A 57,671-nucleotide genomic window follows, 5' to 3' on the forward strand; every position below is an offset into this window, starting at 1 on the left:
CGACACCATGAAGGGCTTCACGCCCGCCCACGACCCCGAGGGCGCCGCGGCCGCGCTCGACGCCGCCGGCTGGACCGCCGGCGCCGGCGGCATCCGCAGCAAGGACGGCAAGCGCCTGGCGGTCCTGTTCGTCTACCCCAACGAGGACGCGACGACGGCCGCCAGCGCCGAGTTCATCGCCGACGCCTGGAGGAAGCTCGGCGCCGACGTCCGGCTGAGCGAGCAGTCGTTCGACCAGACCTCGGCCGTCGTCTTCGGCAAGGGCCGCTGGAGCGCCACGCTGATCGGTCTCGGCGTCAACAACCCGGAGACCCTGGTGCCGTTCATGTCGGGGCCGTCGCCGACGGAGGGCAACAACTTCGGCCACTTCCGCAACGCCCGCTACGACGAGCTCACCGCCCGAGCGCGCAGGCTCGCCGGCACCGCCGGCTGCGCCGACTGGAACGGCGCCGAGTCGGCGCTGATGAAGGACGCCGACATCACGCCGATCTCGACGAAGCCCTTCCTGTACTGGGGCAACGGCGTGAAGTTCGACGTCCGGGCGCACCTCTTCGTGCCCACGTCGCTGCGCGCGCTGGACGACTGACGAAGCCCCTACGATGCCGATCCTGACGTCTCCCGCAGCGCTGCAGCGGCTCGCCGCCGAGCATCCGTGGCCCGCCTTCTTCGTGCGGCGGCTCGGGCGCTTCGTCGTGTCGATGTTCCTGCTCGTCACCGCGTGCTTCCTGATGGTCCATGCGCTGCCGGGTGATCCCGTCCGCTCCGCGCTGGGCATCAAGACCTCGCCGGAGGTGATCGAGGCCGCGCGACACCGACTCGGGCTCGACCGCTCGATCTGGCAGCAGTACGTCGACTACATCGGCGGGGTCCTGCGTGGGGACCTGGGCGTGTCGCTGATCAGCGACACGCCCGTGCAGGAGGTCATGGCGCAGCGGCTGCCGTCGACGATCGCGCTCGGCAGCCTCGCGTTCGTGTTCGTGATCGCCGTCGCGATTCCCGCCGGGATCGTCGTCGCGATCATGACGCGCGACGGCAAGCGGCGGAAGGCGCACCTCGGCTTCGCCGCGGTGACCGGGGTGCTGCTGTCGATTCCCGACTACGTGCTCGCGGTCGGGCTCGTCTTCGTCTTCGCGGTCACGCTCGGGCTCTTCCAGGTCGCCGGGCAGAGCGGCGCCGACTCCTACGTGCTGCCGGTGCTCGCCCTGTCGGCGGGGTCGATCGCCTACCTCGCGCGGATCGTCCGCGCCGAGACGCAGCGCGTGCTCGACGAGGACTACATGCGGACGGCGCGCTCGAAGCGACTACCGGCGCGGCTGCTCTACGTCCGTCACGCGCTGCCGAACATCCTCACCGCGACGTTGACGGTCGGTGGCCTCGTCCTGACCGGCCTGCTGGCCGGCACCGTGCTGGTGGAGAACGTCTTCGCCTGGCCCGGGATCGGCCAGGAGCTCGTCCACTCGGTGCTTGCGACCGACTTCCCGGTCGTGCAGGCCGTCGCGCTCTTCTTCGGCTCGGCGGTGCTGCTGATCAACCTCGCGGTCGACGTCCTGATCGCGCTCGTCGACCCCCGCTCCACGATCCGAGACAGCTGAGGCATGTCCAGACTTCCGACCTATCCCCACCGACTCCGCAGCCCGCTCGGGATCGTCACCGTCGCCCTGCTGGCCCTGCTGCTGGTGGCTGCGGTCCTGGGGCCGCTGCTGTTCGGCGGACGGGCCGTCGCGACCGATGTCGACGCGATCCAGTCGGGCATGTCGGGCGCGCACCCGTTCGGCACCGACGCGCTCGGCCGCGACGTGCTCGCGCGCACCCTCGTCGCGAGCCGCCTGTCGCTCGAGCTGGCACTGCTGGCGACGCTGCTCGGCACCGGCGTCGGCGTGATCGTCGGCTCCCTGCCGCTGGTCGTCGGGCGCCGGCTGGGCCGGCTGATCGTCGCGAGCTTCAACCTCGCGATCGCCTTCCCGGGCCTGCTGCTCGCGCTCTTCCTGTCGCTCGTCTTCGGTGTCGGCGCGCGTGGCGCGGTGCTCGCGCTCGCGGTCGGGATCGCGCCCTCGTTCGCGCGCCTGACCCACACGGTCGCCAGCGGCATCGCCCGCTCGGACTACATCTCGGCGGCCCGGCTGCTGGGCGTCTCGCGGCAGCGGATCCTGCGGCGTCACGTGCTGCCGAACATCGCCGAGCCGCTGCTCGTCAACGCGACGACGCAGGTCGGCGTGGCGCTGCTCGGGCTCTCGGCGCTCTCCTACCTCGGCTTCGGCGTGCAGCCGCCCGACTACGACTGGGGCCGGCTGCTGTCGGACGGGCTCCCCAACATCTACGTCAATCCGGCTGCCGCGCTCGCGCCCTGCATCGGGATCATGCTCGCCGCGATGACCTTCGTGTTCGCCGGGGAGCTGCTGACGCAGCTGGTCTCCGGGCAGCCGGCTGGTGGTCGGCGGCCGGCCCACGATGCCGCCGAGGAGCCCGCCGCAACGGAGCGCGACGAGCTCGGCCGCGCCGGCGCCGACGACGTGCTGCGGATCGAGAACCTGACGGTCAGGTTCCCGGGCCCGGACGAGACGCTGACGGCGGTCGCGGGCGTGTCGCTGACCGTCGGCGCGGGCGAGATCGTCGGCGTGGTCGGCGAGTCCGGCTCGGGCAAGAGCCTGACGGCACTCGCGATCAGCGAGCTGACCTCGTATCCCGGCGTCGCGCGCGCGGACGTGCACGAGCTGGCCGGCAGCGCGCTGCGCGAGCTGCCGCCCGCGGCACGCGAGCGCTTCCTCGGGACGTCGCTGGCGATGGTCTTCCAGGACCCGATGTCGGCGCTCAACCCGGCGCTGCGGGTCGGCCGCCAGCTCGCCGAGGTCTCCGAGGTCCACCAGGGCATGAGCCGCGCGGCGGCGCACGAGCGCGCCGTCGACCGGCTGCGGGCGGTCCAGATCTCCGATCCCGGCCGACGTGCGCGCCAGTATCCGCAGGAGTTCTCCGGCGGCATGCGCCAGCGCGCGGCGATCGGCATGGGCCTGATGGCCGAGCCGGTCCTGGTCGTCGCGGACGAGCCGACGACGGCGCTCGACGTGACCGTCCAGCGCGAGGTGCTGGAGCTGCTGCGCAAGGTGCGCGACGAGCGTCGCGCGGGCGTGCTGCTGATCAGCCACGACATCGCCGTGATCGCCGAGATCGCGACGCGCGTGCTGGTGATGTACGGCGGTCGCATCGTCGAGGACCTGCCGGTCTCCCGGCTGCACGAGGCGGCCCATCCCTACACGCGCGCGCTGGTCGCGAGCATCCCCGACATGAGCACCGACCGCGAGCAGCCGCTGGCGACGATCCCCGGGCGGCCGCCCGAGCTCGCCGCGATGCCGGCCGGCTGCGCCTTCGCCGCCCGTTGCGGCTTCGCCGACGAGCACTGCCATGCGGTGCCGCCGCCGTTGGTCGCGGCCGAGGGGCAGCGGGTCGCCTGCTGGCATCCGCGCAGCGCGCCCGCACCCAAGCCGGGCTCGCCCCCGGCGTCCGAGTCGACGACAGCAGGGAGAACGCGATGAGCGTCTTGGAAGTGCGCGATCTGGTCGTGCGGTTCGGTCACGGCAGTCATGCCTTGACGGCCGTCGACGGCGTCAGCCTCAGCGTCGGCTCCGGCGAGGTCGTCGGCCTCGTCGGCGAGTCCGGGTCGGGCAAGTCGACGCTCGCGCGCGCGATCGTCGGGCTCGTGCCGGTGACGGCCGGCGAGATCGTCTGGGACGGGGCGCCGGTGCCGACGAGCGGCCAGGCCGGCCGGCGCGCCCTGCGCGACCTGCGCAGACGGGTGCAGTTCGTCTTCCAGGACCCGTACGCGTCGCTCGATCCGCGGATGAGCGTCGGCGACTCGATCGCCGAGGGCGTCGCCGCCGACCGCACGATCTCGCGCGCCGGCCGCGCCGCCGAGGTGCGGCGGCTGCTGGAGCTGGTGCGGCTCGATCCCGAGTGCGGCCGGCTGCGACCGCGCCAGTTGTCGGGCGGTCAGCGTCAGCGCGTCGCGATCGCGCGGGCGCTCGCGGCCCGTCCGGAGATCCTGATCGCCGACGAGATCACCTCCGCGCTCGACGTCTCCGTCCAGGGCGCGGTGCTCAACCTGCTGCGCGAGATCCAGCGCGAGACGGCCGTCGGCGTGCTCTTCATCTCGCACAACCTCGCGGTCGTGCGCTACCTCGCCGACACGATCGCGGTGATGCACCGCGGCGGGCTGGTCGAGTCCGGCCCGGCGCAGCAGGTGATCGACGACCCGCAGGAGGAGTACACGCAGCGGCTGCTGGCGGCGGTGCCGACGATCAGGCCGGCGGCGTCTGCCGGTGCCAGTCGCTGACGGCCTGGACGGCCGCGCCGATCGCGAGCAGGCGGTCGTCGTCGCCGCGGGCGCCGACGAGCTGGCCCCCGATCGGCAGCCGTTGCGGCGAGAGCGCCAGCGGCAGACTCAACGCCGGCACGCCGGCGAGCGGCCAGACGCCGGTGCAGCGGTTGATGCGGCGGCTGAGGGCAACGAGGTCGTCGGCGGCGATCGCGGGGGCGGTGAACGGCGTCGCGGGCGTCGCGACGACGGTCACCTGCGCGAGCGCGTCGGCGACGGTCCGGCGCCAGGCGTCCGCGACGCGCTCGGCACGCATGAGCGCATGGCCGTCGACCGCGCGTCCGAGCTCGATCCGGTCGCGGATGCCGGGCTCCAGCCGCGGGTCGTCCCACCACGGGCGCAGGCTCCGGGCCGCCTCCGAGTTCTGCAGCGCGGCCATCGCCTCCGGGACGTCGGCGACGCCGTCGAGCGCGAGCGGCCGCAGTCGCGCGCCGTGCGCGCGCAGCAGCTCCAGCAGCGCGTCGAAGGAGGTCGCGACGGCGGGCTCCAGCTCGTCGAGGAACCAGCGCTCGGGGACGCCGACGACGATGCCGGCGAGCGTCGGATCGGCGGTGGGGGCGAGACGTCCGCCGGTGAGCGCGCGCATCAGTGGGCGCAGCTCGGCGACGCTGCGCGCGAGCGGGCCGACGACGTCCATGCTCGGGCTCAGCGGCGTGACGCCCGCGACCGGGACCAGGCCGTGGGTCGGGCGCAGCGCGCTGACGCCGCAGAACGACGCCGGGTTGCGCAGCGAACCGCCGGTGTCGGTGCCGAGCGCGGCGTCGACCAGCCCGGCGGCGACCGCGGTGGCGCTGCCGCCGCTCGAGCCGCCCGGGATGCGGTCGCGGTCCCACGGGTTGCGACAGGATCCCCACCACCGGTTCTGGGTGGTGGCGCCGAAGCTCAGCTGCTCGAGGTTGGCCTTCGCGACGATCACGGCGCCGGCGGCGCGCAGGCGCCGCACGGCGGTCGCGTCGGCCGCTGCCGGCGCGGGATGAGGCGGCGCGAGGCCGTCGGTCGTGGCGGTGCCGGCCACGTCGGTGTTGTCCTTGACGGCGAGCGTCCAGCCGGCCAGCGGCGCGGCCGGGTCGACAGTCGCCGCCTCCGCGAGCGCCTCGCGGCGGACGAGCAGGCAGGCCCGCAGGTCGCCGTCGAGCGCGTCGATCCGCGCCAGGCTGGCGCGGGTGCGGGCGACCGCCGCGCTGTCGGGGGTGGTCACGCCGACTCGCCGAAGGCGCCGGCACGCGCGAGTGCGTCGATCGCCTCCGCGTCGCAGCCCAGCAGCTCGCGCAGCAGCTCGTCGCGGTGCTCGCCCAACTGCGGCGCGCGCCGCGGCTCCGGGGCCGGCCACCAGGCGCGGCCGGCGGTGCGGACGTGGCGGACGGTCCCGAAGCGCTCGTGCGGGGTCTCGACGATCATGTCGCGCTCCCGCGTGACCGGCTCCTCGAGCGCCTCGGCGAGCGTGTTGACGGGGCCGCAGGGGACCCCGACCGCCTCCAGCGGTGCGATCCAATCGGCGGTCGTACCTCGACGCAGCGCGGCGTCGAGCAGCGGGACCAGCTCGTCGTGGTGGTCGCGGCGCGCCTGCATCGTCGCGAAGCGCGGGTCGGCGGCCAGCTCCGGCACCCCCAGCACCTCGACGAGGCTGACGAAGTTCTTGTTCTTGACGCAGGCGAGCATCAGCCAGCCGTCGGCGGTCGGGAAGGCGCCGAACGGGACCACCGACGGATGCGCCGAGCGGGCGCGGCGGGTCGTCTCGTGGCCGCGGGTCAGGTACCAGGTGGCGGGGTACGAGAGCATCGCGATCGCGGTGTCGAAGAGGCTGAGGTCGCAGTCGCCGCCGACGCCGTCGCGGCGGGCGACGTGGACGCCCGCCAGCAGCGACATCGCGGCGACGACGCCGCCGCAGTAGTCGACCAGCGAGAGGCCGCTCTTGGCCGGCGGGCCGTCGGGCTCGCCGGTCAGGTCCATCCAGCCGGCGAGGCCCTGCACGACGTAGTCGTAGGCCGGTTGCGCGCGCCGGGCGCCGGTCATCCCGAACCCCGACAGCGAGCAGACGACGATCCGCTCGTTGCTGACGGCGAGGTCGGCGTAGCGCAGGCCGAGCTTGTCCGGCACGTCGCCGCGCAGGTTGTGCAGCACGCCGTCGGAGACGGCGACCAGCCTCCGCAGCACCGCCTGGCCGCTCTCGGTCGCGAGGTCGAGCGCGATGCTCCGCTTGTTGCGGTTGAACGACTGGTAGAAGAGGCTGTCGTCGGCCTCCTGGAAGGGCGGTACGGAACGGCCGATGTCACCCCCGGTGCGGGCGTCCTCGACCTTGATCACGTCGGCGCCGAGCTCGGCGAGGTGGAGGCTGCCGAACGGGCCCGCGCCGTACTGCTCGATCGCGATCACCCGGATGTCGTCGAGGCCGGTCATCGCGCGCCGCTCCGCGTCCGCGCGAGCGCGACGGTGCGTTGCATCTCGTTGCGCGTGACCATGACCGCCTCGTCGACGCCCATCCCGGGCCGCGCCAGCAGCAGGTCGGCGTCGACGCCGATCGCGACGCCGGCCGCGACCTGGGCCGAGCGCTCGGTCTCGGTGCAGGAGCCGCCGCAGTACGCGGCGACGCCCGCCTCCTTGCAGGCCAGCAGCGCGCGGATCGAGTCGTCGAGTCCGCCGACGTCCGGCAGCTTGACCTGGAGCATGTCGGCGGCGTCGCCCGCGATGAAGGCGCGCACGTCGTCGAGCGTGTTGCACCACTCGTCGGCGACCAGCTCGACGCCGGAGCCGGCGTCGCGCAGGAGCTGCCGCAGTCGCGCCAGGACCTCGATCTGCTCGGCGCGGGAGTCGGACTGCACGGGCTGCTCGATCCGCAGCCGCAGCGGCGCCGCCAGCTCGCCGAGGCGGGCGATGTAGCTCGCGCACGCCGGCAGCGACGGGAACGCCTCGCCGAGCGTGCCGTAGCAGTCGAGGTGGAGCGTCGGCTCGTAGTCGGGCCCGTCGCGGTGGGTCAGGACGCGCTCGCGGATCCAGCCGACGTAGGCGGCCAGCTCCCGACCGTCGTGGCCGACGAGCGCGACGTTGTTGATCAGCCCGTGCGGCAGCTCGTCGACGCGCCGCAGGATCATGCGATCGACGGCGCCGCGCCGGTCCTCGCCCGACTGGGCGAACAGCGGCACCGCGCGGATCGGCGCGCCGGTGTCGTACTCGGCGGCGACGGTCTCGGCGATCGTCACGCGCGCCGTCGCCGCGGCTGCGGCCAGCAGTGCCTGGCTGACGCCGTAGCGGACCGCGCGTGGCAGCTCCAGCAGGCTCAGCCGCTCGCTGGAGGCGCGGAATGACGAGACGTCGGCGCCGACGAAGGCCGCGCGCAGCGCGGGCCCGAAGACGCTCTCGGCGTCGGCGCCGAGCACCGGCTCGCGGCCGCCGGCCCCGGCGTACTGGACCGAGACGCCGTCGCCGTGGACGACGCTGCCGTCCTCGAGCACCAGCATCACGCCGAGTGACCGGCTGGCCTGGCGGACGCGGCCGTACCCGGCGGTCGCCGGCGGACCCGCGTAGAAGTGCCCGTCGCGGGTGGCGCCGCGGCGGATCGCGGCCTGGTCGTCGTTGGGGAACGAGCCGAGGCCCGTCTGCAGGAGGATCTCGTCGACGTGCATGTCAGCTCGCGTACTGGAGGACCCAGTCGCGGACCCGGCGGTTGAAGTCGAGCCGGTGCGACGGTCGTCCGTTGAGGATGAACCCGTGGGTGGCCCCGGGGTAGAGCACGAGCTGGGTCGGGACGCCGAGCTCGCGCAGCGCCGTGTGCCATTGCTGCGCCTGGCCGAGCGGGGAGCGCACGTCGTGCTCGCCGTGCAGCACCAGCGTCGGCGTGTGGACGTGCTCGACGCGCGTCAGCGGCGACTGCTCCTGGTAGCGCGTGCGGTCCTCCCACGGGCGCCCGCCGAACTCCTCGCTCAGACCGCGGCGGTTGTCGGCCGTGCCGGCGGTGCTCGTCACGTCGCTGATCGTGCCGCCGGCGACGGCTGCGGCGAAGCGCTGGTCGCGGCTGGTGAGGAAGCAGGCCATGTAGCCGCCGTAGCTGTAGCCGGTGACGGCCAGTCGCTCGGGGTCGGCGACGTCCTCGGCGACGAGCTGGTCGAGCGGCTCGAGGAAGTCGTTCGCGTCCTCGACGCCCCAGCCGCCGATCGCGCCGGTGTAGAAGTCCTCGCCGTAGCCGTCGCTGCCGCGCGGGTTGAGCACCAGGACGGTCCAGCCCCGGGCCACCAGCTCCTGGTGGTAGAGGTGGACCTCGTCGAGCCGGCCGTTCCAGGAGTTGTGCGGTCCGCCGTGGACGTCGAGCAGCAGCGGGCTCGGGCCGGCGGTCGCGGGGTCCCGCATCAGCCAGCCCTCGACGGCGGTGCCGTCGCTGATGCGGAAGCTGCGCGGCTCGCGTGCGTAGGGGACGACGTCGCCGAGCGCGGCCCGGTGGTCGGTGTGGACCGACTCGACGCCGCTCGCCAGCTCGACGGTCGCGATCTCGCCGAGCGAGTCGCCGGTCGAGAGCACGAAGGCGGCGCGGCCGGCGGCGACCGACAGGCCGTTGACGCAGCGGCCGGTGCCGCCGACGACGGTCGTCGGCGTCCCGTTCGCCGCCGTGACCGCGAAGAGGTGCGTGTCGCCGCGGTCGGTCGCGCAGAAGAGGACGGTCGCGCCGTCGCCGGCCGTGCGCGGATGGGCGCCGGGATAGCCCGGCGTGCCGAACATGACGTTGCGGTCGAGCGGCGCCGAGAGGTTGCGGGCGACGCCGTCGGCGATCGCGACGCGCAGCAGCGAGTAGTGCTGGTTGGGCGGCCCCTCGGTGCCGACGAGCAGCAGCGCGGCGCCGTCTTCGCTCCACGTCAGGGGCCCGCTCCAGCCGTCGGCGGAGGAGATCTCCCGGAGCGGCGGGAATCGGCCGTCGGCGTTCGTGGCGACGACCTCGACCGTGCAGGCGACGCGGCGGCGGGTGAGGTCGGCGTCGGGAGCGGTCGCGGCCGGGAACGCGAGCTGCCGTCCGTCGGGCGACCAGGCCGGAGCGCCGGCGTCCCAGTCGCCGTCGGTGAGGCGTCGGCAGACGCCGGAGGCGACGTCGACGACGTGCACGTGCGTCCGGACCGCGCGCCGCAGGCCTTGGCCCTCGGCGAAGTAGTCGAGCCGGTCGGCGACGATCGGCGCCTGGGCGCGTCGCTCGCGCGCGGCGTCGTCCTCGCCCGCGACGGCGGCCAGGTCGACCGGTGCGCTGAACGCGATCGTGGTGCCGTCCGGGCTCCACGCCGGCGTGCCGGCGCCGAGCGTCAGCGTCGTCAGCGGCGTCGGGGCGCCGTCGTCGCCGAGCAGGCACAGCTGCGCCGGGCCCTCGTCGGCGCGCAGGAACGCGAGCCGCGAGCCGTCGGGCGAGAACGCGGGGGCGGAGTCGGCCGGCCCGTCCGTCAGCGGCGCGGGCTCGCCTTCGTCGACGCCGGCCTGCCACAGGCACCGCACGTCGCAGTCGCGGTCGAGGTCGGTCGTCCGCAGCACGTACGCGATCCGCGTTCCGTCCGGCGACAGCGCCGGCTGCTCGGGCACCGCGACCGCGGTGAGGTCCTCGATCGTCAAGCGGCGCGGCATCGAATCTCCTCTGTGCACGACATACGACCGATGGTGCCAGCGCGGCTGCGGCCGAAGTTCGTCCGTGCGGACGAGTCGCGACGGCCGCCGCTGGTCGGTGCCACCACCGGGCCCGCTGGCTCAGCCTGGATCGGAGAGCACGCGCAGATGCAGCATCACGGACAGTCGCGTGTCGGCGTCGCCGAGGTCGAGTTGGCCGACCTCGACCACGCGCCGCAGCCGGTAGCGGAAGGTGTTGGGGTGGACCCACATCGCCTGCGACGCCTCGATCACGTTGCCGAAGGCGTTCAGCCAGGCCTGCAGCGTCTCGAGCAGGTTGGTGCGGTGCTTCGCGTCGTACTCGGCCAGCCGCGCGACCGGTCCGCCGACGGTCGTCCCGCGCACGGTCATCATGTCGCCGAACTCGAGCAGCAGCGCGTCGAAGTCGACGTCGCCGATGCACGCGACATGTCGCTCGCTGCGCTTGGAGCGCACCACCCGCAGCGCACGGTCGGCGCCCTCGCGCGAGTGCGCCAGCGCGTCGGCGTCCTCGGCGACCGTGCCGATGCCGATCGCCGCACGGCCCTGTTTGCTGGTGCGCTCGAGGAACTCGTTGGCGAGCCGTGCGGCGCTGCGCTCCGCGTCGGCGGGCGTGCCACCGGCGGGCACGATCCCGTAGGCGACGTCGCCGACGAGCGCGGTCGTCGAGCCCGGCGCGGCGACCGTCAGGTGCATGGCGAGCGCGTCGGCGATGCGGCCGCGGCGGGCGACCTGCTCGGCGTGCGAGGCGGTCGCAGGCGTCGTCCGCTCGTCGAGCGACAGGGCCAGCACGATCACCGGCTGCTGATGCGAGATCCCGAGCCGTCTCGCGGCCTCCGCCGCGCCCGAGCCGCCTTCCAGCGCGGTCGCGACGAGGTCGGCGCGCAGCCGGCGCTCGACGTCGGCGCCGGCGCGCTCGCGCAGCAGGTGCAGGGCGACCAGCGCGCCGATGTCGCGGAAGGTCGTGGTGCGCTCAGCCGACAGCGGCGTGCTGACGGCGGCCCAGATCGTGCCGAGGATCTCGTCGCCGGCACGGACGGCGAGCGCCACCCGCGGCATCGTGAAGCCCTCCAGGCCGTCGGCCGGCGGCTCGACGAACAACGGCTCGCGGGTGCGGTAGAGCTCGCGGAAGATGCCGCGCTGCTCCAGCTCGCGCGTCCGTGCGACCGACACCTCGCGGTTGATGATCGTGCCGATGCGGGAGGGGTCGGCCTCGTCCTGGCGGCCGGAGAAGGCCAGCACGCGCGAGCGCCGGTCCTCGATCGTGACGGGCGCGTCGAGCAGCTCGGCGACGGCGTTGGCGAGCGCGAACAGATCGCCGGAGACGACGCCGCCGAGCGTCTCCTGGCCGCTGCTGCCGAAGTCGTCGTGGGCGAGCACCGAGCGCAGCAGCGCGGCCAGCTGCATCCACGAGGTGCCCTGGGCGAGCCCGAGGACCGTGACGCCGCTGTCGCGCGCGGCGGCGGCGATCGCGGGCGTCACCTCCAGCGGCGCGCGCAGCACGAGCCCGGCGCAGTCGCGCGAGCGCAGCGCGCCGAGCAGCGCGACCACCTGGTCGTGCTCGTGGACGCCGACGCCGAGCACGAGCGCGCGCCCGGACCAGGCCGGCTCGTCGGCGGGGTCGTGGATGACGATCCCCTCGATCTCGCCGGGGGCGTCGGCGTCCCCGCAGAGGACGTCGAGCAGCGTGCTGCCGAGGTCTTCGAGGACCCGCTCGATGCTTGCGCGCGGATGCTCAGTAGCGGACGAGAGCACGTGGCGACGGTACTCGACGGGCCGAGGTGCCGGTTGGTGGCGCAGGACGACAGCTAGAGCACCGATTCGTCCGTATGTACGAACTGCCGCCCCGGCGCGCTCAGCCTGGATCAGGCCGCGAGCCACTCCGTCGAGGCGGTGACGTCGTGCAGCCGGTCCGCCAACGGCTCGACGCCGAGCCCGGGGCCGGTCGGCACCGGCAGGTGGCCGTCGCGCTCGAGCACGAACGGCTCGGTGATGTCGTTCGCGTAGAAGCGGTCCGAGCCCGACGTATCGCCGGGCAGCACGAAGCCGGGCAGCGACGCCAGCGCGACGTTCGCCGCGCGGCCGAGGCCGGTCTCGACCATCCCGCCGCACCAGACCGGGATGCCGTGGGCGACGCAGACGTCGTGGACCCGGCGGGCCTCGAGGTAGCCGCCGACCCGGCCGGCCTTGATGTTGACGATCCGGCAGGCGCCGAGGCGGATCGCGTCGGCGGCGGAGCGCGCGGAGACGATCGACTCGTCGAGGCAGATCGGCGTGCGCACGAGCTTCGCCAGGTCGGCGTGACCGAGCAGGTCGTCCTCGGGCAGCGGCTGCTCGATCAGCACGAGGTCGAAGTCGTCGAGCCGGGCGAGCTGGCGCGCGTCCGCGAGCGTGTAGGCGGCGTTCGCGTCGACCTGCAGCAGCACGTCGTCGCCGAAGCGCTCGCGCACCGCGCGCACCGGCTCGACGTCCCAGCCCGGCTCGATCTTGAGCTTGATGCGCACGTAGCCGGCGTCGACGTAGCCGGCGACCTGCTCCAGCAGCACGTCGATCGAGTCCATGATCCCGACGGACACGCCGCAGGCGACCCGCTCGCGGACCCCGCCGAGCTCCGCGGCGAGACCGACGCCGCGGGCGCGCAGCTCGGCGTCGAGCACGCCCATCTCGAGCGCCGCCTTCGCCATCCGGTGGCCGTGGAACTGCGCCAGCACCGGCGCGACCGTGTTGGCGCGCAGCTCTCCGGCGGCCGCCAGGGCGGGCACGAAGAAGCGCCGCAGCGTGTCGGCTGCGGCGTCGGTGTACTCGGAGGAGTACAGCGGGTGCTGTCCGGTCACGCACTCGCCCCACCCCTCGCCCTCCGAGGTCACGACGCGCAGCAGCAGCGCGTCCTTCGTCGTCTGCGTTCCGAACGAGGTCCGGAAGGGAAACACCAGCGGCATCTCGATCCGCCGCAGTTCGACACCTTCGAGCTTCACGCCGTTCTCGCTCACGCGATCTCCTTCGTCGCGCCGGGCGGGATGCCCGACTGCCGTCGATTGAACTCGCTGGCGGTGCGCGCCAGGTCGTCGTCCGCGACCAAATCCGCGGCGCCGGACTGTCGCTTGGAACCTGTTTCGGAATCAGTGGTTGTCTGGGGTGGTCGATGACCGAGCAGGGTGCCGCGCGATACCCGAGAGTCAGACAGGTGGTCTGACTGAGAGAGCCAGATCCCGCCCACCCCGATCCTGCGATGCGTCAGCGGCCGCCCCAGACGGCCGATCATTTTGAGATGGGTTCTTAGCGCAAGGCGATGCCGGCGTAGGTCGGCGGCTGCGTCCGCAGGTCGAGCGCCTCGCCCGTGCTCGACAGGTACAGGTCGGGCGCGATCGGCGTCAGCCGCAGCGCGACCGTCGGCGCGGTCGCCTCCTCGCCGGGCGCAAGCGGGCCGATCGTCGGGGAGCTGCCGTCCTGCGCCAGGCGCCAGCGCGCGGTCGCGATGCCCCACGAGTCGACGACGTAGGTGCCGGCGTGCGCCGGGTCCAGCCGCGACGGCGGCGTCGTGCGCGCATCGTTGCGATAGCGGGCGGTGCCGTCGCGCAGCGCGACCATGTAGGCGATCGTGCCGTCGCGGCCGGGGGCGAAGCGGTGGCGCTCGCGCTCCGGGCCGTCGAGCTCGATCGTGCGCGGGGCGATCAGCCGGGCACGGCGGGTCATCCCGGCGGTGCGCACGAGCAGCTGGTCGTGCTCGATCGTCACCTCGACGGGCGCGTCGAGACGGCCGACGTACTGCCCGGTCAGCTCGTGCGCGTCCGCGATCGGGGGGCTCGGCGGCGGCTCCGTCGGTGCGGCCGCCGGCGCCGGGCGGCCGCGCGTCGACTCGTCGGCGACCTGCGCGACGATCCGGCGGGTCAGCTCGTTCTGGAGATCGTGGTCGAACGAGTTGGTCAGGACGACGACGCCGATCTCCTGCTGCGGCATCCAGCAGAGCTGCGCCTGGAAGCCGAAGCCCGAGCCGCCGTGGTGGAGCACCGGCACCCCGGGCGGCCACTCGTCGAGGTAGAGCCCGAGCGCGTAGCCGAGTCGCTGGTCCGGCGAGACGGGGAACGGCAGCCGCCGCTGCTCGGCGATCAGCTCCGGTGCGAGCAGCGGCGCGCCGTGGCGCAGCTGCAGCTCGACGAACCGCAGCGCATCGTCGACGCACGTGTAGAGGCCGCCGGCCGCGACCATCGGCACCGCGACCGGCAGCGCTCTGCCGGCCGCCGTGAACGGTCGCCAGTGACCGATCGCGCGGTCGGGATCGGCTGCGATCTCCGCCCCGTCGAAGGTCGACCGCGTCATCCCCAGCGGCAGCAGCAGCTCGCGCTCGATCCAATCGGCGAAGGGCGCCCCGCCGAGGCGCTGCAGGATCCAGCCGGCGAGGTCGATCCCGAGGTTGGAGTACTCGTGGTGGTGCCCGACCGGGAAGCGCAGCCAGGTGCGCGCGATGCTGGCGCAGTGGGCGTCGAAGTCGCCGCTGCCGAGGTCGTAGTTGGAGCCGTCTGGCGCCTCGTGGGTGAACCCGGCGGTGTGGCTGAGCAGGTGTCGCAGCGTGATCAGTCCGCAGGGGTCGGCGTCGAAGACGCTGTTGACCGCGAACTCGGGCAGGTACGTGGAGATCGGCTCGTCGAGGTCGACGAGCCCACGCGCGACGGCGACCATCGCCGCGGTCGCCGTGACCAGCTTGGAGGTCGACTGGACGCTGAAGCGCGTCGCCGTCGTGATCGGCACGTCGCCGCCCCGGACCGTCGTGCCGAAGCCGCGCGACCAGCGCGTCCCGCCCGCGTCGCAGATGCCGATCGCGAGCCCGGGCACGTCGCCTGCGGCCATCGCCACCGGGATCTCCGCCTCCAGCGTCTGGACCAGCTGCTCGATCGTCGTCGTCACGCGGCCCAGCGTAACCGCGGGTCACGCGGTGTTTCGGTCGGTCGCGATGAACTCGCGGGTCGCGCTTCGGCCTGCCCGACCAACCGCGCGGCGGGTGGGGCGCGCAAGATCACGTGACGTGACCGACGCATCGCCAGCGCACGAGATCGACCCCGCCTTCGAGGCGCTGCCGGCGCGCGCGCTCGCCGAGGCGGCGCTGCGCCGCGCGCGACAGCTCGGCGCCGCGCACGCCGACTTCCGGCTGCAGCGCGTCCGTACGGCCACGGTCCAGCTCCGCGACGCTCGTCTCGACGGCGCCCGCGAGAGCGACGAGATCGGCCTCGCGGTGCGGGTGCTGCACGAGGGCGCCTGGGGCTTCGCCTCCGGCGTCGTCCGCCGCCGCGACGCCGCCGTCGCGCTGGCCGAGCGGGCGGTCGCGGTGGCGCGGCTGGGACGCGCGCTGGCCGGCGCGCCGGTCGCGCTGGCGCCGGAGCCGACCCATGCCGATGCGGTCTGGGTGGCACCGTACGAGATCGACCCCTTCTCCGTGCCGGTCGCCGAGCGGGCCGGGCGCCTCGCCGAGCTGTCGGCGCGGCTGCTGGCCGCCGACGGCGTCGACCACGTCGACGCGTCGCTCGTGCAGGTGATGGAGAACACCTTCTACGCCGACAGCGCCGGCACGACGACGACGCAGCAACAGGTACGCCTGTTCCCGGAGCTGACCGCGATCAGCGTCGACCGCGTCGCCGGCGGGTTCGCTTCGCAGCGGACGCTCGCGCCGCCGACCGCGCGCGGCTGGGAGTACCTGATCGGCAGCGGCTGGGACTGGGACGCGGAGGTCGCCGCGCTGCCGGCGCTGCTGCTCGAGCACGCCGCCGCGCCGAGCGTGCGTCCCGGTCGCTACGACCTCGTGATCGAGCCGACCAACCTGTGGCTGACGATCCACGAGTCGGTCGCGCACGCGACGGAGCTCGACCGGGTGCTCGGCCACGAGGCCGCGTTCGCCGGCACGAGCTTCGCGACCGTCGACGGGCTCGGCACGCTCAGATACGGCAGCACGGCGATGAACGTGACCGGCGACCGGACCGCGCCGCACGGCCTCGCGACCGTCGGCTACGACGACGAGGGCGTCGCGGCGCAGCGGTTCGACATCGTCCGCGACGGGATCCACGTCGGCTACCAGCTCAACCGTGAGATGGCCGTAGCCCAGGGGCTCGGTCGCTCCAACGGCTGCGCCTACGCGGACTCCTATCGCAGCGCGCCGCTGCAGCGGATGCCGAACGTGTCGCTCGCGGCGGCGGCGGGCGGACCCTCCAGCGACGAGCTGATCGCCCGCGTCGACCGCGGGCTCCAGGTCGTCGGCCACGGCTCGTGGTCGATCGACATGCAACGGCTCAACTTCCAGTTCACCGGCCAGCGCTTCCACCTGATCGAGGACGGGCGCGTCGTCGGCCAGGTGCGCGACGTCGCCTACCAGGCGACGACGACCGACTTCTGGGGCGCGCTGGAGGCCGTCGGCGGCCCGCAGACCTATCTCCAGTGCGGCACCTTCGGCTGCGGCAAGGGCCAGCCCGGCCAGAGCGCGCCGGTCTCGCACGGGTCGCCGTCGGCACTGTTCCGCGAGGTCGACGTGCTCAACACGAGGAGCGGCGCATGATCGCGGCGCAGGAGCTGGCCGAGGCGGCGCTCGCCGCCTCGGCCGCCGACGGCTGCGTCGTCGTCGTCGAGGAGCACAGCGAGGCCAACCTGCGATGGGCGGCGAACGCGATCACCACCAGCGGCCACGCGACCAGTCGCACGCTGACCGTCATCTCGCTGCACGAGCGCGCGGCGGGACGCGGCGTCGGGATCGCGTCGCGCTCGGCCACCAGCGTCGAGGAGGCGGGCGCGCTCGCGCGTGCCGCCGACGCCGCCGCGCGCGCGAGCACGCCCGTCGAGCCGGTCAGCCCGCTGGTCGCGCCCTACCCGGTCGCCGACGACTGGTCGGCGACCGCGCGGACGACGGGGCCGGAGGCGCTCGCAGCGATCGTGGCCGAGCTGGCGACGGCCTTCGGCACCTGGAGGGCTGCCGACCGCCAGCTGTTCGGCTACGCCGAGCACCGCATGACGTCGACGTTCCTCGCCAGCTCGACCGGGCTGCGCCGCCGCTTCGACCAGCCCGACGGTCGCTTCGAACTGACCGGCAAGGCGGACGGGATGCGGCGCTCGGCGTGGCACGGCGTGCATGCTCCGGCGCCGGAGGAGGTCGACGTCCGTGCCGGCCTGGAGGCGCTCGACCGCGACCTCGGCTGGGCGACGCGTGAATTCGAGCTGCCGCCGGGGCGGTACGAGACGCTGCTGCCGCCCGCGGCGGTCGCCGACCTGATGGTCTTCGCCTACGGACGGATCGGCGCGCGGGACGCCCACGACGGGCGCAGCGTCTTCGCCGCTGCGGGCGGCGGCGACCGGATCGGCGAGCGGCTCTCGCCGTTGCCGCTGACGCTCCGCTCCGATCCGCGAGAGCCGGGCTTGGAGTGCCTGCCGTTCGACGTCGTCACGACGGGCGAGTCGGCGCTCGGCTCCGTGTTCGACAACGGCCAGCCCGTCGCGCGCGCCGACTGGATCGCGGACGGACGGCTCGAGCAGCTCGTGCGCCCGCGCAGCTGGGCGGGCGCCCACGGCGCGCGGGCGCGTCCGCACGTCGGCAACCTGATCCTCGACGGTGGGGGGACGGCGTCGCTGGAGGAGATGATCGCTACCACCGAGCGCGGATTGCTGCTGACGAGCCTCTGGTACATCCGCGAGGTCGCCGCGCAGACGCTCCTGCTGACCGGCCTCACGCGTGACGGCGTCTACCTGGTCGAGGACGGGCAGGTCGTCGGGGCCGTCAACAACTTCCGCTTCAACGAGTCGCCGATCGACCTGCTCGGACGCGTGACCGAGGCGGGCCGCAGCGAGCCGGCGCTGGCGCGCGAGCGCGCCGACGCCTTCCGCCGCACGGCGATGCCGCCGCTGCGGATCGCCGACTTCAACATGTCGACGGTCAGCTCGGCGCGCTGACGCCGACGATCGCGTCGTACCGTTCGGGGTCCGTGACCCCCTCGGTGGCGAACAGCAGGATCGAGGCGTCCGCGCGGCGCCCGAGCAGTGCAGCGCCGGCATCGTCGGCGAGGAGCAGCTCGGCACCCGCCAGCGCGGCCGCGCCGCTCTCACCCGAGGGGACGCCGGCGGCGTCGAGCGCGCGCATCGCGTCGGCGGCCTCCGGGTCGGAGACGGCGACCGCGACGCGCACGCCGGCGCGCAGCAGCGGCCAGGCGATTCGCGACACCTCACCGCAGTTCAGGCCGGCCATGATCGAGTCGTGTGGCCCCGGGACCGCAACCGGCGCGCCCTGCTCGAGCGAGCGCCGCACGCAGTCGGCCACTGTCGGTTCGACGGTCACGACCGCGCAGCCGCGCGGAACCAGGTTGGACACGGCGCTGGAGGCGAAGGCACCGACGCCGGCCGGCGCGAAGGCGACGTCGAAGCCGCCGCCGCCTGCCGCGGCGAGCTGGTCGAAGGCCTCGCGGAAGATCGTCCGGTAGCCGGCCGCGACGGTCGCCGGGATCGTCTCGTAGCCGGGCCACGAGGTGTCGGAGACGAGCACCTGCGCCGCGTCGGTGAAGGCCTCGGCCGCGACGCGCGCGACGGTGTGGTCGTAGCTGCCGTCGACGACCTGCACCGCGGCGCCCTCAGAGGCGATCGCGGCGATTCGCGCGCGGGCCATGTCGGCGGGCACCGAGATGCGGCAGGCGACGCCCAGCAGCCGCGCCATGTGCGCGACCGCCCGACCGTGGTTGCCGTCGGTGGCGGTCGTCAGCACCATCTCGGCCGACAGCGTCGTCGCGATCTCGCGGAGCGCGCCGAACGTCCGTGGGACCGGCACACCGGCACACTCGGCGAGCGCACAGTTGACCGCCCAGCTGGCGCCGACGACCTTGAACGACGGCAGTCCGAGCCGCTCGCGTTCGTGCTTGACCCACACCTGGCCGACGCCCAGCCGAGCGGCCAGCTCCGGCATCTCGACCAGCGGCGTCGAGGTGAATCCGGGCAGCGATGCATGGAACGTCTCGATCGCACCGCTGTCCTCGACGACGCAGATGTCGGCCGGCGACCAGTTCGGGTTTGGCGTGACACGGTCGGAGATGGAGGCGGATCGAGTCATCGCGCCAGTCTCGCCCGGAGCGGTCGCACGTAGTTGGGATCGGGCGCTGAGCCCGGCCCCGACCGCTCGTCGCAGCGCACGAACGTCCTGCGGCGCGACGCGGACCGGGCCGATGACCGGATCCTGCTCGGCCGCTCGACGGTGCGGCTCCCGACGTTCCCGGTCAGCCGCTCGACAGCCCCCGCCGCAACCCCTCGACCACTACGAACCCACGATCAGCGCGCGGACCCCGGCACGCAGGTGCGGTACCTGCGCGTCGCGGTGTACGTCTTCCCGCTCTTCGCCTTCAGCGTGATCCGCAGCGTGAACGTGCCCCGCTTCCGGCCGCGCAAGTCGACGCGCGCGACGTACTCGCCGCCGGACCTCTTCACCTTCAGCGCCCTGCCGTTGAGCGTGATCGTCGTCCGGGTGATCTTGATGCCGCGCGGCGCCCGGGCGTGGACGTTGAACAGGCGCCGTGAGGTGCAGACGTGCGGAGGCGGCACCCGCCTCCCGGCCGGGGCGGTGACCACCGGCGTCTCGTCGGGCCGGGTGATCACCGGGGTGATGACGACCTTGCGCGTGCTCGTCACCGTGCAGGTCGCGTCGCTCTTGACCGCGGTCAGCGCCAAGGTCGTCGCGCTCTTGGCGCCGGAGCCACAGTCGATCGTCGTGTCGTAGTCGGCCAGCGACGCGCCTGAGACGCCGACGGTCGTGTCCGCGCCGTAGGCGATCGTCGTGGCTCCCTGCTCGCCGTCGCCCGCCGCGGACTTCACGACGGTCGCCCCGACCTTCAGGTCGAAGCGGCCGCCGTCCGAGACCTTGCTCACGACGGTGACCTCCGGGCGCCGCGTCTTGGTCACCGTGCAGGCGGTGTCGGCCGTGACGTCGGTCAGCGGGAGGGTGGTCGCCGAGACCGGGCCGGCGCCGCAGTCGATCGTCGTGTCGTACCGGCCCGGGTTCGTGCCGGGGTCGACCACGGAGACGACCGGATCGTCCTGGTACGCAACGCGCGTGGGCGCGGTCACCGTCGTCCCGTCGAGCTGCAGCTCGAAGCGGCCCGGATCGCTCGCGGGCACCACCGTCTGCGTCAGCGTGATCCGCGGACGGTAGGCGCTCGTCAGCGCGCAGTTGACCTGCTCCCCGGCCGCGAGCGGGACCTGCCAGGCCGAGCCGGCGGGCGTCGCGGTGACGTCCGTTCCCGCGCCGTCCTGCTGACGGCAGCGGATCGTCGTGTCGTAGGCCGCCGGGTCGGTGCTGCTGTCGTGGGCGGTCTGGGAGACCGCGAAGGTGGCGGGATTCCGGCTCTGCAGCGGAGACGTGGTGCCGTCGCCGGCGTCGGCCTGCACCGTGGCGCCGTCGAGGCGGAGATCGAAGCGGCCCGGGGCGGTCGCGGGCAGCACGCGCTGCGTGAGGCTCGCCGTGGCCTGGACCTCGACCGCGCCGGCGTCGATCGCGCCGAGCATGACGCGCGGGAAGCCTGCGCCGCGCTGGTCGGTGGTCAGCAGGAACGGGTTGGCGCCGTTGGCGAAGGCCGGCCCCGATCCGCCCGGGAGCATGGTCTGCCGCGGGGAGCCGTTGTCGCGCAGCGGACCCAGCAGCGGGTCGTCGGCGCTGTTGCCCGTGGGCAGCAGGCACGCGCTCGGTGTCGGGACGACGTTGTTCGTGCCGGAGAACGCGCCGCGACACTGCGGCTCGCCGGCCGCCGTGTCGGAGAGGATCGAGCTGCTGACGGTCGCGGTCGCTGCGCCGAAGACGACGAGCGCACCCGCGCCGGGGTCGGCCTCGGTCGCCGCGGCCCCCGGCTTGGAGACCCCCGCCGCGCCCGCGGTGTTGGCCGCGATCGTCACGTTGTCGAGCGCCGCCGTACCGGCGAAGGCCATGATCACGCCGCCGCCCGCGCCCGCGCCGCCGCCGCCGGCATCGCCGGTCAGCCCGCCCGCGCCGTCGCCCCCGCCACCGCGGGAGACGTTGCCCGTCCCGCCGCCACCGCCGTAGGCGCCCTGACCGCCGCGCGAATCCACCTCGAGTACCGAGGCGCCGCCACCGCCACCGCCCGCTCCTCCTCCGCCACCGCCGGGGTAGGGCCCATCGGCCCCGCCGGCGCCCGCACCCGGGCCACCGCCGTTCCCCCCGGCGTTGGTGCTCGAGGTGGCGCCGTTGGCGCCACCGCCACCGCCGCCCCCGGCCGGGCCACCGTTCGAGCTGCCGCCGTTGCCGAGGAACCCGCTTCCGCCGAGGGCTCCGTTCTGTCCGCCTCCGCCGGCCCCGAAGCCGCCGGCCCCGCCGCCGCCGATGGTCCCGCTGCGGCCGAGCTTGCTGGTGCCGCCGGCGCCGGCGACGTTGCCGCTGAAGGTGCTCTGGCGGACGCGCAGCGTGCCGGTGCTGCCGACGACGCCGGCGCCGGCCCCGCCACCGCCTCCGCCGCCGCTGAGCGGGTTGTTGTCGCCGTTGGCGGCGTCGCCGCCGCCCCCGCCGACGTTGTCACTGAACGTGGTGTCGCTGATCGTCGCCAAGCCGGCGTTCGCGAGGACCGGGCCGCCGCCGCCTCCGCCGCCGCGGAGGGTCGTGGTGCCGCCCGCGCCGCCGTGGTTGGCGTCGAAGACGCTCTCGGCGACCTCGAGGTCGCCGCGGTTGGAGACGACGCTGCCGCCGCCGCCCGACCCCCGGGCGTTCGCGCCCTTGCCGGCCCGGTTGCCGTCGACGAGCACCTCGACGAGCTTGAGCGAGCCAGCGTTCTCGATCACGTTGCCGCCGGCGTTGCCGCCGATGTGCACGCTCGAATCGATGTCCGCCGCGTTCGGCGCGGAGACGTCGGCGATCCGCAGCCGGCTGATCGTCACGTCCGCGCCCGCGTTGACGCGCAGGATCATGGTGTCGCCCGTCAGCTTCGGGGCGCACGCGGTCCCGATGCCGCAGGCTCCGGACCCTTGGATCGTCACGTCGGTCGAGACGACCAGCGGCGAGAGCAGCGTGATCGAGCTGACCCCGGAGAAGACGATCGAGTCGCCGCTGGTGGCCGTCGCGAGCGCCGTACGCAGGCTCCCTGGACCGCTGTCGCTGCTGCTGGTGACCGTGACGGTGGCCGCCGACGCCGCGCCTGGCGCAGCGAGGGCCGCGATCACCGTGAGCAACCCGAGTACGTGCGCGCGCTGCATATCGCGGCGAAGCGTCGCAGATCCCCTTGCGAACCCAACCGCTCGCGCAGCATGAGTGGACGGCCGTTCGACCTCGATCGTGAGGGCGCCCGGCGGCGAGACCGTCTGGGGCAGCGAGGCGCTCTAGCTCGCGGCACGCGAGGTGGCGTGCCCGTCACCCGATCCGCCGAGCTGCCCGACGCGCCCGTGGGGAGGAAGGCCGGCAGGAGGGGCGGTCGTCCGGGATCGCCGTCGCTCCGCTGGAGCCGCCCCTACGCCGCGCGTTGTCCGTAGACCGTCCGCCACGCCCGCAGCACGGGCACCAGCCGCCGGGTCAGCGTGCCGCCCGTGGCGATCAGCTCGCGGGTACCGGGGGCGAGGCCGCTTGCGCGGGCGCTGTCGCGGGAGAGGAACAACGCGACCATCGAGCTGACCAGCACGGTATGCCGCTCGCCGTGGCGGAGCCGGCCGACCTCGCGTAGCGAGCGGTCGATCAGGTACCCGATCCGTTGGGTGGCGACGGTCGCGTCCGGGTAGCGGGCGATGGCGCTCCACTCTCCCGACGCGCTGTCCTCGGCCTGGTCGACGTAGCCGTCGAGCATCGTCGAGAGGGCGCCGACCCAGCGGTAGGCGCGGGCGGCGGCGCAGCGGTCCTCGTGCGTCGCGTCCGGGTCGGCGGCGAGCGCCAGCAGCACGATCACGGTCAGGGCCGAGGCGCTGCCCGCCGCCTTCTCGAACCACCACGGATCGGGCGCGTGGTCCCGCTCGGTCAGGTCACGGTCCCCCTCGCCCCGACCGCGTCCCGCTGATCCCAGGCCCGATTCCTCCTCCAGCCGCCGCAGCTGCGCGTCGCGCCGCACGGGATCCGGCTCGTGGACGAGCTCCAGCGCGCGTGCTCGACGCGCTTCGCGGACCAGCAGCTCGCGCGTCGGCCGGTATCCGGGGAGCGTGGCGCAGCCGTCGCGGGACGCCGTCACGAGATCCCGCAGGTACCCGCCGTCGTCGGTCCATGGATGGTCCGCGTAGTACGAGTCCGACGGGCGCGCGGCCAGATCGACCGCGTCGGAGAACGCCGGCATCAGGCTTCCCCCGCTGCGTCCGCGGGCGGCGACGCCGTGCTCGCTGGCCTGGTCCAGGAAGTCCGCGGCGACCTGGAAGCTGACCAGGAGCGACAGCAGCCGCGGGTCGCGGCGGGCGGGGAGGATCCAGAACAGCGCCGCCCCGTCGAGGTAGGAGCGCTTGCGCGCGAGGCTCTGGAGCGCGTTGGCGCGGACCTCCGGATGCGGGATCACGGCGGCGCGCTCGCGCCACGTCGCAACCTCGCGACGCACCAGGCGCAGGCCCCACCCGCACTCGCGGGCCGTGGCCCCGATCAGGGCACGGCCCTGGTTGGCCGACCACGGCGCCGGGTCGGCGATCGTGGGCCGAGCGGGAACCGTCGGATCGGTCAGGCCTCGGCCGGTGCCTCCACCACGACGCGAGAGCGCGAAGGTCCCCATCAGTCCCCCGTACGCAGCGACGGACGAACGCGGGCCACCAGGTAGCCGGGAACGGCCACGACCAGCAGCGCGGCGAGCGTGACCAGGGCAAAGCTCGTCGCGGCGAGCCCGAGCTGGACCGACCCGAGCACCGGGAACCCACTGATCGTCTCCAGACCGCGACTGAACAGCACCTGGCCGAGCAGCCCGAACGCCGCGCCTGTGAGGCAGCCGGTGACGAACAGCGCGCCGCTCTCGACGGCCAACGACTGCCACATGACGCCGGTCGTGTAGCCGTCGAGCTTCTGCCGGGCGACCGTCGGCCGGCGCTGCCAGAGCAGCGCGGCCATCGCGGAGGCCATCGCCAGCACCGCGGCGATCAGCGTCAACGACGCGATCTGCTGGAGCCGGGTCAGCCCGCCGGCGGCCGAGGTCCGCTGACGTTGGCTGTGCTCCGCCGCGGTCTCGACGCGCAGTGCCGACTGCGGACCCAGGGCGCGGGCGACGGCGGCGCGGCCCTGCTGAGGCGTCACGCCCGGGCCCAGCCCGACTTGGAAGGCCGCGATCTGACGGTCACCCCAGGCGCGGGCGAAGTCGGAGGAGCCCACGATGATCGCCCCGCCGGACCAGCCGAGGTTGGTGATGATCGCGGCGACGCGCAGCGTGACCGGTCGGGGCGCGGGCAGGGTGAACCGATCTCCGACTCCGACGCGCAGCTGATCGGCGACCGCCCGTGACACCACGGCCCAACCGCCCGCGCGCAGCAGCGCCGTGGCCTGCCGTGCGTCACCGGTGCGGACCTGCTCCGGAGGGACCGGACGCGGGGCCTCCGCCGGCGGAGCGAGTACCCAGATGCGGCGGTCGGCGACGTCCAGGTGCGCGCCGCGGTAGCGCGCGACGCTCGCCACCCCGGGGGCTGCGGCGATCGTGTCGGCCGCCGTCGGCGTGAACGGCGTGGTGATGAACAGGTCTCCGGCCCCCGGCGGAACGACCCACAGGTCCGTGACGTGGCTGACCTCCAACGTGACGCCGTCGAGGCCGCCCTGGAGGTTGGCGCGCGCGCCCTGGAGCGCGACCGCGCCGAACACGGCGATCGCCCCCGTCGTGGCGATCGCCAGCGAGCGAGCGCGCCACTCGCGGGCCCGCAGCTGGGGCAGCGCCAACTCGACGGCGACGATCGCGCGTCCCCGGCGCGCGCTGAGCCACGCGAGCGCCGCGACGACGCCGCGCAGCACGCTCGGCACCAACAGCACCAGGGCCAGACCGAGCGCGAGCAGTCCGACGATCGCGGCCTCCGGGGCGAGCACGGTGATCGCGACCGCGGCGGCGAGCCCGATGGCGCCAGCCGCGGGAGCGACGACGGTGAACCGTCCCCAGCGCGAGGTCTCCGGGCCGGCCGGCTGGCGGATCGGCGTCCGCGCGAAGATCACCGTCCGGAGCGGGACGAGCACCCCGGCTGCAGCGGCGAGCAGGCCGCCCCCCGCGGCGATCACGACGCTCGACCAGGTGACGATCCGTGCGTCGCCGAGCGGGAACGCTCCGCCGAGGAAGCTGACGTCGTCTCCGTAGCCGCCCCGCGAGAGCAGGTCCCCGAGGACGAGTCCAGCCGCGACGGCGACGACGCCCAGGGCGAGCGCGTCGAACAACAGGATGCGAATCACCTGCCCGGGCCGGTAGCCGTCCAGCCGCAGGTCGATGGCGAGCGCGCGGCGGCTGGCGACCGTCACGAGCATCGCGCAGAACGCGAACAGGAACCCGACCAGCGCGCTGACGACGCTGGAGATCGTCGTGGCCTGGCTGGTCGGCTGCGCGGCGACCGCGAACAGCTGCGACTCGTAGTCGGCGGGTCGCACGTCGAGCTGGTCCGCCGCCACCCGTTGCAAGCTCGCACGGACCGCATCGAGCTGCGTCGGATCCGCCTCGACGAGGATCCGCGAGACGCGCCCGCGCAGGCCCGCCATCCGCTGCAGGTAGGCGAGCGGCGTCACGGCGATCGAGGTCTGCTCGAGCGCTTCGAGCTCTTCGCGACCGATCACCGCGACGGGGACCGTCCGCGTGCGTCCACCGAGTTGCAGTCGGGCGTCGTCGCCGAACCGAATGCCGGTCGCGCGGGCGATCGGGGCCGGAAGCGCGAGGGTCTCCTGCTCGGCGGCCTCCTGGGCGGTGAACCCCTGGAGCAGCGATCCCCGCAGCTTGACCGTGCGCGGATCGGCGCCGAAGACCGTCACCGCTCGCGCGCCGTCGGGGCCGACCACGTTGGCCTGGACCTGCAGGACCGGCGCCGCGATCCGCACCCCGGGCAGAGCGGCGACCGTCTCGACGGTGCGCTCGGAGAAGCCGTCGCCACCCCGACCGACGAGCTGGAGCTGGCTGTTCCCGACCAGCCCACGGTTGAGCTCCTGGACCGGTCCGGAGAGACTGGTGCTCGCCACCTGGGACGCGAACAGCAGCGCGACCCCGGCGGCGATCCCGGCCACCGCCAGCAGCTCCTGCAGCCAGCGGTGGCGCAGCCGCACCCGGTAGAGGGCGAAGACGTTGGCGATCCACCGCAGACCCGGGGCCGGCAGCGGTCCTCGTTGATGTCGCCGCTTCACGGACGCACGGGGATCGTGGCCGTGGGCGGGGCGGCATCCAACAACACGCCGTCATGGAGCGTGTGGATGCGATCCGCGTACTCGATCGCGTGCGTGTCGTGCGTGACGAGCAGCGTCGCGATCCCGCGCTGCTTGGTGACCGACCGCAGCAGTTCGAGCACCTCGTGCTTGCGCTGGCTGTCGAGGCTGCCGGTCGGCTCGTCGGCGAGGATGACCCGAGGGTCGGTCGAGAGCGCACGCGCGATCATCACCCGCTGCCGCTCGCCCATCGACAGCTGGTCCGGTCGGTGCTTCAGGCGGTCGCCGAGCCCGAGCTGCTCCAGCACCGGCGCGACCCGACGGCGGGCCTCGCGCGCGCTCAGTCCGGTGCCGAACAGCTTCATCGCCGCGTTGTCGAGCGCGGTCGCGCCGCCGAGCAGGTCGATCGACTGACGGACGAAGCCCAGCTCGTACATCCGGTAGTCGGCGGCGGCGCGCTCGGACAGCGCGGAGATGTCGCGGCCGCCGACGAGGACGCTGCCGCGGTCGGGACGGAGCACGGCCGCCGCGAGCATCAGCAGCGTGGACTTCCCCGAGCCGCTCGGGCCGAACAGCGCGATCAGCTCGCCGCCCGCGACCCGCAGCGACACGTCGTCGACGGCGCGCACCGTCTCGGTGGCGGTGCGGTAGTGCTTGACCAGGCGATGCAGCTCGAGCATCGCCGGGTCGTGAGGGAGTACGTCGACCGGCACGCGGTGCAGCCTAGGCCCGACGTCCCGTGCGCGGGAACTCGATGACCGTGGCTGCGTCGTCGCTCGGGCGGGGGGCGGCACGACCGACCAACCGGCCGGCGGCGAGCGACCAGATCGTTCGCACCCCCTGGACCTCGGTGACCTCCGTGGCGGTCATCAGCACTGCGACTCCCGCGTCGTCCGCGAGCGACCGCAGCAGCGCCGTGATCTCGCCGCGCCCCAGCAGCCCGAGGCCCGCGCCGAGATCGTCGACCAGCAGCAGTCGCGGTTCCCGGACGATCGCCCGGGCGATCGACGCCAGCGTCCGCTCGCCGTCGGAGAGGTCGTGCCAGGACTCGCCGGCGATCTCGCTCGCTCCGACCCGGTCGAGCACCTGGTGGGCGAGGCGCAGGCCGGCGCGCCAGCCGATGCGGTCGAGCAGCGGCAGCGAGATCCAGCGATCGATGGGCAGCTCGCGGCTGGCCGGGCCGTTGCGGGTCGCGATCCCGATCTCGCGGTGCAGCAGTCGACTCCGCTGTGCCGAAGACATCTGGGCCAGGTCGCGGCCGTCGAAGCGGACCCGCCCGGTGTCGGGGTCCTGGAGGCCGGCGGCGAGCTCCAGCAGCGTGGTCTTGCCGGCGCTGCGCGGTCCCCAGACGGCGGCGATCTCCCCCGCGGCCAGCTCCAACGACGCATCGTCCAGGACCTCCACCGGACGGTGCCCACGCCAGAAGCCCTTGCCGACGGATTCCAGGGACAACAGCGACGCCACGACGACTAGCCTCGGCGACGGGCGGGGTGGTTGCGCATCGACTCCAGCTCGCCCCGCGCATCCTGCAGCCACTTCGCCCGTCCGGCGAGCTTGCCGGAGTCGAGCGTGCTGAGGATCGCGCCGCACAGCGCCTCCCACGGGGCATTTGCGGAGAGGGCCGCGATCGGTGGCGCTTCGATCGCCTGCAGCAGCTCGAGGCACTCCTGCTCGGCCGCGACGACGAACCCGATCAGCAGGTTGAGGTCGTCGGGACGGGCCAGCGCGATCCGCAGACGCAGCTCGTCGTACGACGTGGGCCGGGAGGAGAGCCAGGCATCGAGGCACTGATCGCCGGCCGGGGTGGTGCCGTAGGTCAGCCGTGGTTGCCGCTCGGTGCCGCTGGCCGCGGCGGGGCCGCGTGGTTCGATCAGCTGCTCGGCCTCCAACCGCGAGAGCGCGTTGTAGACCGACGAGGTCCGGACCGCCGTGGGATCGACCGACCAGCGCCGCAGCTGCTGCATCAGCGCGTACCCATAGGTCGGGCGGCGGGCGAGGAGGCCCAGCACGGCGTATTTCGTAGGGGTGGGCAAGCCGGAGATTCAGGAGCGTTGACGCTGCGGCGCAGCATAGGCCATGAACGAACAGGTGTGTCCTTGCTCTGGGAGACACGGTGCGCCCGGCGGTGTTTCGAGCGTCAGGACGACGGGTCGCGGCGCGGCTTCGGGCACGGCACCACGGTGTCGGCGGTCCGGCGGCTGCCGTCGTCGAACCGCAGCACGGCGCGGAACGGGAAGCCGCCGCGCGGGCAGCGGCGGGGGAGCGGGATGCCGCCGGGGGCGTAGCGGATCCGGTGCCCGTGCTCGCGTCGGGTGTAGACGATGCCGTCCCCGCCGATCCTCATCTGCAGGCGGACGAGCCCGACGGCGGCGCCGAACGGCGGATCGGTCATCGGCGGGATGCGGATGCGCATCCCGAGTCCGTACGGGCGCGGCGCGGTGTACAGGTAGCCGCCGTAGGCGAGCTGGGTCGTGATCGGGTGGTCGGTGACGACCAGCGTGATCAGTCCCGGCCGGCCGTCGACCGACGCGCCGTTGAACAGGCGCAGACGCCCGCTGCCGGTGATCGCCTGGTCGGCGCTGAACCGCAGCAGCGCGTCGGCGCTCCCGCTGCCGAGCAGGGCGTTGGCCGGGCAGGTGGCGGGCACGAGGTTGTCGAGCCGCACGCGGTCGAGGTCGCTCTGCGGTCGCCGGCAGGTCGCGGTCCCGAGCTCGCTCATCGTGATGTCGAGGTCCGCCGGGGTCAGGACACGGACGTCGCTCAGCGTCGCGGAGACGCGGCGCGGATCGATCCGCAGGCCGATGTCGAGCGCCGTGCGGCGGCCGAGTCGGGCGTGGGCTCCGAAGCCGGCCGTCAGCCGGACGCCCGGGGTGGACCGGGTCTCGGTCAGGCGGTCCGCGGAGGGAGTCGCTACGGACGTGGATGCGAGGCCGAGGACGGCGGCCGTGAAGGCGATCGTGGAGACCACACCGGTCACGAGGAAAAGGGCCCCCGCCGCCCGCGCCGCCCGCTGCGCCCCCTGCTGCTCAATAGTTGAGCTTGCCGGTCGCCCGGATCGTGGCCGACCAGTTGGTGCGGTCGACGACGCCGTCGAACCGGCCGGTCCCGCGGGCACGACGGTAGATCCCGGTGCCGCCGTCCATGGTCGCGGTGCCGTCGAACTTCGGGCGCACGCCGCTGGATCGCGCCTTGCCGTTGATCTTGATCCGCAGCGTGCCCTGCTTGGTCACGACGGTGACGGTGCCGGACAGCGTCAGGCCGCGCAGCGTCGACGTCGCCCGGGCGGTCCCGGGGATCGTGCCGGTGACGGTGCCGCGGTGGGTCAGCTTCGCGTCGGCCTTCTTCTCGAGCTTGAGACTGACGTTCTCGGTGATCGACAGCGTGCGGGCGGCCGCGGTGGCCGGCAGTGTCGCGCCGGCCAATCCCACGCTGACGAGCGCGGCGGCGAGGCCCGCAGCCGGTCGTCGAAGACGGGGTGCTGGCGCGAGAACCGGGGGCGTCGTCATGCGGGCCGACCGTACCAGAGGGATACCGGCGCGTTGCCTGTTCCGTTTGTGACGTCGCCTGCGAAACGTTCCAAAGAGGAGTAGGCGGGTGCGTCACCGCCTGGTTGGATCGTGCTTCGGCGTGAACCGGTGTGCGCTGAGACGTGTCCAGATGTGCGAGGGAGAGAACCATGGCAAGAGCGAGTACTCCGTCGAGCGAGAGGGCGATCCGCTGATGCGCCGCATAGTCACGCTGGCCGCGTTGGCGGTTCCCGCTCTGCTCTGCGCCGGTCTAGGCGCGCCCGCGGCCCTCGCGGCGGACGACTGCCCGAACGCGGCGGTGCGGGCGCAGCAGAACGCGACGCACCTGCCCAACTGTCTGGCCTACGAGAAGGTGACGCCCGACGAAAAGGGCGGCGCGCTGCCGCTGGCGGAGACAAAGATCGCGGCTGACGGCAGTGGGATTGTCTACCTGCTCAACGCGGGCGTCGAGGACGCCCAGAGCTTCACCACCGGTAAGTACCGGTCTCTGCGGACCGACAGTGGTTGGGGGACGAACGCGCTGATGCCGCCGGTGAACCCGGACGGGCCGTGGCTCCCGAAGCTCAACGACGGAATCTCAATGCAGGCGGCGTCGGCGGATCTGGCCCGGGTCGTCGTCGATACGGGGTATCCGGTCAACCCGCACGACAAGGGCATCGAGATCCCGGCGGTGAGGCTCGGGTCGCAGGACCTGTATCGGCGGGAGGCAGACGGGACCTTCACCTGGGTCACGAACGATCCGTCGGTCGACGACAGCTCGTCGGCCAAGGTGAACTTCGTCGCCGCGTCGACGGACCTCGATCGCGTCGTCGTACGGACCACGCGCCAGTGGGATCCGCGGGTGACGACGGGCGTCAATCACCTCTACGTCTGGAGCCAGGAGCACGGGGCGCAGCTCGCGACGGTGCTGCCCAACGGCGACGTGCCGACCGACGTGCCGACGGGCAGCCCAAACGACGGGGCGGACCAAAAGCAGGCGGTCTCGGCGGACGGTCGGCGCGTGGCGTTCACGGTCGGCACCGGTACGAGTCAGCGGGTGTACGTGCGGTTCAACGCCGACGACCCGGCGCGGGCTACCACCAGTGAAGTCGCGGTGGGACCCCACGGTGAAGCCTGCGTTTCATCCGAAAGCCACTCAACGTTCCAGGGGCTGAGCGCGGACGGGACCAAGATGGTGTTCCGGTGCAGCAACGCCTTGGTACCCGGTGCGCCGACCGGCGGCCAGTGGGGTGCAACCTACATGCGCGATCTTGACGGCGGCCAGGCGGCGCTGCGACTCGTCGGGGCGCTGGACGTCTCGGCGAGGCAGAGGCCGGCAAGCTCCGACTTCTCGCGCATCTACTTCAAGGGGACGCTCGTGCGCGATGGCGTTATGGAGCGGGCCGTGCCGCCTTTCGTGAGCAGTGACCCGAAGGTGGAGTTCTGGCGCGAGGCGGCCTCGGCAGACGGCCAGTACTACGCGTTCCTGAGCGCGTACAAGTACGGGTTGACGGGGATCGACGGAGGTGCGTCCGGTACCAGCCAGGTCTATCTCTACTCCGCCCGTACGGGTGACTTCACGTGCGTCTCCTGCCGCCAGGACGGTGCGCCTACGGCGGGCGAGGCATCCGTCACGGTGGGCACCAGTGACATCGTGACGCCGGTGAGCTCCCGGGGCACCGTGGTCTTCACCTCGACGACGGCGCTGGTACCAGAGGACACGAACGGCATCGCTGATGCGTACGTCTGGGAAGACGGTCGCGCGGTGCTGCTCAGCAGCGGACGCAACGGCGCGATCTCCGAAGTCATGGGCTCGTCGGACGACGGCAACTCGTTCTTCTTCCGGACCCCGGACTCGATGACCCCGGACGACATCGACAACGGTGAGGTCGACCTCTACGTGGCGCGAAGCGGCGGAGGCTTCCTGGTGCCGGAGGCACCCGCGGCGTGCCAGACGGGATGCCAGGCGCCGGGTCCGGAGCGGCCGAGCCTGCCGGGCCTCGGTTCTGCCGACTTCGTTGGGCGGGGGAACTTGCTCGAGGACGTGACCGAGCCGGCCAAGCGGGCGTCGGCGGCACTGACCGCGTCGCGGTCGGTGCGCGGGACGAGCACGGTCGTGCGGGTGAAGGTCTCCCGCGCCGGTTCGATCCGGGTGTCGGGCGTGGGGCTCCGCCAAGCAACGGTGAAGGCCAAGAAGGCCGGGACGTATCGCGTGACGGTGCGGCTCTCGGCGTTCGGTTCGGCGCAACAGAAGAAGCGTGGCCGCTTGGCCACCAAGCTGACGGCCCGATTCATCCCGGATGTGGGTGCGTCGGTGCAGGCAGGCAAGTCGGTCACGTTCACGGCGACCAAGAAGGGTGGTCGCTGATGCGTCCGATCGAGCAGGGAACTACGGGTAGGACGGTGAGCGAAACGATGGCTGCAACGACCCGTCGCGCGGCGCGGAACCGCAGGACGATGTCCGTCGCGCTGGTGCTCGGCGTCGCGCTGGCTGGCATCCCCGCAGCCGCCCAGGCCGCCGAGATGGACTTCGCCCCGGACAGCGTCGGGATCCGGGCGCTGGACATAGCGGGCGACGATGTGACGCAGGCCGGGGCACACCCCGATCGCCTCGAGATCACGTTTGGAATTACCACCACCGGGTCGGGGACCACGATCGAGCCGGTCGAACTGGTGAAGGACGCCGAGATCACCCTGCCGGAGGGGCTGCAGGGCAACCCGGAGGCCGTCCCGAAGTGCCCGATGGCCGTGTTCGCGGACAACCCGGCCTACTGCCCCGCGGAGTCCCAGGTCGGCCTGCACGACCTGACCTACAAGGGCTCTCGAGGGGGCGCAAGTCACGAGTACACGAACCTGTACAACCTCGAGCCGCCGGACGGGGTCGTGGCGCGGTTCGGCATGAAGGTGCTTCCGGTTCCGGTCCTGCTGGACATGAAGGTCAAGTCCGACGGCAGCTACGCGATCGTCACCAACATTCGCGGCATGGGATCGGCGAACAAGGTGCTCGCGTCGAAGGCGACGATCTGGGGTGTTCCGGCGGCGAAGTCGGGAACGACGAGCCCGCAGATCCCGCTGCTGACCCTCGGGTCACAGTGCGGGACGGCCTTCGCCGGGAAGATCCGGCTGCGGTCGTGGACGAACACCTCGCGCTGGATCGAGGCCAACCCGCTGATGCTCCCGCTGACGGGCTGCGATCGGTTGCAGTTCCAGCCGACGCTGGACGTGCGTCCGGTGTCGAACGTCGCGGATGCGCCATCGGGCTACCGGTTCCAGCTGAAGGTGCCGCAGAATCAAGCGCCGAACAGCACGGCGACCCCGCCGTTGAAGCGGGCGGAGATCCTCTTCCCCGAGGGTACGGCGATCTCGCCGGGTGGCGCCAACGGTCTGGGTAGCTGCTCGGACGAGCAGGCCGCGATCGGTGCCGACGCGACCCCGGATTGCCCGTCGGACGCACGGATCGGGTCGGTCGAGATCGACACGCCGGTGCTGGACGTGCCGATGAAGGGCGGGGTGTTCATCGGGACGCCGAAGTCGCAGGACTCGCAGACGGGTGAGATGTTCCGCGTCTTCCTGCTGGCGTCGGCCAACGGTGTCGACGTCAAGCAGGAAGGGAAGATGTTCCCGGACCCGGTGACGGGTCGTCTGCGGGCGGTGTTCGACAACACGCCGCAGCAGCCGTTCGAGACGATGTCCATCAACCTCGACGGTGGGCCGGGTGCGGCGTTGGTCAATCCGGCGACGTGTGGGACGAAGACGACGACCGCGACGATGACCTCCTGGGGTGGCCAGACGGCCACGTCGGAGAGCTCGTTTGAGATCGCCTGCCGCCCCGGTCTGGGCCTGTTTGCCCCGTCGTTCATTGGCGGCGTGCTCTCGCCGCAGGCGGGTATGTCCTCGCCGTTCAACCTGTCGATCGGGAAGCCGGACGGGCAGTCTCCGCTCAACGGTCTCTCGTTGACGCTGCCGAAGGGGCTGCTGGCGAACCTGAAGGGCAACATCGGCCAGCAGGTTGGATCGGTCACCGCTCTGGCGGGCTCCGGTGCTGCCCCGTTCCAGCTGTCGGGCAAGGCGTACCTGGAGGGGCCGTACGGTGATGCGCCGTTCTCCCTGCGGGTGGTCGTTCCGGCGAAGGCCGGGCCGTTCGACCTCGGTGACGTCGTCGTCAAGCAGAAGCTGTACGTCGACCCGATCGACGCCCACGTGACGATCGTGTCGGATCCGATTCCGACGATCCTGCAGGGCGTGCCGACGCGGATTCAGCGGCTCGACGTGAAGGTCGACAAGCCCGGATTCATGATCAACCCGACGTCGTGCGAGGCGTCGTCGATCGGCGGGACGTTGCGCTCCAGCACCGGGCAGACGTCCGGAGTCTCCGCGCGGTTCCAGGTCGGTGGATGTGGTGACCTGGACCTGGACCCGAAGCTGTCGCTGAAGTGGACCGACAAGAGCCAGATGCGCAAGGGCAAGCACCCGGGCGTCGAGGCGACGGTCGCGATGCCGAAGGGCAACGCCAACCTGAAGGGCGTCCAGGTCACGCTGCCGCTGACCGCGGCGCTCGATCCGGACAACGCCCGGGCGCTCTGCCAGCCCGCCGCGGTGGCGGCCCGCAACTGCCCGGAGGCCTCGATCATCGGTCAGGCGAGTGCGACCACGCCGACGCTGGACGTGCCGGTGTCGGGCCCGGTGTACTTCGTGCAGGGCACCCGGGTCACCGCGGAGGGCCGGGTCGTCCCGACGCTGCCGAAGCTCTACCTGAAGCTCGCGGGTCAGGGCATCTCGATCGACGTGCACGCCGATTCGTCGGTCACCGGCCCGTCGGGCAAGCAGAAGCTGGTCACGACGTTCGTCAACGTGCCGGACGTGCCGATCGACGACTTCGTGCTGAAGATCGACAGCGGCGACCACGGGATCCTGAAGGCGACCAACGACGTCTGCGGGGCGGACAAGGGCACCACGGCGGTGTTCACCGGCCACAACGGCCGCGTGACGCGCAGCTCGTTGCGATTCACCGCACCGGAGTGCGGACCGCAGGTCGTCTCGGCGTCCGGCAGCACCAAGGCGGTGTCGCTGCGGGTCGGCGGGATCGGGGCCGGACGAGTGACGCTGAGCGGATCCCGGATCCGCACGGTGACGCGGGCGATCCTGGCCTCTGACGCCGCGACCGTGAACGCTCGGCTGCGGTTGACGCAGCGGCAGAAGGCGCTGCTGGCGCAGGGTCGCACCGTGCGGGTCGCGGTCAAGGCCACGTTCAAGCCCACCAAGGGCAAGGCCGTGAGCTGGAAGCGCAGCATCGCGATCAAGGGCGTCAAGCGGGGCGCCTCGTAGGGAGCAGCGCCGGTCCTGAAGGTCGCCTCCGTGAGGACGGGGTTGCGGCCTTCAGGGCAGGTTGCCTAGGCGCGAACGATGCCCACCGCGTGAGCGACGGACCTGCGCTGCCGACATCGAGCGGCAGCAGCGCGCCCGCATCCTCAACGCGACGCTGAGCACCCGCATACGGATCTGCAGATCCGCCAAGTTTGGTCGGGTGGCTTGACGGTCCGACCAATTCTGGGGATACTGCCCGCCATGCCGGCACCGAGCTCTCCGAACTGGTCCGACCTGGGGGCGTTCTCCCGGGTCTCGACGTCGAGCGCGATCGCCGCGCGGATCATGGAGCTCGCCGCGACCGGCAAGCTCACGGTCGGCACCCCGCTGCCGCCCGAGCGCACGCTCGCCACGCAGCTCGGGGTGTCCCGGTCGACGGTCCGCGAGGCGATCCACGAGCTCGCCATGAAGGGCCTGATCGAGCGGCGTCAGGGCTCGGGCACCGTGCTCGTCGACACCGCCCAGTCCTCCCGCCTGCTCGACGCGGCGCTCACCGCCACCGAGCGCGACGCCCGCGAGGCGGCCGACTTCCGGAACATCTTCGAGCCGCAGACGGCCGCCCTCGCTGCCGAGCGGGCCACCCCCGGCGACCTCGAGCGGATGCGCGAGATCTGCGACTACTCGCCCGAGTCGGTGTCGGCGGAGGAGTCGCTGGCGCTCGACCTGGCGTTCCACGCGGCCGTCGCCGCCGCGACCCAGAACCGGCTGATCGTCACCCTCAGCAAGACCTCCGCCGACTGGATCACGGAGTTCCGGCAGATCTCGCACGACACGCCGGAAGCCCGGCGGGCATCCCTCACCGGGCACCTCGAGATCCTGCGTGCGCTCGCCGCGCGCGACGCCGACGGCGCGACCGCCGCCATGCGCGAGCACATCGCCTCGGTGAGCAACCTCGCCAACACCGCGACGGCCACGAACCCGACGGCCACGAACCCGGTCGGCTGACCGGGACCGCCGCGCCCCCAACCCGACAGGAAGGCCGACATGCGTCGACTGCTCTCCATCCTCGGCAGCGCCTGCGCGCTGCTGCTCGCCTCCCTAGCGCTGACCGCGACCGCGCTCGCGGCCGGCGCGCCCGCCCCGAATCCAGCCCCCGCGGCGAGCCCGAGCCCGGCCACGGCAACCGCGCCGAGCCCGGCCCTGCAGCGGATCCAGAAGCAGGGCGTGATCAACGTCGCGACGACCGGCAACGGTCCGCCGGACAGCTACACGGAAGGGGGCCGGATCACCGGCGCGATGCCGGAGCTGATGCGGCAGCTGGCGGACCGCTGGGGCGTCCGGATCGAGTGGCAGATCGTGCCGTTCTCCGGCCTCGTCTCGTCGGTGACCTCCGGCCGCGCCGACGTGCTGGCCGACGCGCTCTTCATCACGCCCCAGCGGGCGCGCCAGGTCGCGTTCAGCACGCCGGTCTACGGCTGGTCCGACGGCATCGTCGTCCGCGCCGGCGAGTCCCGGAGCTACCCGACCCTCGCCGCGCTCGAGGGCCGGAACGTCGGAGTGCTGTCCTCGAGCGTCCAGTACGACGAGCTGAACGAGGTCGGCGGGATCCACATCAAGTCGTACGACGGCTACGAGATGCTCACCCAGGACCTCTCGAGCGGCCGGCTCGACGCGGGTCTGGTCGACCCGCCCTCGGTCGACTACATCCTTGCCCGCCGGCCCGAGATGCAGGTCGAGTTCGACAAGTCGTTCAAGGGCGCCAAGCCGGCCTTCGTCGGCTTCGCCGCGGCGAAGGACCACGCCGCCCTCGCCGGCGACATCGACGCCGCGCTGCGGACGATGCGGGCGGACGGCTCGCTGAAGCAGCTGGTCGTCAAGTACGAGGGGCCGAACGTGGACGTCCCCGGGGAGCAGGCCGCGACCGCTGCCGCCAGCTCGGGCGAGGCCGCTGACGGCTCCTTCTTCGGCAACCTCGGCAGCTACCTGCCCTCGCTGCTGTCGGGGCTCAAGTTGACCGTGCTGCTGGCGCTCGCCTCGCTCGTCGCGAGCACGATCCTCGGCCTGCTCGTGGCGACGGCGCGGATGTCTCGCCTCGCCCTGATCCGGTACCCGGCACGGGTCTACATCGACGTCATCCGCGGCACCCCGCTGCTGCTGCAGATCTTCTTCCTCTACTACGGCCTGCCGCAGCTGGGCCTCGTCCTCGACGCGTTCGTGGCGGGGATCCTCGCCCTGAGCCTGAACTACGGCGCGTACCTGGCCGAGATCTTCCGCGGCGGCATCGAGGGCGTCCCGGTCGGGCAGACCCGCGCGGCCGAAGCGCTCGGGATGACGCGCTGGCAGGCCCTGACCCGGGTGACCTACCCGCAGGCCCTGCGGACCGTCTTCCCGGCGTACGTCGGGATGAGCCTGTCGATGATCAAGGACACCTCGCTGGTCGCCGTGATCACCCTGCAGGAGCTGCTCTTCAGCGGGCAGCTGATCGTGAACAAGACCTTCGAGCCGCTGCAGGTGTTCGCGATGGTCGGCCTGATGTACCTGCTGGTCAGCTCCGTCGTGAGCGTCGCGGCCAGCCGGGTCGAGGCCTACCTGCGGACGCCCGGAAGTCAGGGCCCGACGCGACGGAAGACACCGAAGGCCGCGACCGTGGCCCTGGACGGGGGACGATGATGACCGGGACGACGATCCTCGAGATCGAGGACCTGCGGAAGACCTACCGCTCGGAGCACGGGGAGACGCCGGCGCTCGACGGCGTCTCGCTGACGCTCTCGGAGGGGGAGACCCTGGTCCTGATCGGGCCGTCCGGATCGGGCAAGAGCACGCTGCTGCGGTGCCTGAACGCGCTCGAGTCGTACGAGTCCGGGAGCATCGCGTTCAACGGCACCGACATCCGCGGGCACAAGCGGATCCACGAGCTCCGCAAGCAGATCGGGATGGTCTTCCAGGACTTCAACCTGTTCCCGCACCTGACGCTCGAGCAGAACGTGGTGCTGGCCCAGCGACTGGTCAACAAGGTCGACAAGGCCGAGGCGCTCGAGGTGGCCCGGACCCTGCTCGCACGGGTCGGGATCGGCGAGCGGGCCCAGCACTACCCGGGGCAGGTCTCCGGGGGGCAGCAGCAGCGGGCGGCGATCGCCCGGGCCCTCGCCCTGAAGCCGCGGGTGCTGCTGTTCGACGAGCCGACCAGCGCGCTCGACCCGGAGACCGTCGGGGAGGTCCTCGACGTGATGCGCAACCTCGCGGAGACGGGCACCACGATGATCGTCGCGACCCACGAGATGGGGTTCGCGCGCGAGGCCGCGTCGTCCGTCTGCATGATGGAGCGCGGCACGGTCGTCGAGCACTCGAAGGACCCGGCCGGGTTCTTCGCCAACCCCGCGAACGACCGCACGCGGTCGTTCCTGGCCCGGGTCACGACCCCCGCGGCCGCATGACCCGAAGGAACGAGATGCAGAGCCTCAAGCCCGTTGGCACGCTGTTCGGTGTGCCCCAGAGCACCGAGATCGAGGCGGCGGAGGTCGCCGTCCTCGGCGTGCCGTTCGACATGGGGTCGCACCCGAACCGGATCGGGGCGCGCGGCGGGCCGGCGCACGTCCGGGCGCACTCGCTGATCGCCCGCGAGTCGGCGGAGGACCTCGGCGTCGACTCGGTCGTCGCCACCGGGCTGGTCGACTGCGGTGACGTCGACGTCACGCCCGGCCAGGTCGACGCGGCGTTCGTCGCGATCGAGCAGGCGGTCGGCGCGATCCTCGACGCCGGCACGATCCCGCTCGTCCTCGGCGGGGACGGCGCGGTCACGCTGCCGCAGCTGCGCGCCGTCAGCCGGCGCCACGAGGACCTCGTGGTGCTGCACGTCGACGGGCACACGGACGCCTACGACTGGCCCGACATCTTCGAGTTCAACAACGCCAACTCCTTCGTCCACGCGGCGAAGGAACGGCTGGTCGACCCGGCGGGCTCGTACCACGTCGCGATCCGCGACACGGACCTCTGCGGCGAGCCGGGCGTGGTCCAGGACGCCCGCGACCTCGGGTACCGCGTGATCACGATGAACGGGATCGACGAGCTCGGGATCGCGGGCCTCGTCGCGGAGCTGCGGGAGGCGCTGGAGGGCCGGCCGGTCTACCTCTGCTGGGACATGGACTGCTTCGATCCGTCCGTCGCGCCGGGGGTCGTCACGCCGGCGTGGGGTGGGCTGACCGCGCGCGAGGGGATGCGGCTGCTCCAGGGCCTCCGCGGGCTCGACGTCGTGGCGTTCGACCTCAATACGGTCTCCCCGCCCCACGACCTGGGCGGCCAGACCGGCAGCCTGGCGGCCAGCGTGGCCCTCGAGTTCCTGGCGATCGCCCTGCACCGGCCCGCTCGCGAGCCCCGCTCGTGACCGAGGAGTAGCTCATCGGCCTCCTGGAGTGCGCCCTCGTCGTCGTCGCCGGCTTTGCGGCGGGCGCCATCAACACCATCGCCGGGGCCGGATCGGTGATCACCTATCCGGTCCTCGTCGGCCTCGGCGTGCCGCCGGTGGCGGCGAACATGTCGAACACGATTGGGCTGTCCCCCGGTGCGGTCGCGGGGGCGTGGGCCTACCGTCGGGAGCTGGCGGGACACGCGCGGCAGCTGGCGCGGCTCGTCCCGATCGCGCTCGTGGGCGCCACCCTCGGTGCCGCGCTGCTGACGACCCTGCCCCCGCACGCGTTCTCGGCCGTGGTGCCGGTCCTGATCCTGCTGTCGAGCGTCCTGGTCGGGGTCCAGCCGTGGCTGGCCCGGTGGACGACCGGGAGGAGCGCGGGGCGGAGGGGCGCGGCCCCGGTGATCCTCTGGGGGCCGCTGTCCGTCGCCGTCTTCATGACCAGCGTCTACGGCGGCTACTTCAGCGCCGCCCAGGGGGTGCTGCTGATGGGGGTCCTCGGCCTGCTGATGCGGACCGACCTGCACCAGCAGAACGGGGTCAAGAACCTGCTCCAGGCGCTGGTCAACGTCGTCGCCGCCGTCTTCTTCGTGATCGTCGGCGGCGTCGACTGGCCGGCGGTCGCGATGCTGGCCCTCGGCTCCGTCGCCGGTGCGCCGGCCGGTGCGTGGCTGGCGCGGCGCCTGCCCGCCGCGTTCTTCCGCGTCGGCATCATGGCGTTCGGCGTCGTGATGGCGCTGGTGATCGCGCAGACCTGAGTCGCGACGGGCCGTTCGGTGCGTCGGGTGTCAGTCCGACTCGTCGCGGGCGCGCCCGTAGCGCTCGTAGATCACGCGCGAGCCGAACGTCCGCGCGAACGAGCCCTCGGTCGGCGACCCAATCGTGACCAATGGGGTCAACCTCGACCTCCTTGGGCTACTCCGCACACCGAACCGTCGTGAGGCGGTTCGAGGAGATCGCGGCGCTCGGGCGGGGCAGCTGGGCGTACCTCGCGGCGTCGGCGCGGAAGGCGTCCGGTGCGGGCATCGCGGTTCGCGCGGCCTCCCGGGTGCGGCGTGGGCTGTCGGACTGGATCGTCAGCGTCGTCCACGTGGTGTAGAGGGTGATCGCCCGGCCGCCGTCGAAGTGGATCGCCGGGACGCCCCGGAGCGTGAGGTGCTTGTGTGGGTCGACGTAGCGGCCGCCGGGGCCCGCGAGGGCATGGTAGAGCGCGTGCGGTCTCTCGCACGACGGAGTGCTCGTCACGCTCAGTTGGCGCGGGCACGGCGGTGCGGTGCGGGCGCTGCACCGCCCGTATTGGGCGACCGTCTCGTTGATTCGGCCGGACCGCAGGAGTCGGCCGCCTTCGATGCCGGACGGCATCTCGCAGGTCGAGTGGACCTGCTTCAGCGGCAGGCCGGTGAGGTCCTTGGTCGCGTAGACGGTGAAGCCTCGGGCCTCCTCGCACGGGCGACGGACCCCCGGAAGCTGCTTCGCCCTGGGGCTGTTCTTCGCGACGACCCCTGGACCTTGGGGTTTGATGATCGTGGGTGCCGCGACGGCGAACCGCGTCAACTCGTCGGAGCTCACGCGCCCCGTGAGGGCGTCTTCCGGAGAGACGGAACTCTCAGGCGGCCGGTACTGGGACGCCGTCGGTGGGTTCGGCAGCGGCTCGGTGGGCGGCGCCTCCTCGCTCCAAGACACGGCAGCGGGGACCGTCACGGCCGCGACCGCGGCCGCGCCGATGAGCACCACGGAGATCAGGAACCGGCGGATCGTGATTCCCAGGTTCCTCATGGGTCCCTCGTCACGGTGGCGACCATCAACGGCCACCGTGCACGTCGTCGATCCCGGCGACCCAGTTGGGGACCGGAGTGCCGTCCTCGGGTGTCCGCCAGGCCTCCGGTAGCCCGGTCATCTGGGGTTCGGCGTTGGACCCGCCGGGGAGATCTTGGCGTTGGCCGCTTCGGCCTCGGAACGTTGCCTCGCCCGCCGGAGCAGTAGGTCCTTGGCGGACATGGCGCGACTGTATCGCGTAAGCGTCCTTGGACCGGTCGTCTTCGGGAGGTCAGCCGTGGTGCGAATCCGCGCACGCTGGCCCGGTGGCTTGGGGGACGCATGTTCCACGCCATGAGCACCACCGGGGAGCACGACTTCGATGGCGGGCGTCCGGGTGAGCGATCCGATGTCGAGAAACGGCGTTCGGCTCCGCTCACCAGGTGAAGGGCCCCGACAGGCGCGGCCCACGACACCAGGAGACCACCATGTCGAAGGACCTGCTCCTCGAGCACGACCGCGGCGGCCCGGAGGCCCCGATGAGCACGGCCAAGCCCGAGATCGTCACCCCTGAGCAGTGGCGCGCCGCGCGCGAGGCGCTGCTCGTGCAGGAGAAGGCGCATACCCGTGCGCGTGACGCCCTCGCGGCCCAGCGCCGCCGTATGCCGATGATCCGCGTGGAGCAGGACTATCGCTTCACCGCGCCCGGCGGCGGGGACGCGACCCTGCTCGACCTCTTCGACGGCAGCCGTCAGCTCGTCCTGTACCGGTTCTTCATGGATCCGGACATGGGCGTCTACCCGGAGCGCGGCTGCCCCGGCTGCTCGATGTACGTCGACCAGTTGGCCAACCTGCTGCACCTGCGCGAGCGCGACACACGCTTCGTCGCCGTCAGCCGCGGCGAGCAGGAGCACCTGCAGCGCTATCGCGAGCAGATGGGCTGGGAGTTCCCCTGGTACACGCTGCGCGATGACTTCGACGCCGACCACGACGTCGCGGAGTGGCACGGCACGAACGTGTTCCTGCGCGACGGCGACGAGGTCTACCGCACGTACTTCATCGATGCCCGTGGCGACGAGGCGCTCGGGTCGACCTGGAGCTTCCTCGACATCACCCCATACGGCCGCCAGGAGCAGTGGGAGGACTCCCCCGAGGGCTGGCCGCAGACCCCGCCCTACACCTGGGGTGGCTGGCACGACAAGTACGACCACAGGCTCTGACGTGCTCGCCCACGTCGCAGGCATCCCCGTCGAGGAGGCGCTGCTGGCCGCACCGGCGCTGCTGGCCGGTGTGGCCATGATGGTCGGCTACGTCCGGGCGGCCGTCGCGCGTCGGCGCCGCTCGATCCGGTCGGTCCAAGCGCCGGAGTGAGGCTCGACCTCTCCGAGGGGCCAGCGCAACTATGGGGCCGCGCTGCCCTCACCGGTTCAGTTCGGCCCACCACGTCTCGATGGCGTCGCTGAACTCCGCTGGTGCGTCGGACTGGAGGAAGTGGCCGACTCCGTGGAGCACCGTCGTGGTGTGGTTCGGAAAGGTGGCTTCCAGGCGCTCTCGGTACTTGCCGGTGAAGATCGGATCCTTGTCGGCCCACACGATCAGCGTCGGCAACGTCTCGACGGCACCGAGGTGGTCCGCCAGGTCGGTGAAGAACTCGCGCGCGCCGACCAGCTCGCCGGGAAGTACAGCCGCGGCGTGGCGACGCTCCGGTGTGGGCGTCGCCTCGCGGTAGTGCGACATCTCGGCGTCGGAGAGCTTCCGGCGCTTGTGCGCCGAGGGGATGAAGTGGTTGACGAGCGGGTTGAACCGCCTGATCAGCGCGCGCCCGACCGGGTTCCCCATGCCGCGCGAGAACAGCTCGCTGGACAGATCGCCGTTCAACGGCCACGCCCAGGTGTTGGTCAGGACGAGGCGTTCGAACCTGTCCGGCCGTTGCTGGGCGGCGTAGAGCCCGAGCGGGCCGCCCCAGTTGTGGCCGACCAGGGTCAGCTGCGAGAGGTCCAGGCGGTCGAGGAAGGACACGAGCAGCGTGGCGTGGTCCTGGGCCTTGTACCGATAGCCGGGGGCGCCGGTCGACAGACCGAACCCCGGAAAGTCGAGGGCGATGCACCGGAACCGGTCCCGCAGGGCGGCGATCACCTCGCGGTACACGAAGGACCAGACCGGATTGCCGTGCAGCATCAGCAGGATCGGCCCCGAACCCTCGTCGACGTAGTGCACGACGCTCCCGTCCAGCTCCACGAAGCGGCTCTCGAACGGGAACAGCTCGTCGTCCACCCACGCCGGACGCTCGACTGCCGGCTGCACTGTCGCCATGTGCTGATCCTCTTCAATCCTGGTTATGCTCAATGGAAGTTGTTCTTCGCAAGCGTACAAGCAAAAGTCAAGCAGCCGGCGGGGGCGGCGGCATGAACGAGCTCCTCGACGAGGTCCTCACCGCCCACGGCGGTGCCGAACGCTGGCGGTCCGTTTCGGCGATCACCGCGCGGGGACGCTTGGGCGGCCTGCTGCCTCGACGCTTTCCCGGCAACAAGCTGGCGAGCTTCACCGTGCAGGTCCAGGTCGCCGAGCAGCACACCGTCCTCCAGGACTTCCCGCAAGTCGGCCAGCGCGCCGTGCTCGACCGGGGCGACGTGCGGATCGAGACCAACGACGGCGAACGACTCGCCACCCGAACCGACCCACGTTCGGCCTTCTCCGGGCTGAGCGGCGTCCGCCGCAACGTCCGCTGGGACCCGCTCGACACCGCCTATTTCGCCGGGTACGCCTTCTGGAACTACCTGACCGCGCCGCTGCTGCTCACCCGCGACGGCGTGACCGTCACCGAAGGCGCACCCGGGCGGGAATCCGGACGGCACCGGCGACGACTCCAGGCGACGTTCCCGGCGCAGTTCGAGACCCACTGCCGCCAACAGACCTTCTACGTCGACTCCGACGGGCTGATCGGTCGCCACGACTTCCTCGCCGAGCCGGTAGGCCGCTGGGCCAAGGCCGCCCTCCTCTGCGACCAGCACCGCCAGTTCGACGGACTCCTCTTCCCCACCCGGCGGCGCGTGCTCCCGCGGGGCCCCGGTGGCCGCGTGCTCCCCCGGCCGACCCTCCTGGCGCTCGACTTCGACGAGATCGAGCTCGAGCGCCGACCGAACGCAACCGCATGAGGAGCGCGCGGTGACCAAGCGGTCCTACGGCCAGTACTGCGGCTTGGCCCGGGCGCTCGACGTCGTGAGCGGCCGGTGGAGCCTGCTGATCGTGCGCGAGCTGCTCGGGGGCCCGGCCCGCTACGGGCAGCTCCAGGCGGGCCTGCCCGGGATCTCCACCAACCTGCTGGCCGAGCGCCTGCGCGAGCTGGAGGAGGCCGGCGTGGTCCGGCGCCAGCTCGACGCCGACAGCAACGCTGTGGCCTACGCGCTGACGCCGTGGGGAAGCGAGCTTCGCGGTCCGATCGCGGCGCTGGTGAACTGGAGCACGCCGCTCATGGTCTCCGGCCCGCGGGGCGACAGCTTCCGAACCCACTGGTTGGTGGTGGCGCTCGAGTCGCTGTTGGACGGCAAGCGAACCACGGCTCCGGTGAGCGTCGGGGTGGAGGTCGACGGCGCGACCCTCACGGTCCGTGTCGACGAAACGGGGACCCACGTCGCGCTCGACGTCGACGGGCAACCCGGGACCGTGCTGCGCGCAGAGCCCCCGGTGGTGCTGGGCCTGGCGTCCGGCATGCTGACGGTCGAGCAGGCGATCGCCGCGGGCGACCTCCGCGGCGACGAGCAGGACCTCGCCGCGGTCTTCGGCCGCGGCTGACGGGCCCGATGCGGCCAGCGCGCGCCGTCAGGCGTCGCGTGCGGCGGCGATCCGCGCCCGGGCGTGCTCGACCGCGATCTCGACCGGCAGCCGGTCGGCCGCCAGCGCCTCGGCCAGGATCCGCGCGGTCCGCTGCTCGGCCTGGAGGATCTGGGCGTCGAGGCCCGTGATCCCGACCGAACGGCGCTCGGCGTCGGCGCGGATCAGGCCGCCGCAGTTGGCGAGGAAGTCGGGGACGTAGAGGACCCCGCGCGCGGCGAGAGTGGCCGCCACGGCGTCGTCGCGCAGCGGGTTGTTCGCGGCGCCGCAGACGACCCGGCAGCTCAGCCGCTCGGCGAGGCGTTCGTCGATCAGGCCGCCCGCGGCGCACGGGGCGAGCACGTCGAGGTCGCGCTCCAGGACGCCGTCGACGTGCTCGACGATCGTGGCTCCCTGCGCCGCCGCGGCGGCTGCGCTCGGGCCGTAGGGGTCGTAGGCCGTGACCTCGGCGCCGGCGTCCAGCAGCCAGCCGGCGAGCGGGCCGCCGACCTTGCCCAGCCCGACGACGCCGATCCGACGGCCGGCGAGGTCGACCGTGCCGTCGAGCGCCTCGAGCGCGGCGCGGATGCCGCCGAGCACGGTCCGCGCGGTGTCCGGGGACGGATCGCCGCCGATCCCGCCGCGGACCGAGCGTCCGACGACGTGCGGGGTGGTCTCGGCGATCAGGTCCATGTCGGCCGTCGTCGTGCCGATGTCCTCGGCCGTGATGTAGGCGCCGCCGAGCGCGTCGACCTGCTCGGCGATCTGCCGCAGGCGGGCGGGACGGTCGCGGGGATCGCCGTCGTCGATCACCACCGCCTTGCCGCCGCCGAGGTCGAGGCCGGCGGCGGCCGCCTTCAGCGTCATCGCGCGCGACAGACGCAGGGCGTCGTCGAGCGCCTCGACGATGCCACCGTCGTAGGGCCTGATCCGGAGTCCGCCGAGCGCGGGCCCGAGCACCGTCGAGTGGACGGCGATCACCATCCGCAGGCCCGTTCGCCGGTCCTGCACGATCCGGACGGTCTCGTGGTCGTCGCGGCTCAGCAGCGTGGCGATGTCGCTCGGGAGCGTGGTCGTGGTCATGCGCGTGGTCCTTCGTGGTGGTGGACAGTCAGGGGCGACGGGGCGTCGTCCCCCTGCTCCAGGGCGGAGAGGGCGGTGGCGGCCTGCTCGCGGAAGCGCTCGACGTTGGCGAGCTTGATCTCCTCGTAGCCGCGCACGAGATCGGGGGTGGCGGCGACGGCGACGACCGCGTCGCGGCGGTCGCCGTCGAGCCGCGTCAGCGCGCGGTGGACGAGCGCGACGTACTCGTCGGGCAGGCGCCGCTCGAGCCGGCGGACGCGGGCGTAGCCGAACACGTCCAGCGGTGTGCCGCGCAGCGGGCGAAGCCGGCGGAGCAGTCGGAAGACCGGGACGAACCAGCCGCCCAGCCGCAGCTTGCGCCGCATGCCGAGCGCCCGCAGCAGCGGCGGGTGCAGGTGGAAGGCGACCTTCGAGCCGGCGGGCAGCTCGGCGAGGCCGGCGACGTGCAGGCGGGCGATCTCGTACTCGTCCTTGTACGCGGTCAGCTTGTGCAGGCCGACCGCGAACGCCTCGGTCACGGCGAGCGCCCCGGGGGCGCGCTCGCGCTCGACGGCGGCGACCTCCGCCACCCGCTCCACGTAGCGGCGGGCGGCCGTGGTGCCACCCCAGCCGACGAGATCCGGGACGCGCACCTCCAGCAGGCGGCGCAGCTCGCCCTCCTCCGGCGCGACCCGGTCGATCAGCGCGAGCGCGGCCGGCGAGGGCGCGGCGGGCTCGCTCCCGCCGCCTGCGAGCACCCGCGCGACCCGGCCGGGGTCGGCGACGGCCGCACGGCCCCACTCGAGCGCGCGCAGGTTGTCGTCGACGCCGACGCCGTTGAGCTCGAACGCGCGCTGCAGCGCGTCGAGGCCGACCGGGATCGCCCCCTGCTGCCACGCCGCGCCAAGCAGGATCACGTTGGCGGGCATCTGGTCTCCGAAGACGGCATCCGCCAGCGCCCGCGCGTCGAGGTAGACGTTCTCGGCGGCGCGGGTGACGGCGTCGATCGCGGTGCGCGCGGCGTCGGCGTCGGGGGTCGCGGCGTGGACGTCGATGACCATCTTCGCCGTCGGCACGACGCTCGTCGAGACCACCGCCAACGTTCGCTCGGGGCTCGCCGTCCGCAGGTTGGGGGCGGTCGAGGCACCCAGCAGGTCGAGGCCGAGCAGCACGTCCGTCCCGCCCGACGACGGCGCGGCCTGGCCCGTCGCGGGGCCGGTGGTGATCCGCAGATCGGAGACGACCGGGCCCGCCTTCTGGCTGAGGCCGGTCTGGTCCAGCCCGCTCGCGTGGCGCCCGTCGAGCAGCGCGGCCATCCCCAGCACCTGGGCGACGGTGACGACTCCGGTGCCGCCGATGCCGACGAAGCGGATCCGGACGTCGTCGTCCGGCGTCCGGCGCGTCGGCTGGGGAAGCCCCGTCGGCGGGTCGAGCCGAGCGTGGCGGACCTCCCCCTCCGGCGGGATCACCGTCAGGAACGACGGGCAGTCGCCCTCCAGGCACGAGAAGTCGGAGTTGCAGGTCGCGTCGTTGATCCGCGTCTTGCGCCCGAGCTCGGTCTCGACCGGCTCGACGGACAGGCAGCTCGACTTGGCGCCGCAGTCCCCGCAGCCCTCGCAGACGCGCTCGTTGATGACGACGCGCTGCGGCGGGGTCGCGACCGTGCCGCGCTTCCGCGCCCGGCGCAGCTCGGTCGCGCAGGCCTGGTCGTGGATCAGGACGGTGACGCCCGCGACCGAGGCCAGCTCGCGCTGCGTGCGCAGCAGCTCGCGGCGGTCGCGCAGCTCGGCGATCGCGGGCAGGTCGACGCCGTCGTAGCGCGAGCGGTCCTCGGTGGTGATGACGATCCGCGCGACGCCCTCGGCCGCGAGCGACGCCGCGACCGCGGCGACCGACATCTGGCCGACGATCTGCTGGCCGCCCGTCATCGCGACCGTGTCGTTGTAGAGCAGCTTGTAGGTGACGTCGAGGCCGGCGGCGACCGCGGCCCGCACCGCGAGCGAGCCCGAATGATGGAACGTGCCGTCACCGAGGTTCTGCGTGAAGTGCTGGTCGTCGACGAACGGCGCGACGCCGAGCCACTGGACGCCCTCGCCGCCCATCTGGGTCAGGCCGGTCACGCGCCCGCGCCCCTCGGGCGCCATCAGCACCATCGTGTGGCATCCGATTCCGGCGCCGACCAGCTCGCCGTCGGGGGCGCTCAGGCTGCTGTTGTGCGGGCAGCCGGCGCAGAAGAACGGGGCCCGCGTCGCCCCGACCTCGGCGACGGGGCGCTCGGCGATCGCGGCCTGCTCGCGCAGTAGCGCCTCGACGCCCGGCAGCTCGTCGTGGGCGAGCAGCCGTGAGCCGATCGCGCGCACGACCTGGTCGACGTCGAGCGCGCCGGTCGTCGGGACGAGCGCGCGCCCCTGGTCGTCCCGCTCCCCGGTCACCAGCGGCGGATCGGTGACGCCGTAGAGGGCGTCCTTGAGCAGGCGCTCGAGGAACGGCGTCTTCTCCTCGACGACGAGGACCTCGCCGAGTCCGCGGGCGAAGTCGCGGGCGGCGTGCTCGTCGAACGGGTAGAGCATCCCGATCTGCAGCACGCGCAGCGGCACGTGGTGCTCGCGTTCGAGCACGCCGAGCGCCTGGACGACCTGCTGGTACGCCGCGCCGGCGGCGACGATCCCGAGCCGCGCGCCGGGGTCGTCGCGGCGGACGACGTTGAGGCCGTTCTCGCGGCCGTAGTGCTTGGCCAGCTCGAAGCGGACGCCGGTCAGCGTGCGCTCCATCTCCAGCGACTGCGGGGCCAGCAGGTGCGCGCTGGGGACGTGCAGGTACGGTCGGCCGCCGTCCTCCAGCACGGGCACGATCGGCCGGACGCGGTCGAGCCCGACCTCGACGGTCGCGGTCGCGTCGGCGACGGCGGTCACGACCTTGAGCGCGGTCCAGAGGCCGGAGGCGCGCGAGCAGGCGATCGCGTGGCGGCTCAGGTCGAGGGCCTCCTGGACGCTGCTCGGCGCGAGGATCGGGAGGCCGAGTGCGGCGAGCAGCGACTCCGACGCGCCCGGGATCGTCGACGACTTGCAGGCCGGGTCGTCGCCGCAGAGCGCCAGCACGCCGCCCCGGGGGTCGGTGCCGACGAAGTTGCCGTGCCGGATCGCATCGGCGGACCGGTCGACCCCCGGCGACTTGCCGTACCAGACGCCGGTGACCCCGTCGTAGCGGTGCCCGGGGAGCGTGCCGGCCAGCTGCGAGCCCCAGACGGCGGTCGCGCCCAGCTCCTCGTTGATGCCCGGACGGAGCACGAGGTGATGCTCGTCGGCGAGCTTGCGGAGGCGGTGGAGCTCTTGATCGAACCCGCCGAGCGGGGACCCCTGGTAGCCGGAGACCAGCGTCCCCGTGCGCAGGCCGCTCGCGGTGTCGGCCCGGTGCTGATCCAGCAATGCGCGGACGAGGGCCTGGACCCCGCTCAGGAAGACCGTGCCCTCGAGCAGCTCGTACCGATCCGAGATCGAGACGTGCGGCCGGGGTGCCCGTGGGCCCGCCGGGAGGACATCGAGCTTGCTCATTGGGCCATTATTAGACCAAAACTGGTCTGGAGTCAAACCAATAGGTGTCTCTCATTCCGCGGGGGCTGCGTATCCTTGCTCGCGTGGAGACGCCGTTCATCCCGGTAGGACCGAAGCGGACGTCCGAAGCGGTGATCGCGCAGATCGCCGCGCGGGTGCGGTCGGGCGATCTTCCCGCCGGCGAGCGGCTGCCTCCCGAGCGGGCGATGGCCGACGCGCTCGGCGTCAGCCGCGCGTCGCTGCGCGAGGCGGTCGACGTGCTGACGGCCTCGGGCGTCCTGACCTCCGAGCCGGGGACGCGCGGCGGGACCTTCGTCGCGACCGGGTTCGCGCCGCTCGAGCTCGTGCGCTCGAACCTGGGCGAGACGCCGGGCGAGGTCGCGGAGGTCCTGCAGGCGCGGCGGATGCTCGAGCCGCAGGTCGCCCGGCTGGCAGCGGTCAACGCGACCGAGGCCGACCTCGCCGTCCTCCAGCGCACGATCGACGAGCACCGGGAGGTCCTGGAGCTCGGCGACGTGCTCGCCCACGGCGACCGGTTCCTTCAGCTGGACCTGCGCTTCCACCTCCAGATCGCGCGCGCGACCGGCAACGGGACCGTCGTCGCGCTCGTGCGGGCGCTGCTGGGACGGCTGGAGATCGCCCGTGACGAGGCGATCCACGAGCCGCCCGTCCCGGAGTGGGTGCTCGACGTCCACGAGCGCACGCTGGCGGCGATCCGCTCCGCCGACCTCGCCCGGGTCGACGCGGTGATGGACGAGCACCTCGGGGCCCTCGAGTCGTCGTGGGAGCGCACGACGGGCCGGCCGCTCACGCGGCTGCCCGGCGGCTGACGCGGCACGTCGGCGCTCCGCGGGGTGGGAGAGGAGCGCGCCAGGTCAGCGGGGGACGGCGAGCATCGTGGTGTAGGTCCGGAGGCTGGCGGCGAGGGTCGCCGAGACCCGGAACAGCGCGTACGGCTCGTTCGCCGTCGGGCGGGCGAGCCGGAGCGCGAACCTCCCGTCGCGCGAGACCCGCGCGTGGGTCGACGTGCGCCGGCCGCTGCAGACGTCGATCCGGTCGATCCGGACGCTACCCGGCCGCAGGTGCGGCGAGGTCGCGATCCGGCCCGTCACCCGCAGCCCACGACGGGTGGTGATCGTCATCCGGCGGAAGAAGCGCAGCGGCGCCGTGCGGGCCTGGCTCGTGCTGGCGGCGTACCACGGCCGTGAGCGCGCGGTCCGCGGACCGGCCACGGTGGCGCTCCAGCTGCCGTTGGCCCGGACGGTCGTGCGGCCGACCGCGCGGCCGTCGCGCACGATCGTCACCCGCTGTCCCGCGAGGGCCAGCTGGGCGACGCCGCTGACCCGGGCCTTCCGGCCCCGGGCGACCGGGGACACGTCGAGCAGGACCAGCGGGGCGCCGCACACGGCGCGGGGCGTCGGTGTGGCCGCGGGAGGATCGGCGGGCGGAGCCGGCGAGACGGGCGGATCCGGCAGGACGGGCGGCGTCCAGGGCTCGGGCGGCGCCGGCCGCGAGGTCACGACGGTGGTCGCCGCACCGCAGGCGGTCCGCACCGCGACGTTGCGGGCGTCACCGGAGTAGGAGACGCGCCAGCGGTACGTTCCCGCCACCGCCGGCACGAACGCGCCCGACGCGACGGTGCCGCCGCCCGCGGGATAGTCGAGGTCGAGCTGCTCGTAGACCGGTGCGCCGCTGCACCGCTCGTCGTCCGGGCCGTAGAGCCGCAGGTCGACCGTCGCCGGGCCCGGCGGGGTCAGGCGACCGTTCACCGTCACCGACGACGAGAGCGCCCCGGCGCCGAGCTCGAAGCTGGCCGACCCCGTCACGGCGATCGTCGGCGCCGCGTGGACGTCGACGGAGACGGTTGCGACCGCCGCCGCACCGCTGCTGCTCGACGAGCGGTAGCTGAGCTCGTCGGGCCCCGCGTAGCCCTCGTCGGAGACGTAGACGACGGTGCCCGCCGCCGGATCGAGGTCGCGGAGGCTGCCGTGCTCCGGCGGATCGACGATCTCGTAGGTCTGCGCGATCGTGCTCGTGCAGGCCAACGCGACCGGCGTCGGCTTGCCGGCGCCGGCCTCGAGCGCGACCGGTTCGCAGGTCGGCTTCGGCGCGGCGACCGCCACGGTCACCGTCGCCTGGTTCGAGCTGCCGCCCTCGTTGGTGACCGTGTACTTGAAGCTGTCGGTCCCGGTGTACCCGGGAGTCGGGACGTACCGCAGACGACCGGCGACGACCGACGCGACCCCGTGCGCGGAGTCAGCCGCGATGGCAACCGCGTCGCCGGTGACCGCCCCCGCGCAGTCCGGGTCGACGCTGACCGGCGTGTCGTGCGGGGTGCTCGCCGGCACGTCGGCACAGACCGGCGGCGACTTGAGGATCGTGAGCGTGCCGCTGCCGCTCCCGGCCTGGAAGCCGGGCGCGGCGGCCGCGGTAGCGGTGACCGGGTAGCTGCCGGGCGCTGCCCCCGCGGGCACGGCGAAGGTGCCCGACGCCGCGCCGCCGGCGATGGCTCCCTGGGCGCTGCCGGAGAGCCCGGCGACGGAGAAGCTCACCGCTCCCGGGCCCGACGTACCGCGCGCCGGACCGACCGTCGCCGCCAGGCTCACGTTCTGGGCCGACCCCGAAGCCGCGATCGTCCGGTCGGTCACCGTCACCGCGGTCGCGACGACCTCGACCGCGCCGCGGTCGAAGCTGCCGCTGCGCGCGAGTCCGCGCTGGTCGGTGGTGACCGTCCCCGGGGCGGTCACTGCGTCGATCAGCGGACTCCCGGCCAGCGGGGGCCGCGTGCGCGTCGGTCCCTGGTAGTCGCCAAACGACGCCAGCTGCAAGTCGACTCCGACCGCGGTGTCCACCAGCGGGCTGGAGATGCTGGCGAGGTTCGTTCCCTCGTCCGCGGTCGCCATCGGCGCTCGGCCAGCGGGCACGTCGTCAACTCCGGACTGCCGGAGCGTCGTCGTCGCGGCCCGCGCTGCGGCGCGGTCGTAGCCCAGGGTGTAGACCGACACACCCGCGCTCCCGCGCGGCGCGCCCGCCCCGCCCTCCGCCGTGTTGCCGGCGATCGTCACGTGGGTCAGGGTCGCGCTGCCGTTGAGGTTGAAGAGCGCCGCGCCGAGGCCGTCGCCCCCGCCGCTGGCCGCGGCGGCGCCACCGCCGACGAACACCGTGGTGCTGGCTCCGCCCTGCGCAACGTTGCCGCTGAAGGTGCTGTTGGTGACGACGACCGTCCCGCGGTCGTTGAAGATCGCGCCGCCCATTCCGGCTCCGCCACCGCCCATCGTGACCTTGTCGCTCACAGGCGTCGCGCCGTCGCCGCCGCCGAAGCCGCCGCGTGCGGGGCTGGGGATCGGGGCGCTCCGGCCGTCCGTGCCGCCCGCGCCGCCGCCGAAGCCGCCGGAGCCCGGGCCGGAGTTCGCGTACCCGCCACCGCCGCCGAAGCCGCCCGAGCCGCCGCCGTAGGCCGGGCTCATGCCGCCGCCACCGCCGCCGACGCCGCCCCCGCCGGACCCGCCGGCGTTGCTGCCCGACGCGCTGCCGGGCGCCCCGCCGGCCCCGAACCGCCCGCCGGCCCCGCCGGGTCCGCCGCCGCCGATCGCGCGCCCGCCGGCCCCCGACCCGTTGCCGCCGAGCGTGCCCTCGATGCTGGCCCCGCCCTGGCCGTTGGCGGTCCCGCCGCCGGCACCGCTGGCGGGCGCGGCGCCCGCCGCTCCGGAGTCGCCGCTCTCGTAGCCGCCGCCTCCTCCGCCGCCGCCCCCGTTTCCGCCGGAGGCGGTTCCGCCGGCGCCACCCGCACCACCACCGGTCACGGCTCCGCCGAAGCCGCCGCCGGGGCCGCCCGTCTCCGCATCCGCGCCGAGGCCACCGCCGCTGTTCGAGTTCACCGTGCCGGCCGTACCGCCGTCCGCCCGGTTGTCCGCCAGCGTGACCCGGTCGAGGTCGAGGGTCCCCTGGTTGAAGATCGCGCCGCCCAGCCCGGCTCCACCGCCGCCGAATGCGGTGGAGCCGCCGTGCGCCTGGCCGCCGCGCAGCTCCACGTCACGTAGCCGCAGGCTTCCTGCGGCGAGGCCCGAGCGCCCGCCGGAGACGAAGAAGAGGCGACCGCGCGTGCCGTTGGTGTTCTCGATCACCGCGCCGGTCGTCGCGTCGCCGGCGATCGTGACCTCCGACGTGATCGCCGGCAGCACGTTGGGTCCGTACCAGTGGTTGTTCGGTGTCGCGAGCGTGTAGCGACCCGAGACCCGGATCGTGTCCGCCTGGCCGTTGGCGTTCGCCGTGTCGATCGCGGTGACCAGCGCGGCGGTGTCCCCGGCGGGCACGACGATCGTCGCCGCCGATGCGCTGCCGACCCCGCCGACCAGCGTTGCGAGCCCCGCGGCCCAGATCGTCCGTGTCCAGGTCATCCGCCGCATCTGACGCGGGACGGTACTTGACCCGAGGTCCCATGGGTCCCCTGCATTTGGCGGCTTTTCGCGGGCTGCGGCCGCGGTCGGTGGACACGCGCTGCGGGCGTACTCCGTACCGCGTCGTCGCGCGGCCAGCTCCCGTGGCGGGACGTCGCGATCCGTCCGCTACAGTCCGGCGGTGATGGGCCCAGCAGGCAACATCTCGCGGCTACGGGGAGCGCTTCTCGCGCTCGTGCTGGTCGCCGCGCTGGGCCTGGCCGTCGTCGCGGCCCCCTCCGTGGGGCTGATCCTCGCGCCGCCGCTGGTGCTCTTCCTGGTCCTCGCGGTCGGGCTGTTCCCCGGCGAGGACGTGCTCGCCCGGGCGCGCGAGCGGCGGATGCGCCGACGCCCCTCCCGGGCTCCGCGGCGCGTCCTGCGTCCCGTGCTGGCGGACCTGCTCCGCCCGGCCGGCAACACGCTGGCGTACGCGCTGGCGATGCGCCCGCCACCCGCGGCCGCCTGACCCCCTCCAAGACCCTCCGTAGAGCGGTCGGCCCGCGACCGCGCGGCTGACGGTCTTCGTCGGGCCTGCACGGCCGCGCGGGCATCGCCTGCGCGGCGATCCGTCTCCGCCGGCACCGGCTGAGCGGACGCGAGCCGTGCCGGCGCGGACCGGAAGCCGCTTCGTCGTTCGCGACGCCCGTTCCCGATCCCGTTCGCCTCCCCGCGACGACCCCACCCGAAGGACCACCATGACCCACGTTCCCCGCCGTCTCGTCGTCGCCCTCGCCGCGAGCTCCGCGCTCGCGCTCTCCGCCTGCGGGTCGAACGACGACGGCGCCGATGTCCAGGCCTCCGGGTCGACCCGCCCGAGCACCAGCACGCAGCCGTCGGGCCACGACGCGATCGGCCACGGGTCCTCGACGTCGTCCTCGGGCAAGGACGCGTCGTCGGGCCACGGAACCTCCACCGACTCGTCCGGCGGCAGCGGCAACGGCAAGGGCAAGGGCGCGGACCACAGCGCGATGTCGTCGGTCAGCCTCGGCAGCGCGACCGAGGACGACCTGCGGGTCGAGGTCGCGGCGATGAAGGAGCCGATGGCCTTCACCGTCTCCGTAGGCGGCAAGATGCGCAAGCACCCGCCGGCGCCGGGCGACAACGCCCACGTGATGGTGCTCGTCTCCGACGCCGAGAGCCGCGACCGGCTGCCCGACGCGGCGGTCACCGCCCAGATCACCGGTCCCGCCGGCGTCGCCGTCCACAACGGCCCGCTCTACCCGATGATCGGGATGGGGGTCGGCCTCCACTACGGCGACAACATGAAGCTGGCCACGTCGGGCAAGTACGCGGCGACGATCGTCGTCGGCCCGCCGCAGGTCGGCCGCCACCCCGATTCGGCCAAGCGCTACGAGAAGCCGGTCAAGCTGCGGGTGCCGTTCGAGTGGACGGCCCCGTGAGGCCGACGCGGCGTCGCGTGGTGGCCGGCGGGCTCGTCGGCGCCGCGGCCGCGGTCGGCGGCGGGCTGCTGCTGGATCGGCGCGACGGAGCGACCGCGCCGACAGCCGTGACCCGCAGCGGCCTGCCGCGGGTGATCCGGCCGGGACGCCAGCATGAGTGGGACGCGTACCTGGCCCGGGACGCGGCCGGCAACCGACTGCCACCGCGTCACCAGCGGCTGCTGGTCTGCGCGCTCGCCGCCGATCCGACACCGCAGCGCGCCCGGACCGCCGAGGCGGCGCTGCGCCGGGTCGAGCGGACGGTCGCCCTCGACCACGCCGGGCTGCTGCTGACCGTCGCCTGGGGACCGAGCTGGTTCCGGCGGATCGGCGTCGCCTCGCCTGTGCCGGAGGCGATGGCGCTCAACGACTTCGAGGTCCCGCGGCTCGACGATCCGGCCTGCGTCCTGCACCTCGGCTCCGACGACTCGGCGCTGCTGGACCGGATCGAGCGGGCGCTGTTCGGCGGCGGTCGCCTGCCGGGCGGCGACGGGCCGACCGATCTCCGCGGGCTGCTGCGGGTGACCGACCGGCGGACCGGCTTCGTCGGGGCGGGCCTGCCCGAGGCGCACCGGAAGGGGGTCGTCGGCCTCCCGCAGGATCAGCCGCTGCCGAAGCGGGCCCCGCTGTACATGGGGTTCCAGTCCGGCCTCAAGCGCAACCAGGCGACCGAGGACGACGTCACGATCGCGTCCGGCCGCTGGGCCGGCGGCACCACGATGCACCTCAGCACGATCGCGCTGGCGCTCGACAGCTGGTACCGCAGCGTCGACGAGGCCGGCCGGGCCCAGCGGATGTTCACCGCGACCACGACCCCGCGCGACGTCCGCCGCCGTCCCCGCGGGCAGCACCTGCCGGCGGACGTGGACGTGGTGGCCGTCGCTCGCAAGCACGCCGTGGTCGGTCATGCCGAGGCCGCAGCCGCGGCGCGGCGTGACGGCCGTCCCCGGATCATCCGCCGGGACTTCAACAGCACCGACGGCGGTGCCGCGCGGGTCCACTTCGTGGCGCTGGCCCGCTCGATCGACGACTTCGTCCTGACCCGCGTGGCGATGGACGCCCGCCGCGCGGTCGGGACGAACACGGTCGGGCAGCAGGTCAACAACGGGATCAACGAGTGGATGACCGTCGAGGCCCGCGCGAACCTGTTCGTCCCGCCGCGCCGCGACCGGATCTGCCCCGGCCTGCCGGGGTGGTCGGCGTGATCGGGCGGGGTCGCGAGCGCCGGATCGGCGGGCCGTCGTGCGGCCGTCGTGACCGCGTCCGGGCGCTCGCGGTCGGACTCGCGATCGTCGGCGCGCTGCCGCCGGCGTCCGCGGGCGCCCACGGCGGGGCGCTGCTGGGGGCGGCGGAGGCCGGGCCGTACCGGGTCCAGCTGATGGCCTCCGCGGTCAGCCGTCCGGCCGCTGGGCCCGCGATCGACCTCACCGCCTACGTCCAGGACGCCGCCGACGGTCGCCCGATCGAGGACGCCGAGGTCCGGATCGTGGCCGAGATCGACGGAGTCGGCCGCGCGCTGCCGGTCCAGCGGATCGGCAACGGCTACGAGGCGATCGCCCGGGTGCCGAGCTCGAGCGACCTCCAGGCCTACCCGGTCCGGGTCGACGTCGCGGGGGCGGCCGGTCGGACGACGCTGACGGTCCGACCCCCGGCCGGGAGTGGTCCGCCGGTGGCGCTGCTCGCCGGGACGGGTGTGGTCCTGCTCGGCGCCGCCGCCCTCGTCGTCCGCGTCCGCCGTCGCCGCGCGGGCGGGGAGGAGCGGGAGCAACAGGCGGCGTAGGGGCGGTCGGGTGCGCCGTGCGCCCGGCCGGCCGCCCGGCCGCCGCCACGGTGGCGCCGATCGCCGTGCGCGGCGGCGCGGCCCGGACGACCCAGCCGTTGCCGTCGGGGCCTGCCGCGAGCGAACGGCGGTGTCAGTCCGACTCGGCGCGGGCCCGCCCGTAGCGCTCGTAGATCACGCGTGAGTCGAACGTCCTGGTCTCGATCAGGTCCAGCGTGACGTCCTCGGTGACGGGGGGCAGGAACGGCGTGCCGCCACCGACGACGACCGGGTAGCGGAAGATCCGCAGCTCATCGACGAGGCCGGTCTCGAACGCCTGCGCGGCCAGGCCGGCGCCGCCGATCTCGACGTCCTTGCCGGTCGCGTCTTGCGCCGCGGCG

Annotated in this window: 45 protein-coding genes (2 of these 45 running past the window's edge); 22 read left to right on the forward strand and 23 right to left on the reverse strand. The window is 73.4% G+C overall.

Annotated elements, in window-relative coordinates; genetic code table 11:
- The 4 genes in view from ACVUH9_RS09405 to ACVUH9_RS09420 are tightly spaced (at most 13 nt apart) and all read left to right on the forward strand, a layout consistent with a single transcriptional unit that may run on beyond the window.
- Positions 1-586: the final stretch of an ABC transporter substrate-binding protein gene (locus tag ACVUH9_RS09405; RefSeq protein WP_475756217.1), read on the forward strand. Its footprint begins 1,007 nt before the window's first position; 586 of the gene's 1,593 nt are visible here — the last part of the coding sequence; its start codon lies off the left edge, out of view; it ends in the stop codon at positions 584-586.
- A 13-nt stretch (positions 587-599) separates the two neighbouring features.
- Positions 600-1,592, forward strand: coding sequence for an ABC transporter permease (locus tag ACVUH9_RS09410; RefSeq protein WP_475756219.1), 993 nt, complete (start codon positions 600-602; stop codon positions 1,590-1,592).
- A gap of 3 nt (positions 1,593-1,595) precedes the next feature.
- Positions 1,596-3,527 (forward strand): dipeptide/oligopeptide/nickel ABC transporter permease/ATP-binding protein, encoded by a 1,932-nt coding sequence (locus ACVUH9_RS09415; RefSeq protein WP_475756221.1) that lies wholly within the window; start codon positions 1,596-1,598, stop codon positions 3,525-3,527.
- A complete protein-coding gene (locus ACVUH9_RS09420; protein ID WP_475756223.1) occupies positions 3,524-4,324 on the forward strand; it encodes an ABC transporter ATP-binding protein in 801 nt (266 codons plus the stop codon). The genes ACVUH9_RS09415 and ACVUH9_RS09420 overlap by 4 nt, the downstream gene beginning before the upstream one ends.
- On the opposite strand, the gene ACVUH9_RS09425 is transcribed toward ACVUH9_RS09420, so the two are convergent.
- From ACVUH9_RS09425 to ACVUH9_RS09460, 8 genes are all read right to left on the reverse strand, one after another.
- On the reverse strand, positions 4,290-5,564 hold the full coding sequence (locus ACVUH9_RS09425; RefSeq protein ID WP_475756225.1) for an amidase: 1,275 nt from the start codon (positions 5,562-5,564) through the stop codon (positions 4,290-4,292). The genes ACVUH9_RS09420 and ACVUH9_RS09425 overlap by 35 nt on opposite strands.
- Positions 5,561-6,763 (reverse strand): CaiB/BaiF CoA transferase family protein, encoded by a 1,203-nt coding sequence (locus ACVUH9_RS09430; RefSeq protein WP_475756227.1) that lies wholly within the window; start codon positions 6,761-6,763, stop codon positions 5,561-5,563. The genes ACVUH9_RS09425 and ACVUH9_RS09430 overlap by 4 nt, the downstream gene beginning before the upstream one ends.
- Positions 6,760-7,986, reverse strand: a complete 1,227-nt coding sequence (locus ACVUH9_RS09435) for a methylaspartate ammonia-lyase (protein WP_475756229.1) — start codon at positions 7,984-7,986, stop codon at positions 6,760-6,762. The genes ACVUH9_RS09430 and ACVUH9_RS09435 overlap by 4 nt, the downstream gene beginning before the upstream one ends.
- A 1-nt stretch (position 7,987) precedes the next feature.
- Positions 7,988-9,955, reverse strand: a complete 1,968-nt coding sequence (locus tag ACVUH9_RS09440; RefSeq protein WP_475756232.1) for a S9 family peptidase — start codon at positions 9,953-9,955, stop codon at positions 7,988-7,990.
- A 120-nt stretch (positions 9,956-10,075) separates the two neighbouring features.
- Positions 10,076-11,728, reverse strand: coding sequence for a PucR family transcriptional regulator (locus ACVUH9_RS09445; protein ID WP_475756234.1), 1,653 nt, complete (start codon positions 11,726-11,728; stop codon positions 10,076-10,078).
- A 110-nt stretch (positions 11,729-11,838) separates the two neighbouring features.
- A complete protein-coding gene (gene menC, locus ACVUH9_RS09450; protein ID WP_475756558.1) occupies positions 11,839-12,948 on the reverse strand; it encodes an o-succinylbenzoate synthase in 1,110 nt (369 codons plus the stop codon).
- Between the two features lie 11 nt (positions 12,949-12,959).
- Positions 12,960-13,235 (reverse strand): hypothetical protein, encoded by a 276-nt coding sequence (locus ACVUH9_RS09455; protein ID WP_475756236.1) that lies wholly within the window; start codon positions 13,233-13,235, stop codon positions 12,960-12,962.
- A 14-nt stretch (positions 13,236-13,249) separates the two neighbouring features.
- Positions 13,250-14,875, reverse strand: coding sequence for a serine hydrolase domain-containing protein (locus tag ACVUH9_RS09460; RefSeq protein ID WP_475756238.1), 1,626 nt, complete (start codon positions 14,873-14,875; stop codon positions 13,250-13,252).
- A gap of 118 nt (positions 14,876-14,993) precedes the next feature.
- On the opposite strand from ACVUH9_RS09460, the gene ACVUH9_RS09465 reads away from it, so the two are divergent.
- Complete coding sequence (locus tag ACVUH9_RS09465) at positions 14,994-16,511, forward strand: TldD/PmbA family protein (protein ID WP_475756240.1); 1,518 nt, start codon at positions 14,994-14,996, stop codon at positions 16,509-16,511.
- Positions 16,508-17,893, forward strand: a complete 1,386-nt coding sequence (locus tag ACVUH9_RS09470; RefSeq protein ID WP_475756242.1) for a metallopeptidase TldD-related protein — start codon at positions 16,508-16,510, stop codon at positions 17,891-17,893. The genes ACVUH9_RS09465 and ACVUH9_RS09470 overlap by 4 nt, the downstream gene beginning before the upstream one ends.
- Here ACVUH9_RS09470 and ACVUH9_RS09475 read toward each other — a convergent pair.
- The 9 genes from ACVUH9_RS09475 to ACVUH9_RS09515 all read right to left on the reverse strand — a co-directional run bounded on the left by ACVUH9_RS09475 (position 17,877) and on the right by ACVUH9_RS09515 (position 29,749).
- The gene (locus ACVUH9_RS09475; RefSeq protein WP_475756244.1) at positions 17,877-19,037 is read right to left on the reverse strand and encodes a diaminopropionate ammonia-lyase; all 1,161 of its coding nucleotides are present in this window, start codon (positions 19,035-19,037) and stop codon (positions 17,877-17,879) included. The two genes, ACVUH9_RS09470 and ACVUH9_RS09475, sit on opposite strands and share 17 nt — an antisense overlap.
- 215 nt (positions 19,038-19,252) lie before the next feature.
- On the reverse strand, positions 19,253-22,174 hold the full coding sequence (locus tag ACVUH9_RS09480; RefSeq protein ID WP_475756246.1) for a choice-of-anchor Q domain-containing protein: 2,922 nt from the start codon (positions 22,172-22,174) through the stop codon (positions 19,253-19,255).
- Positions 22,175-22,425: 251 nt separating this feature from the next.
- The gene (locus ACVUH9_RS09485; protein WP_475756248.1) at positions 22,426-23,652 is read right to left on the reverse strand and encodes a DUF2600 family protein; all 1,227 of its coding nucleotides are present in this window, start codon (positions 23,650-23,652) and stop codon (positions 22,426-22,428) included.
- Entirely contained in the window at positions 23,652-26,225 is a 2,574-nt protein-coding gene (locus tag ACVUH9_RS09490) for an ABC transporter permease (RefSeq protein WP_475756250.1), read from the reverse strand. Before ACVUH9_RS09490 ends, ACVUH9_RS09485 begins: the two co-directional genes overlap by 1 nt.
- Entirely contained in the window at positions 26,222-26,956 is a 735-nt protein-coding gene (locus ACVUH9_RS09495; protein ID WP_475756252.1) for an ABC transporter ATP-binding protein, read from the reverse strand. The genes ACVUH9_RS09490 and ACVUH9_RS09495 overlap by 4 nt, the downstream gene beginning before the upstream one ends.
- Before the next feature lie 10 nt (positions 26,957-26,966).
- Positions 26,967-27,707, reverse strand: coding sequence for an ATP-binding cassette domain-containing protein (locus ACVUH9_RS09500; protein ID WP_475756254.1), 741 nt, complete (start codon positions 27,705-27,707; stop codon positions 26,967-26,969).
- 5 nt (positions 27,708-27,712) lie between these two features.
- Entirely contained in the window at positions 27,713-28,252 is a 540-nt protein-coding gene (locus ACVUH9_RS09505) for a PadR family transcriptional regulator (protein ID WP_475756256.1), read from the reverse strand.
- Between the two features lie 128 nt (positions 28,253-28,380).
- On the reverse strand, positions 28,381-29,211 hold the full coding sequence (locus ACVUH9_RS09510; RefSeq protein WP_475756258.1) for a hypothetical protein: 831 nt from the start codon (positions 29,209-29,211) through the stop codon (positions 28,381-28,383).
- Positions 29,212-29,269: 58 nt separating this feature from the next.
- Positions 29,270-29,749, reverse strand: coding sequence for an autotransporter (locus ACVUH9_RS09515; RefSeq protein WP_475756259.1), 480 nt, complete (start codon positions 29,747-29,749; stop codon positions 29,270-29,272).
- Between the two features lie 151 nt (positions 29,750-29,900).
- Between ACVUH9_RS09515 and ACVUH9_RS09520 the strand changes: the two genes are divergently transcribed.
- The 7 genes from ACVUH9_RS09520 (at position 29,901) to ACVUH9_RS09550 (ending at position 40,216) form a co-directional block, all read left to right on the forward strand.
- Complete coding sequence (locus ACVUH9_RS09520; RefSeq protein ID WP_475756261.1) at positions 29,901-32,117, forward strand: TolB-like translocation protein; 2,217 nt, start codon at positions 29,901-29,903, stop codon at positions 32,115-32,117.
- A gap of 89 nt (positions 32,118-32,206) precedes the next feature.
- Complete coding sequence (locus ACVUH9_RS09525) at positions 32,207-35,074, forward strand: hypothetical protein (RefSeq protein ID WP_475756263.1); 2,868 nt, start codon at positions 32,207-32,209, stop codon at positions 35,072-35,074.
- Positions 35,075-35,314: 240 nt separating this feature from the next.
- Complete coding sequence (locus ACVUH9_RS09530; RefSeq protein WP_475756265.1) at positions 35,315-36,058, forward strand: FadR/GntR family transcriptional regulator; 744 nt, start codon at positions 35,315-35,317, stop codon at positions 36,056-36,058.
- 39 nt (positions 36,059-36,097) lie between these two features.
- Complete coding sequence (locus ACVUH9_RS09535; protein WP_475756267.1) at positions 36,098-37,723, forward strand: ABC transporter permease subunit; 1,626 nt, start codon at positions 36,098-36,100, stop codon at positions 37,721-37,723.
- Positions 37,720-38,487 carry an amino acid ABC transporter ATP-binding protein gene (locus ACVUH9_RS09540; RefSeq protein ID WP_475756269.1) on the forward strand — a complete coding sequence of 256 codons (768 nt, stop codon included), beginning with the start codon at positions 37,720-37,722 and terminating at the stop codon, positions 38,485-38,487. Before ACVUH9_RS09535 ends, ACVUH9_RS09540 begins: the two co-directional genes overlap by 4 nt.
- Positions 38,484-39,434, forward strand: a complete 951-nt coding sequence (locus tag ACVUH9_RS09545) for an arginase family protein (RefSeq protein WP_475756271.1) — start codon at positions 38,484-38,486, stop codon at positions 39,432-39,434. Before ACVUH9_RS09540 ends, ACVUH9_RS09545 begins: the two co-directional genes overlap by 4 nt.
- A 23-nt stretch (positions 39,435-39,457) precedes the next feature.
- Positions 39,458-40,216: a sulfite exporter TauE/SafE family protein gene (locus ACVUH9_RS09550; protein WP_475756560.1), complete on the forward strand. Its 759-nt coding sequence runs from the start codon at positions 39,458-39,460 to the stop codon at positions 40,214-40,216.
- A 157-nt stretch (positions 40,217-40,373) separates the two neighbouring features.
- On the opposite strand, the gene ACVUH9_RS09555 is transcribed toward ACVUH9_RS09550, so the two are convergent.
- Positions 40,374-41,234, reverse strand: a complete 861-nt coding sequence (locus ACVUH9_RS09555) for a hypothetical protein (RefSeq protein ID WP_475756272.1) — start codon at positions 41,232-41,234, stop codon at positions 40,374-40,376.
- 467 nt (positions 41,235-41,701) lie between these two features.
- On the opposite strand from ACVUH9_RS09555, the gene ACVUH9_RS09560 reads away from it, so the two are divergent.
- Both ACVUH9_RS09560 and ACVUH9_RS09565 read left to right on the forward strand, forming a co-directional pair.
- Complete coding sequence (locus ACVUH9_RS09560; protein ID WP_475756274.1) at positions 41,702-42,433, forward strand: DUF899 domain-containing protein; 732 nt, start codon at positions 41,702-41,704, stop codon at positions 42,431-42,433.
- Between the two features lies 1 nt (position 42,434).
- The gene (locus tag ACVUH9_RS09565) at positions 42,435-42,584 is read left to right on the forward strand and encodes a hypothetical protein (protein WP_475756276.1); all 150 of its coding nucleotides are present in this window, start codon (positions 42,435-42,437) and stop codon (positions 42,582-42,584) included.
- A gap of 48 nt (positions 42,585-42,632) precedes the next feature.
- On the opposite strand, the gene ACVUH9_RS09570 is transcribed toward ACVUH9_RS09565, so the two are convergent.
- Entirely contained in the window at positions 42,633-43,526 is an 894-nt protein-coding gene (locus ACVUH9_RS09570) for an alpha/beta fold hydrolase (RefSeq protein WP_475756278.1), read from the reverse strand.
- A gap of 92 nt (positions 43,527-43,618) precedes the next feature.
- Here ACVUH9_RS09570 and ACVUH9_RS09575 point away from each other — a divergent pair, with 92 nt between their 5' ends.
- Positions 43,619-44,368: a hypothetical protein gene (locus tag ACVUH9_RS09575; RefSeq protein WP_475756279.1), complete on the forward strand. Its 750-nt coding sequence runs from the start codon at positions 43,619-43,621 to the stop codon at positions 44,366-44,368.
- 10 nt (positions 44,369-44,378) lie between these two features.
- Positions 44,379-45,005: a winged helix-turn-helix transcriptional regulator gene (locus ACVUH9_RS09580; protein WP_475756280.1), complete on the forward strand. Its 627-nt coding sequence runs from the start codon at positions 44,379-44,381 to the stop codon at positions 45,003-45,005.
- A 27-nt stretch (positions 45,006-45,032) separates the two neighbouring features.
- Here the strand turns inward: ACVUH9_RS09580 and ACVUH9_RS09585 are convergent, their stop codons facing one another.
- Positions 45,033-46,106, reverse strand: coding sequence for a Glu/Leu/Phe/Val dehydrogenase dimerization domain-containing protein (locus ACVUH9_RS09585; RefSeq protein WP_475756281.1), 1,074 nt, complete (start codon positions 46,104-46,106; stop codon positions 45,033-45,035).
- Positions 46,103-49,636, reverse strand: coding sequence for an indolepyruvate ferredoxin oxidoreductase family protein (locus ACVUH9_RS09590; RefSeq protein ID WP_475756282.1), 3,534 nt, complete (start codon positions 49,634-49,636; stop codon positions 46,103-46,105). Before ACVUH9_RS09590 ends, ACVUH9_RS09585 begins: the two co-directional genes overlap by 4 nt.
- Positions 49,637-49,719: 83 nt before the next feature.
- Here ACVUH9_RS09590 and ACVUH9_RS09595 point away from each other — a divergent pair, with 83 nt between their 5' ends.
- Positions 49,720-50,466, forward strand: coding sequence for a FadR/GntR family transcriptional regulator (locus ACVUH9_RS09595; protein ID WP_475756283.1), 747 nt, complete (start codon positions 49,720-49,722; stop codon positions 50,464-50,466).
- 45 nt (positions 50,467-50,511) lie between these two features.
- Here the strand turns inward: ACVUH9_RS09595 and ACVUH9_RS09600 are convergent, their stop codons facing one another.
- Entirely contained in the window at positions 50,512-54,033 is a 3,522-nt protein-coding gene (locus tag ACVUH9_RS09600; protein WP_475756284.1) for an Ig-like domain-containing protein, read from the reverse strand.
- 181 nt (positions 54,034-54,214) lie between these two features.
- Between ACVUH9_RS09600 and ACVUH9_RS09605 the strand changes: the two genes are divergently transcribed.
- The 4 genes from ACVUH9_RS09605 (at position 54,215) to ACVUH9_RS09620 (ending at position 57,291) form a co-directional block, all read left to right on the forward strand.
- On the forward strand, positions 54,215-54,538 hold the full coding sequence (locus ACVUH9_RS09605; protein ID WP_475756285.1) for a hypothetical protein: 324 nt from the start codon (positions 54,215-54,217) through the stop codon (positions 54,536-54,538).
- A gap of 229 nt (positions 54,539-54,767) precedes the next feature.
- Entirely contained in the window at positions 54,768-55,472 is a 705-nt protein-coding gene (locus ACVUH9_RS09610) for an iron transporter (protein ID WP_475756286.1), read from the forward strand.
- Positions 55,469-56,716: a DUF7405 family protein gene (locus ACVUH9_RS09615; RefSeq protein WP_475756287.1), complete on the forward strand. Its 1,248-nt coding sequence runs from the start codon at positions 55,469-55,471 to the stop codon at positions 56,714-56,716. Before ACVUH9_RS09610 ends, ACVUH9_RS09615 begins: the two co-directional genes overlap by 4 nt.
- Positions 56,713-57,291, forward strand: a complete 579-nt coding sequence (locus ACVUH9_RS09620) for a hypothetical protein (RefSeq protein ID WP_475756288.1) — start codon at positions 56,713-56,715, stop codon at positions 57,289-57,291. The genes ACVUH9_RS09615 and ACVUH9_RS09620 overlap by 4 nt, the downstream gene beginning before the upstream one ends.
- Positions 57,292-57,424: 133 nt before the next feature.
- Here the strand turns inward: ACVUH9_RS09620 and ACVUH9_RS09625 are convergent, their stop codons facing one another.
- Positions 57,425-57,671, reverse strand: the end of a protein-coding gene (locus ACVUH9_RS09625; RefSeq protein ID WP_475756289.1) for a dihydrofolate reductase family protein. The gene runs 317 nt beyond the window's last position; the window shows 247 of its 564 coding nt (coding positions 318-564); its start codon lies beyond the right edge, outside the window; its stop codon occupies positions 57,425-57,427.

The sequence above is a fragment of the Patulibacter ginsengiterrae genome (assembly GCF_056269115.1).

Excerpts from the sequence above, each read along its gene's own strand:
- ACVUH9_RS09410 (WP_475756219.1), top strand. The coding sequence starts at position 600 with ATGCCGATCCTGACGTCTCCCGCAGCGCTGCAGCGGCTCGCCGCCGAG.
- ACVUH9_RS09415 (WP_475756221.1), top strand. The coding sequence starts at position 1,596 with ATGTCCAGACTTCCGACCTATCCCCACCGACTCCGCAGCCCGCTCGGG.
- ACVUH9_RS09420 (WP_475756223.1), top strand. The coding sequence starts at position 3,524 with ATGAGCGTCTTGGAAGTGCGCGATCTGGTCGTGCGGTTCGGTCACGGC.
- ACVUH9_RS09430 (WP_475756227.1), bottom strand. The coding sequence starts at position 6,763 with ATGACCGGCCTCGACGACATCCGGGTGATCGCGATCGAGCAGTACGGC.
- ACVUH9_RS09435 (WP_475756229.1), bottom strand. The coding sequence starts at position 7,986 with ATGCACGTCGACGAGATCCTCCTGCAGACGGGCCTCGGCTCGTTCCCC.
- ACVUH9_RS09440 (WP_475756232.1), bottom strand. The coding sequence starts at position 9,955 with ATGCCGCGCCGCTTGACGATCGAGGACCTCACCGCGGTCGCGGTGCCC.
- ACVUH9_RS09455 (WP_475756236.1), bottom strand. The coding sequence starts at position 13,235 with ATGATCGGCCGTCTGGGGCGGCCGCTGACGCATCGCAGGATCGGGGTG.
- ACVUH9_RS09470 (WP_475756242.1), top strand. The coding sequence starts at position 16,508 with ATGATCGCGGCGCAGGAGCTGGCCGAGGCGGCGCTCGCCGCCTCGGCC.
- ACVUH9_RS09475 (WP_475756244.1), bottom strand. The coding sequence starts at position 19,037 with ATGACTCGATCCGCCTCCATCTCCGACCGTGTCACGCCAAACCCGAAC.
- ACVUH9_RS09480 (WP_475756246.1), bottom strand. The coding sequence starts at position 22,174 with ATGCAGCGCGCGCACGTACTCGGGTTGCTCACGGTGATCGCGGCCCTC.
- ACVUH9_RS09485 (WP_475756248.1), bottom strand. The coding sequence starts at position 23,652 with ATGGGGACCTTCGCGCTCTCGCGTCGTGGTGGAGGCACCGGCCGAGGC.
- ACVUH9_RS09515 (WP_475756259.1), bottom strand. The coding sequence starts at position 29,749 with ATGACGACGCCCCCGGTTCTCGCGCCAGCACCCCGTCTTCGACGACCG.
- ACVUH9_RS09520 (WP_475756261.1), top strand. The coding sequence starts at position 29,901 with ATGTGCGAGGGAGAGAACCATGGCAAGAGCGAGTACTCCGTCGAGCGA.
- ACVUH9_RS09525 (WP_475756263.1), top strand. The coding sequence starts at position 32,207 with ATGTCCGTCGCGCTGGTGCTCGGCGTCGCGCTGGCTGGCATCCCCGCA.
- ACVUH9_RS09530 (WP_475756265.1), top strand. The coding sequence starts at position 35,315 with ATGCCGGCACCGAGCTCTCCGAACTGGTCCGACCTGGGGGCGTTCTCC.
- ACVUH9_RS09535 (WP_475756267.1), top strand. The coding sequence starts at position 36,098 with ATGCGTCGACTGCTCTCCATCCTCGGCAGCGCCTGCGCGCTGCTGCTC.
- ACVUH9_RS09540 (WP_475756269.1), top strand. The coding sequence starts at position 37,720 with ATGATGACCGGGACGACGATCCTCGAGATCGAGGACCTGCGGAAGACC.
- ACVUH9_RS09545 (WP_475756271.1), top strand. The coding sequence starts at position 38,484 with ATGACCCGAAGGAACGAGATGCAGAGCCTCAAGCCCGTTGGCACGCTG.
- ACVUH9_RS09555 (WP_475756272.1), bottom strand. The coding sequence starts at position 41,234 with ATGAGGAACCTGGGAATCACGATCCGCCGGTTCCTGATCTCCGTGGTG.
- ACVUH9_RS09560 (WP_475756274.1), top strand. The coding sequence starts at position 41,702 with ATGTCGAAGGACCTGCTCCTCGAGCACGACCGCGGCGGCCCGGAGGCC.
- ACVUH9_RS09570 (WP_475756278.1), bottom strand. The coding sequence starts at position 43,526 with ATGGCGACAGTGCAGCCGGCAGTCGAGCGTCCGGCGTGGGTGGACGAC.
- ACVUH9_RS09575 (WP_475756279.1), top strand. The coding sequence starts at position 43,619 with ATGAACGAGCTCCTCGACGAGGTCCTCACCGCCCACGGCGGTGCCGAA.
- ACVUH9_RS09585 (WP_475756281.1), bottom strand. The coding sequence starts at position 46,106 with ATGACCACGACCACGCTCCCGAGCGACATCGCCACGCTGCTGAGCCGC.
- ACVUH9_RS09590 (WP_475756282.1), bottom strand. The coding sequence starts at position 49,636 with ATGAGCAAGCTCGATGTCCTCCCGGCGGGCCCACGGGCACCCCGGCCG.
- ACVUH9_RS09600 (WP_475756284.1), bottom strand. The coding sequence starts at position 54,033 with ATGACCTGGACACGGACGATCTGGGCCGCGGGGCTCGCAACGCTGGTC.
- ACVUH9_RS09610 (WP_475756286.1), top strand. The coding sequence starts at position 54,768 with ATGACCCACGTTCCCCGCCGTCTCGTCGTCGCCCTCGCCGCGAGCTCC.